Origin of the sequence: Pseudomonas frederiksbergensis (genome assembly GCF_000802155.2) — a bacterium.
GTDB lineage: Bacteria > Pseudomonadota > Gammaproteobacteria > Pseudomonadales > Pseudomonadaceae > Aquipseudomonas > Aquipseudomonas frederiksbergensis_A.
Window position 1 is genome coordinate 173,015 of sequence record NZ_JQGJ02000005.1, and the last position, 57,671, is coordinate 230,685.

Genomic DNA, 57,671 nt, shown 5'->3' on the forward strand with positions numbered 1-57,671 from the left:
GGCGCCCATCTCCATCGCCAGCCTCGAAGAAGCCAAGCAGTACAGCATCGGGGTGATACGCAATGACGCCAAGCAGGTCTATTTGCAAGACCGGGGCTTCAGCCGACTGGTCGTGTCGGCGAACAATCACGACAACTTCCAGAAACTGTTGAACCGCCAGGTCCAGCTGGTGCCCATGCCGGAGAACACCGCACGCCTGATGAGCCAGGACGCCCAGATGGACTTCAATCTGCTGGAGCAAGTCTACTCGCTGGACGAGCAGCCCCACCGGGTCTACCTGGCCTTCAGCCTGGGCACGCCGGACGAGACCGTCGCCAAGGCCCAACGCGCTTTCGAACAGCTCAAGGCTTCGGGTGAAGTGGAGCGGATCATGAAGCAAAAGCGTTGATCGGTGACAGTGGTCCGCAGCGTTGAACTCTCCCGTCGCAGGTAACGTCTAGGCCATAAGTGCACAGATGTGGAGGACCTTCGATGAACACGCGCGACGCCGTCCCGGATTCAATCCAGCCCGTGTTGCTGGAACGCAACGACTGGGTGCCCAACAACCCGCGCCTGCCGGTGATCGTCTACCGTGACGCGGTTGCGACCCAGACCGATGATCTGGCCGCCCGCCTGGAGGAGATTTTCCGCACCAACGGCTGGCCACCGCAATGGCGCTACGGGATCTACAACTTTCACCACTACCACACCGAAGGCCACGAAGTGCTGGGTGTTGCCAGTGGCGAGGCGCGCTTGATGATCGGTGGCCCCGACGGCCAAGTCATCGAGGTCAAGGCCGGCGATGTACTGCTGCTCCCCGCCGGCACCGGGCATTGCAACTTGGGCGCAAGCGATGACTTCCAGGTGGTCGGCGCGTATCCACCCGGCCAGCAGGCCGATATCTGCCGGGAGGCGCCGAGCGAGGCGCAGTTGGCGAACATCGAGGCGTTGCCGTTTCCGGATCGGGATCCGGTGCAGGGCGCAAGCGGTGGGGTCAGGCAGTATTGGACGGGGGTGCGCTGATTATTGACCGAGCACCTAATCGGCCCATGATCAGCGACCGTAGACCTTGCGCAACTGCTCTTGGGTCAACGCATCTTCGAACGGCACCGGTACCGATTTCACCGCACCGTAGAGGTTGCGATAGCGCCAGTAATTTCCATTACTCACCAGTTGGTAGCCGCGCTCGACCACACGTTGACCATCGAGCACATAGCGCAGGGTTTCCTGGGCCGCTTGCGGTGGCGCCGGCAGCATCAGGTCGGTCGCCAGCACGCGCATCGACTCGTCGATGCACTCGTCGAGTGCCGTCGTCACTTGCGCCAGGTCCAGCGACCCGTCGTCGATACAGCGTTTGCCACAGCGCCTGATCGGCTGGCTGGAAACCTCGATGCGCATGCGATACAACGCGGAACCGGCGATGTCCTGGACCTGCACCTGATTGACCAGCACAAAGCTGCCACGGTCGGGCGTGAGCATCAGTTTGGGCTCGATCACCAGGCGGGCGCTGATATCGCCCGCGCCTTGCTTGAAGCCGGCCGCCAACGATGCCTGTTGGAAACGCTGCTGGAGACGCTCCTGCAATGGTACGCCGGCAAGCAGGTCCGCCAACGGTCGTGATTCCTTGGCAGCGGTGTTCTGCGCATCGCGCTGCAAACTGCCGCTGCCCATCTGGGTGTTGATCAGGCTGGCAACCAGCAGGCCGGCAAGCCCCGCGCTGTTGCCGGAACTGGCGACCAGGTTATGGCTCGACGACGCAGCCTTCTGCGCGGCCTCGGCATCCACTACCGTACTGGCCCCGACAAACGTCTGGGGCAGTTGCAGGTCCACCTTGACCCCGTGGGCCTGGACATAGGACACCGCGTCCGGCGTCTTGAAACCGGTCGGCGGGGCCGGCTTCTGCGCGCACCCCACCAGCAGCGCAGCCAGCGAACCGGCGACCATCAACACACGGTTCATTGTTCGAACGGCGTGATCATTTGCTGACGGCTCGTGTCCATCGCCTGGTAAAAAGCGTTGGTCAGGTTCGTATAGTTCGGTTCATCCCACTCGCCCTGGGCGGCCTGCACGACGGAGAAAGGTTTGAACCACAGGAGCCTGTTGTCGGCCAGATCGACCACCATGCCCTGCCCACCCACCTGCGCCATGGGGACGCTGGTCGGTACGATGCTGTAATAGCTGCGGGTAGCGCCGGTTCCCATCACGTTCACCAGCAGCAGGCGATCGACACCGTAGGTGGCCTTGATCGGCGTCAGGTCACGTGTGGTGTAGCCTTCGCGGAAACTGACTTCCTTATATTTGGTCAGGTCCACCGGCTCGTCGATGCGCTTGGCCTTGTAGCCCTTGGCCTGCAACTTGGCGACGATGGCATCCGGTAGGGTATTGAGGTCGCGGACTTCCCATTTTTCGACGTTATCGCTGAGTTTGCTGTTGACGCCTTTATTGATGGCCAGGTCCAGGAGCCCCTGGTTACCGGTCAGTGCCAGCACTGGCTCTGGCACCACGTTGATCGCCACGCCGATGGTTGGCTCCTTGGCGTCCCAGAACTGATGATCCAGGGGTACGGGAGGCTGGACGTGGGCGCAGCCGGTGAGCGCCAGGCAGGCAAGAACGGTAAGGGTTGCGAGGGTGCGAAGCGTACGAAAAGACATGTATCAAGTCCCTATGATTAATCGATGCTGCGTTTATCGGCAGCGACGGCATTAACAATAGTGGCATGATGATATTGTTTTTTTCAATTTCTTTTGTTTTTCATACGCTTTTTCGCCTCGTTCCTTCTAGATCATCGGCGAACTGCTCACCACCCTCAGCGCCAACCCTTCGAACGCGTCCAGCGTGATGGTGAACTCGCCTTCGGGGGTGAGATCGCCTTCGACCCGTTCATTGATGATGTCCACCACAGGCCCCGGCGCAATATCCGGCAGATGCAGGGTTTCAGTGATGGGTGTCGAGCCGAAATTCAGCGCGGTGATTTGCGTGCCTTTGCCGGCCGGCAGTTCATGGACCATGATCAGCAACCCCGGATGCTCGACGTCCGGAACCAGTATCTGCCGGCTCGCGGCGATGTCGTAGGCCCGACGCGCAGCCAGGATCCTGCGCAATTGCGAGGCGAACGAATCCGGATCCTTCAACTGGCTCGGCAGGCTGCCATACAAGGTCCTTGCCCTGGGCATCTGCCCGGCCGACAACGGTGCCTCTGGATTCAGGTCCACCAAGTCATAGGCGCCACGATGAATCCAGCGCGTGTCGCCGTCGCGCATCAGGTGTTCGACCTGCTCCGCCGGCAACGGCAACGCTCCCACCAGATCCCAGCCTGACAAGGCGAACACGCCCGGCTGCATGGCGTTGAACATCACCAGCAACAGATGGACTTGGCGAATCTGCTGGATATCGGCGGCGGTGATCGCATCGAGATCGCGAATGCCCAACGCGGCGGTGATGATACTGGCCGTGGTGCAGGACACGCCGTTGGTCACAAACCTCAAGTTGTAAGGCGCATGTTCACCGGACAGGCGCTCGTACATCTGCTCGCGAATGTGTTCGCGCAAGATGCTGCCGGGAAAGGTCTGGCCTTGGTACAGGTAGGTGTCGTGGGCGTGCAGCGTCCAGAAATGCACCAGCTCCAGGGTCAATTCGTCGTGGTTCTGCAACGCGTGGATCAGCGAGCCTGGGTCGATGCCGAAGGCGTGCATCTGGCGCAGCATCAACCGCAGGAACTCAGTATCGCCCATCAGCAACGCGTGTTGGTAGGCCGGGCGCGTGATGAAGTCATAGGACAGGTCCGCCCCGCCGTGGGACATCGCGGCGATGTCATCGAGGGTCAGGTTCAGTTCCTGGAAACTGAAACCGCCGGCCTTGCGAATCGCACCGCCGAGCAACTGGTTGCCCGTAATCGACAATGGGTGGCTCTCGGACCAGGCAGTCCCATCGAGCTTGCGTTCCACGCCGAGGAAACCGTTGGCGTCCAGGCGCAGGATCTTCGCACCCATGCAATCGATGGCGTGCAGCGCATCGCCGATGATCATCTGTTGCGCGGCGAAAGTCGGATCAAGCCAGTTCAGCGACGGCTGGCCTTCCTTGAAGTAATGCAGGTAGACCCAGCGCCGCGGCTTGCCGTCCACGCCCATGACGATGGGGGTTGCGCTCCAGTCGGTTTCCTTGACCCCGGGCTCGAAGAAAATCACCCGCTGCAACTGGCCGACGATGTAATGCTTGTCCCGCAGGGCGTCCACCTGCTGGGCGGTGAGGTTCCTGGCGTCGCGCCCCTCCTCGACTTCGGGCAATAGCGGCCAGTCTTCTTCGCGGATCTCCACCATGTGGTAGAGCCCGGGATAGTCTTCATAGGCCATCTCCGCCAGGCGGAAATCCGCGCCCTTGCCGGTATGGGACGGGATAACGTCGTCAATGACCACCGCATTGTGGGCGGCGGCCATTCGCGTCAATGCCTGCAACTGGGGCTCAGTGCCCAGTTCCGGGTCGATGTCGAAGCTGATGCGGTCGAAGTTGCCGTCGATTGTCGGCGTAAAGTCAGTGCCGCGCAGGCCACCGGACCTTTTCAAGGGGCCATTGTGGATACCCTGGATGCCGATTTTCGACAGCGCATGCCACAGGGTTTCATCCCCCAACGCTTCCAGCACCGTGCCGTCTTCCCGGGTGACGATGGAGGCCGGGTACGCGGTGAACCACACGGAGGACAACGCCGAGGCATCGCGAGGCCGGGTGTGCGCGAAGGGCTGCTGCCACAGGCGCCCTTGCCCTGAATAAAGCTTGGCCCGCTGCCTCGCAGCCTTGAGCATCGATTGTTCGACCAGCCAGTCGACATGATTTTTCTCAGCCATCGTCATGAAAACAATCACCTGTCATAAGGAAAAGATCGGACCGGCCCTTGGCATTGAAGGTGCCGCTTATGACTCATATGAGGCCGTGGCCCGGTAATCGTTGCATTGAGACGGGCGACGGTGGGTTTCGCTGGCCGTTTTTCGGGGGCGCATCGTTCAGGTCTGTGATCATCGAGCCTGGCCCCACCGTCCCTCCTTTCGCCGACGGACTGGATCGCACGACACCGATGGCCTGCTGTGAATCCACTCCGGCTGGCAACCTACTGCGCAGACATCGACACGCAGGCCTGGATGCTTCAGTCGTCGTTGAACAGCGCATCCGGGGTCCTTTCACCGGGCGGACCGGGTCTTTGCAGGGTTGCGCAATTCGAGCCGTAGTCCTGGCCGTCGAGTCGAGCCCCGACGAAGGCGAAGGCATCTTCCAGCGAACCGTACAGCACCCCGTCATGCCCGAGGCCTTCATAGGTGCGCCAAGTGACTGAGTTGCCGGCGGCGCACAAGGCCGCCGCGACCGCATATTGCCGCTCTGGCGTGATGGTTTGATCCGCCTGGCCGGTGGCAATGAACAGCGCAAAGGCAATCGAGGCCTGTGGCATGTCGGTGGTCGGGATGCGCGCAGCGTTCAACGCCTGCGGAGTGATCGTCAATAGTTCAGCGAACGACCCCACCTGCAACGCCTTGGATTCGAGCGCGATCTCACGGGTGCAGCCCTGCCGGGCGACGTCCAGCAATTGCAGGCCCTTGGCGGTCAGGATGTCCTCAATCCGCGGGCCGTCTTCGCGCAGGCCGCCGGACGCCAGCGCCAGGAACACCGTATTGGACTGGCGTGGCGGCAGCCTGACGGGGCCTTGCGCAAACGTGCTGTTCGGCGCCGTCACCAGCGCGCCCAGGATAGGCAGTTCGGGGGCGTAGGTCGTGGCAAGGATTGCCGCGCCCAGCGCCGCCCCGCCTCCCTGGGACTGGCCTGCGAGGAACATGCGATTGGCAATCAGACCTGGACTGATGGCACGGGCAGCACGAATCGAGTCGAGGACGGAACGCCCCTCGGCCTGCCAGTACGTATAAGGATGCGGCCCCGGACCGCCCAAGCCTTGGTAGTCAGTCATGACCACCGCGAACCCACGCGCCAGCCAACGATTGATATACGCCGCGTCACGGTCGCGCAGCCCCGTCCAGGAAGGCGCGCACGCATCGGCGATCCCCAGCGTGCCGTGGGCCCAGGCGAGCAGCGGCCAGCCCTCGGCGGGGGGATTGCCAGCCGGCAGGTATAACGCGCCACTGACCGGGACGAGGCCGGAGCGCCAGCGTTCGTCCATTGAGCTGTAGAGCAGACGCAACGCCTGCCCGGCGGCTGGCATCTGCGCCTGCACTGGCATGTGCTCGCTTCGCAGCAGCGCACCGGGGCGCTCGGGCATTGCTTCAGGCCAGCGATAAAACGTCGACAGCTGCATATCCCCGGCAGTGGGCCCGACGGGCAGCTTACCGTCGGCCATACCAATGGATGTAGCGACGCAGGCCCATGCAAAAGCCGCGATTCGGAAAAAACTCATGGGAGGCTCACCTGGTTGGAAAGCGCCTTGCGCAACGCGCGGCCCTGCGCAGCCAGCACGTCGCGCGCGATGGGCGCCACTTCGTTGAAGCGGATGAAACCGTGAGTCATGTTCGCCAGGACTTGCAGGTCCGTCACCACACCTGCGTCCTTCAAGCGCTGCGCCAACGCTCGGTTCTCATCCAGCAGCGGATCCAGCTCGCCAACGATGATTCGCGTCGGTGGCAGGCCCGCCAGCTCGGCCGTTATCGGCTGTACACGCCAGTCATCCTCGTCATTGGCCAGATAGCTGGCCCAGTAGCGGCTCATGGCTTCGACCGACAGGTTCTGCCCTGCGTACCCGCCAAACCGCTGCCACGAGTCGGAACTCATGTCACGGGAGTAGCTGCCGTAGAACAGCAACAATTGCCGCAATGCATCGATCCCCGCGTCACGCAGCGCAATGGCCGCTCCAAGGGCGAGATTGGCACCCGCCGAATCGCCGCCCAGGGCATAACCGCGCACCGGGCATTCGGTGATCGCTCCCAGCTTGATGACGCGGCTGATGATCGCCACCACCTCGTTGAACGCCACGGGAAAGCGATATTCCGGCGACAACGCATAGTCGATGGAGAGCACCGCCATTCCACTGTCCCGAACCAGTTGGCGCAGCGGCGCGTCCCAACCGGCCAGCGAACCATGGCGAAATCCGCCGCCGTGGCAGTAGAACATCAAGCAAGGCGTCTCATTGCCCTCCGGCCAATAGAGCTTGCAGGAGACCGTGCGGCCGTCGACGGAAAAGCCCAGCGTGCGCTCGTAGCTCAGTGGAACGCTGCGTTGCGCGGCCCAGGCGTTGATCCGCTCCAACTGCCCCCGGACGCCTTGTACGTCGCCCTGGACGATCGGCAGCAAGCCCTGTTCGCGCAGCGACGTTGCCACGGCCAGCAAGTCAGGATGAACCGGCGGACGGGAATCCGCCGGCAGGTTTTCGTGATCGCTCATGGCTTTTCATCCGCGCCGACAGGCCGACGGCCGTCCGCAATCACGCAATGGCTCGGCGGGCTGCGTCCTTCCAGCACCGCCACGACACACTCGGCGGCAATCAGATTGGTGCGATTCAGGCCTTCGACCGTAGAGGCCCCGACATGAGGCGTCACGACGACGTTCGGCAGCTGGATCAGTTGTTCGGTCACCGGTGATAGCGCGCGATCCGACTCACTCTCAAAGACATCGAGCCCCGCCCCGGCCAACCGGTTTTCCCGCAGCGCACGGAGCAGATCCGCATCGCGCACCAAACCGCCCCTCGCGGTGTTGATCAGCACCGCCGAACGCTTCATCAGCTTCAGCGCGTGCGCGTCGATCAGTCCCTGGGTTTGGGTGTTGAGGGGCGCGTGAAGTGTGACGAAGTCACTTTCCTTGAGCAGCGTTTCCAGGTCGACGAAGCCAGCTTGGGGAGTACCGTCGAGCAGGGCTTTTTGCGGATCAGGCGAATAAATCAGCGGCTGGACTTCAAACCCGGACAAGCGCTGCAGAACGCCCCGACCGATCCTCCCCAGCCCGACGATACCCACCGTCTTGCGGTACAGATCGCCGCCCAGGGGGATCGACCAGTCACCTGCGGACAACCCCGATTGGCAGCGCTTGAGTTGGCGGCACACGGCGAGCATCAAGGCCACGGTATGGTCGGCGACGCTTGCGTCATTGCCGCCGATCGCGATGGTTGCGACCTTCCCCGCCGCTTCCACCGCCGCCGTATCGACCCGTTCGTAACCCACGCCGCGACGGGCGATGACCTGCAAGCGCGGGAGCGAGCCCAACAGGCTGGACGTGATATTCGCGTGCCCGACAATCCAGCCGTCGGCGTCCTTCAAGATGTCGATCAGTTGCGGTTCACTCAGGTCGCCATCCGCCTGTCCTGGCGCCAGGTTCGCGACGATGACCTCACAGCCGTGACGCTTCAGGAAGTCAGTCGCCGTGGCGTCGAAGAATCGTTGGGTAACCACTATTTTATGGCGAAGTGTAGACATCACGGCTCTCTCGGTAGAACGGTTGAATATTCAAAATGCGTAGTCCAGATACACCCGCGCTTCCGATCCGCTGATGACGTTATCCGGTTGAGCGGAGACCAGTGCGACGAAGTCCTGGTCAATTCGGTAATCGATGTAGATCAGGCCGACGGAAAGTCCGGCATATTCTTTTTCGTCAAAACGGTAATAAAGACGGTATTCATTTTGCCGCTCCGTCACGTCGGTGCGCCGGCCGCTGAATGGATCAGTCGCGTCAAATTCGCCTTGCTTATAAATAGTCATGACTTTGAAACCATCCAGCGAAGCGCCCAATAAAGAGTGTCCGCTCAAGTCATATTCGGCGCCTATTTGCCAGGTTCGCTCACCGTCGTTATTGAAATCATTGCCGGAGCGTGTCCAGGCATCCATCCTGCCATCGACATTGTCGCCATGATCAAAATAGGCATAGCCCAGTTGCCCATTACTCAACTTGGCATGAGTCTCGGAAAAAGAAAGGCCCAGGCGAACTTTATCGAGCAGTAAACCCAGGTTGATATTCAACCAGGTCGCGTCGTCATCATAAGCCGCCTCACCTGCTTCCCAATCACGTTCCCAGATTCGCCCGGCTTTTTGAAACTCATAATATTGAGTGTCCAATACCACACCGGCTTTATCGCCGAGTGGCGCTTTGAGTGTCAGCCCATAGCGGGTGTTCTCATTGAAGTCCCGCGCCACCCCATGGGCGTAACCCAGCTCGACGGCCTTCAAATCGTAATTGATGCCGTAGGTATACAGATCCTTGATTTCGTCGCCCGTCTGGCTCAGCAAATGTTCGAATTCTTCCCTGTCCCGAGGCGAGGTGCGGTTGATATAGGCGGTTTCAAAGCCCAACGTGCCGGGGAGCGGACCGATCCCCATCTCGGTGAAGTTCAAGTGGGCGCGGCCTCCCTGGTAGGAACCGGGAACGATCCGGGTGTCGAGCGTGACCAGCGTCCCCGCATCGAAGCGGCCCCGGCCTACTTGAGAGTCGGCATTCCAGCCGGCGCCTTCATGACGCAGCTTGAAATAACTCTGTCCGACCTTGGCGAAACCACCATTGGAGCCATCGGTGTCATCAAAAAGGTCCCGGCCATTGTCTTTTGAATCGATCATCGCCACGCCGTATAGCGAAGCATCGAACCCGACAACGCCGGCCCAATAACTGGAGTTGTAATCCAGGATCGCACCGACGCCTGTGCCACCCAGTTCGGCACCGTCCGGAAAACCGCCAAAACGGTCTTCGATCAGTTCATTGGATATACGCGTATTGATATAGACCGAACGAAGATAAGCATTCAACTTTCCTTCATGCTGGAACCTGTCTGGATTACTGATGCTTGCTGAAAGACAAACATCAGACACACACAATGTCGACAGCAACGTCATAGCGACGGCGTTAATCGATTTCATCGACCACCTCATCTATTATTTTATTTTGACGTGAGCAGACGCGAACTGGCGTCCTTGAAACTTCGGCGCAGTGAACTAGTTGATCAGATAATTGCCCGCGTCATAGCGGCCGTTATAATCAGGACAAGGCTGCTGCCTATGGCCCAGAGCAGGCAATAGCGTTGCATATCGCCCATGTCACGCTTGATGATTCCACTGATGAGATAAACCGCCGCAACCAATGGGCTTAATGCATGGACCGGTTGCCCCAGCACCGACGCACGAGCGATGTGCATCGGGTCAACGCCGTATTCGGCAGCCGCCGCCCCCAGCACCGGCAAGATACCGAAGAAGAACGCGTCATTGGACAGCAGGAAATTAAGCGGCAAGGCCACCAGTGCAGTAATGATGCTGAAGTATTGGCCTCCGCCGTCGGGAATCAACTGGACGATTCTCCCTGACATGGCATCGACCATCCCGGTGCCGGACAAGATCCCGGTAAACGCTCCTGAGGCGAATATAAGCGCGATCACCATCAGCACACTCTCCGAGTGCGCCGCGACTCTCGCCTTCTGCTCCGCCAGCCGCGGATAGTTGATCAGCAGCGCCAGGGAAAACCCCACCATCATCAGCATCGGCAAGGGCGCCAGTCCTGTGGCCATGGCGTACATGAGCCCGGCGGTCAACGCCAAGTTGACCCAGAACAGCTTCGGCCGATGGGTTTCGCAATGCACGGTCGGTAAAGCGACCTCCTCCGGTGCGGCGTCCCGGGTGCCGGGCGTCCATCCCAAGCGGCGCCGCTCCTTGCGGCCTATCCAGAACGCCACGGCAAACGCATAGACAAGGCCCACGAACATCGCCGGCACCAGGCCCAGGAACATTTGCGCCACATCAAGGTGCAGGGCACTGGCGGCCCGGGCGATCGGCCCTCCCCAAGGAATCAGGTTGACCACGGTGTTCGTCAGCAAAAGCATCAATGCCAGAATCAGCGGGTTCATTCCCAGGCGCAGGTAAAGCGGCAGGAATGCGGTCGTGACGATCAGGACAGTCGTTGCACCATCGCCGTCGAACGAGATGACAGTGGCCAGCAGTGCCGTGCCCAACACGACTTTGAGGGGATCATTGCCTACATGGCGCAGGATTTTCCTGACGGCGGGCTCGAAAAGCCCGGCGTCGAACATGATCGCGAAATACAGGATTGCAAACATCAACATCAACGCGGTGGGCGCAACTTGCTTGACGCCGTTCATCACCATCGCGCCCAGTTCCGGTCCCGCCCCACTGGCCAGCCCGAAGGCAACCGGAATGAGGATGAGTGCCGTCACAGCAGAAAGTCGTTTGCTTATGATCAAGGCCATAAACGTGACGACCATTGCGAAACCTAACCAAGCCATGCGTTTCACCTTTTCGTTTTTATTGTTATCGATGCCATCGAGAATCAATGTGAACATCTCTTGCGCAGCCGAAATCTACATAGGGGGTGAAACGCTGTAAATCTTGATTTTTTTCGTCAACATCCCTGCTAAATCGGGCTCATCAGCCGTTTGTCTTTACTCAAGGGCAGACTGAAATCCAGCCACCGATACACGTTGACGACATGACGGTGAATCTAATAAACATGTACGCCTTTCAATCAACCCAAGTGGGCCCGTCATGTCAGAACAAGAAGGCCTTTACCTGTCGGCAGACGAGGCGGCCGCCCTGCTTCGGATCAGCCTGCCAACGCTGTACGCCTACGTCAGCCGAAAGAATATTCGTTCCATCAAAATCGCCGGGACGCCCAAGCGTCGCTATTGGGCCGAGGATATCCAGCGACTGGTAAAGATCCCGGCGGCAGAAAAACCCGTGGCGAAGCGCTCGCCGCCGTCGGACAGTGCAATTACGCTGATCACCGATGATGGGCTGTTTTATCGCGGCCATGACGTCGTCGAGCTCGCGGATCGTGCAACCGTCGAAGAGGTGGCCGAATTGATCTGGCAGGTACCCTCGGCGTTCGGCGAGTCGCTGCCTCGTGCCCCGAAGGACGCCGCCAAGCTGTTGAAGATCTATGAACACATGTCCGCCCAGGAAAAAGCCATCGCGCTTTTTCCCTTGGTTCAGCGAGAGAACCCCAAGGCGTTCGACCTTTCCCCCGACAGTTACGCACGTACGGGCGCAGACGTCGTGAGATGGTTTGCCGCGTTGGTCGTAGGGGCGACCGAACCGAGCACACAACCCTTGCACGAGTTCATCACCCAGTCATGCGGGGCCCCGCCGGCCCATGCCGATCTGATTCGCCGCCTGCTGATCCTCAGTATCGACCATGAGCTGGACCACACCACCCACAGCGTGCGCGTCGCCGCCACGACCGGCGCCACTGCGTACTATGCGGTCATCGCCGCGCTCGCCGCCGCACGGGGCCACAAGGTCGCCTATGGCAGGAATGAAGCCGCCAGCCGGATGATCGAAGAGATTTGTACCGCCGCAGACCCTACGCGGCCGATCTTGCAGCGCTACAACCAGGACGGACACATCGTCGGATTCGGCCCCAATGTCCATTCGATCAACGACCCACGGGCCAGCAATCTCTTGGCGGCGCTGACCGCTGCCTTCGATGGCGACAGCGAGTTCATCAAGCTGCAAAAGGCCTTCTCAGTGGCTTCGGAACTCGTTGCGTACCCACCGGAATTCATTCTGATGGTGAGCTTCATCGGCAGGAAGCTGGGATTGCACGGGCAGGAAATTTCATTGGGAGGTGTAGGACGCTCTATCGGCTGGATCGCCCACGCCAGCGAGCAGTACAACCAACACCACGAGGGCCGGCCTCGCGCTCGTTACACCGGGACGTTGCCAACGGCGAGCCATACCGGCCGCCGCTGACTCCGCCCGGCGCTCCTTTGGCGCAATGCCATAGGAGCGCAGGTATTGTCAGGAAACAGCCATCGCGGTAAACAACGACTCGAACCCGGCTTGATGTTCGAGCCCCGCGACGAACCCAATCACTGCCGCCTGTGCCGCTGCATCGATGTGCGGCATCGCCATGCGCCTGAACTTGCGTTCGAAGTCGCTATCGGTCATGGGCGTTTCCACCGAACCGGGCCCAGTGATCATCTCACTCACCACTTGCTCGCCGGAGACCAGCGTCACCCGGACACGGTTGGCAAGGTGCCGTGGGAACAGCGCCGTCAGCGACGGATCCTCGACGACACTGGTTTTCTCCATCAAGGCAATCGCCGCGGGGTCGGCGACCTTCTCAGCGGCGTATGAGCCAACCGTGATGTCACCGTCCAGCAATGCCCGCGCGACGTTGTACGGCAGGCTATGGTCAGCCGTTTCGCGAGTTTTCGGCAGCCATTTCTCAGGGGTATCGGCGAGGACCCGACGGTTGAACTCGGACGTTTCGATTGAAATGGCGGCAATGTCCTTCACCCCGTCAATCCGCTTGCGGATATCAAGCGCAGCCCAGACGGCCGTGTGCAGCTCGCCATTGGTGGGAAACGTCTTGGTCAGTGAGCGCCGTATCGCGAAGTCGCCGTTGTCGGGCGTACCGAAGCGACCGATATCCAGGTCGAATGGCCCGCTGACCTGCTTGAAGAAGCCCATCTCGCCTTCGAAGATCGGCGACGGCCCGGTCATGCCATGACGCGCCACCTGAGCGGCGAAAATCGCATTGCGAGCGGCGTTGGCCGCGGAACAGCCCTTCCAGTCGGACAACGATCCACTGCGCACTTGCCGCATAGCCATGTGCCCGCTCAAGGCAATGTTGATCGCTTGCTCGGTCTGCGCCACGTCCAGCTTCATCAGGTTGGACGCCGCTGCGGCCATCGCGACGTTGATGTAATTGACGTGGTCCCAACCACGCTTGTTCAGGCTTGCTGCGTCCTGCAAGCGCATCTGGATCTCATAAGCCAGGACGATCGCCGAGACCAGCTCGGCCCCGGTGGCGTTCTCGGCTTGCGCCACTGCCAGGCAGGCCGGGATGTTGTCACTCGGATGACCTGGCTCCAAGGCCATGTAGCCATCGTTGTAGTCCAGGAAACGAACCATCAGCCCGTTGGCGAAGGCTGCGATTTGCGCCGTCGTCTTGAGGTTCGTGCCGAATACACTGGATGATTGCGCCTTGTTCGCGGCGGCGTAACACAGGGCTGCCTTGACCGGGCCCGCCCCGTAGGCGCCCAGTACGCAGGCCAGGCTGTCGATGAAACGCTGGCGAACCAGCTTGATGATGTCTTCGGGCAAACGTTGGTTGCGCAATTCATGGGCATATTGCGCAAGGCGCCTCGCAACGGTCGAGTCCGTCATGGTTACCTCGGATTGAACAGATAGGTCGGCCCTCGTCCGTGAGGCGCACAATCAAGATGCACGCTGGCGCGCGGCCTCAGTCGACGATCACGTCAAGCAAACGAACGTATTGCTGGCCGGCGTGCATGTCGCGCTCGACCATTCCGCCCTGGGGCGTCGTACGGGGATAGGAGATCTTGACCATTTCCAGATCCGGCACCGCAATGCGCTTGACCCGTTCCGGATCGGTGCCGTAGAGCGCTGCAAATTGCGCTGGGGAAAGTGCTGCGCAATCGCAATAACGCTCGAAATTCTCGCGCCCGTTGAAAAAGATATCGAACGTAATCCAGAACGGCCCCGCTTGCTTGGATCGAACGTGCCGGCAAACATCACGCAACTGGGTCATTGTGCAAACTCCTTTACAGCCATTGTTTTGTCCGACAGATCAATCCACTTCAAACGGACCAACTCGAAGGGATCGTCAAGTTGCACGACATGATTCAACTTGAACTCGAATATCTGTCCGCGCGGTATATCCGCCGGTGTAAAGGCGAAACCATAGGAAGGCAACTCTTTGCCCATGACGCTGGGGTAATGGAAAAAGTATGGGTTACATGCCTGGGCAATGGTATTGGCCATTTCCTGAGTGGCGGCAGTTGCGACAAACAACATGCCTATTTCCGGTGGCGGTAATGTTCCGGCGGCGGGTTTGACACCGGTCACGCCATTCCAACCATACATGCGCAGGGAAATATGAAACTCGCCCAATTCTTCGGATGGAATGGACTGGCGCGTTCTCTTATAAAGCGCATCCAGCAAACGATCATGGAAACCATCGACATCCTTGAGCACGTCGGGGTCCTGAATGCCCACCAACATGATCGTTTGATAGAGACCGGCTGCGGCGCCTTCCAACTTCATGGTGTACGGCATCGGCTCCCACTGCGAGCCTTCTACCCGAACGGCGCGTCCGTTCAAATCGGTGTAGCGCGCCTGGGCCACATTCAAGATTCCACCCGGCTCCAACAACCGGAACGGGTCGCTGTTTTCGTACAGCATATGGGCCGAGACGCTATGGGGCGTGCACTGGTTGTCCAGGCTCAACGGCTCGACTTCGAAGCCGTTCGCGTCGACACTCAGCAGGATCCCCGACCCGAGCGTCGGGTTCACGGCGCACTGAACGCCGCATTCACCAGTCTTGCCAGCGTGCCAGGAAGGCCCCCACGGGGCGCCTTTCCAGATGGGATAGCAGCCGATGACGGCGGTGTCGGTCGAGCGGCCGGCCAAGATGATATCGGCCCCCGCGTCCAGCGCAGCGAGGAACGGCTCCACCCCAAGCGCAGCGACAATGTGCTCGCACGCGTCTACTGTTGCGTCGTCCAACTCGCCGTGGGGCGGCAGCGGTTTGATACGACCTTCGGCGTTCAGCTTTTTAATGGTCTGCTTGTCCTGCTCGCAATAAATGAGCGCAATCTTTGGCGACACGCCCAACTCTCCGGCAATTTCCAAGGCAATATCTCGCGTCCAATCGAGATTGAGGTCGCCGCCCGCCTGCCCCGCCGTCCCCACGATAATCGGCACGCCGGATTGCGCCTGGGCCTTCATTAGAATGGTCAGGTCGCGCTTGACCGCGCCTCGGTTATTCTTCGACTTGCCCAGGGCAAGATAAGCCGCGCCGCTGTCCGTTGAACCCGCGTCAGTGGCAATGACTTGCGCACCCGCCGCCAATCCATAGGCTATTTCCTCTTCGCGCACACCCGCTCCCAACGAACCACAGGGGACAATTACTTTTACACAACCTTCAAATAACTGCTTCATGACAGCCTCTTCTTGGCGACTCAGTGCGCCAATAATAGGGGCTGTAATTACGTTGACAAGTGGACAGATTTTGTCCATATAGCCTCGCAAGTTGATGCTCTTCCACCGCAAGTAAAAGATTAAACTTGCAGTAACTTACGATCTTTATCCGTCTTAACTACCGAAGGAAAACACAGGTACGAACATCTATTCCAAAGCGCTCGCAGCATTGATTTCAGACGTTGGAAAACGGCCTCTCCCTGGACCAAAAAGCGCACCATGGCGCCCTTCGTGACGTCAACAATCCGTCACCAAAACCCTCCCCATAAAAACTTTTAAATAATGCGCCGGTTTCCCGACAGGTGGCACTGGCGTCCCATTGCTGAAGGTTCGGACACAGGCTCATCATCCGCCGGGAGACCGCTGTGCGTTCAGGCGCTAAAAGCCGCGCTGACACAGGACGTAACCAACCGCATCGCTCGCTGGAGCAACATTAGGATGATGACTGTCTATTTTCTTGTCATGACGATCTGTAGTGGCATGGAAGGCTGTGTGGAAGAGCGGAAAACCGGACCGACTTATACGTCCAGGCAACTGTGCATAGAAACGGCGAAAGAGATGGCACCGCGCAAAGGCGTGAAGTACAAATGCCGCAGCGAGCGGCTGTGGGTCTCCAATGAAGTGAAGAGCCCGGGAAGTTACGACGCGGTCGTTTCAACCAAGGTCAAGGAACAGCCTACGCCATGATGTTTCGTGAGGCTGTCGACAACGCTTGAATGAACAGCGATCGCTGTCCGGCGATGCAGAACGATCGTCTTTCACTGCGTTCGACAAAAAGCTTCCAATTTCATATTGAGTCGATACTGTAGCGACAGCCCATTTTTCCAAGCTATCGCTCATGACCCCCAAGCACGCCGAAACTGCCGTTGAAAACGATCTTCCCAGACCTGAACCGATCAGCTTGCGCGTGGCTTTCTGGTTCTGGCTGAAGCTGGGTTTCATCAGCTTCGGCGGCCCTGCGGGGCAGATTTCCATCATGCACCAGGAGCTGGTCGAGCGGCGGCGCTGGATCTCCGAGCGACGCTTTCTCCACGCGCTCAACTATTGCATGTTGCTGCCCGGACCAGAGGCCCAGCAGTTGGCGACCTACATCGGGTGGTTATTGCACCGGACCTGGGGTGGCGTGATCGCCGGCGCGCTGTTTGTACTGCCCTCCCTTTTCATCCTGATCGCCTTGTCGTGGGTATATATCGCCTTTGGCGAAGTCCCCGTGGTCGCCGGCCTGTTCTACGGGATCAAGCCGGCGGTGACGGCGATTGTCGTCCAGGCCGCGCATCGAATCGGCTCGCGGGCATTGAAGAACAATTGGCTGTGGGCCATCGCCGCCGCTTCGTTCACGGCGATCTTCGCCTTCAACGTCCCCTTCCCGATGATTGTGCTGGGCGCGGCATTGATCGGATACGTGGGCGGGCGCCTGGCGCCGGAGAAATTCCAGGTCGGCGGACATGGTACCGCCAGGAAGACATTCGGCCCGGCCCTGATCGATGATGAAACACCCGCGCCCGAACATGCCCGCTTCAGTTGGCCAAGGCTCGTGTTCCTGGCATTGCTTGGCGCAGCACTGTGGGCCCTGCCGATGGGCGCTCTCACCGCGCTGTTTGGCTGGGAAGGCACGTTGACCCAAATGGGCTGGTTCTTTACCAAGGCCGCACTGCTGACCTTCGGCGGTGCTTACGCGGTGCTCCCTTATGTGTACCAAGGCGCGGTGGGTCACTACGGCTGGTTGACCCCAACCCAGATGATCGACGGCCTGGCGCTCGGTGAAACCACGCCCGGACCACTGATCATGGTGGTGGCCTTCGTGGGCTTTGTCGGCGCCTATGTTTCGCAGGTGTTTGGCGCCGATCAGGTATTGCTCGCCGGTGCCGTTGCGGCAGCCCTGGTGACCTGGTTCACCTTCCTGCCCTCCTTCCTGTTCATCCTGGCGGGCGGCCCGCTGGTGGAGTCGACCCACAACGAGCTCAAGTTCACTGCCCCGCTCACCGCAATCACCGCCGCAGTCGTCGGCGTGATTCTTAATCTGGCGTGCTTCTTTGGCTACCACGTGCTGTGGCCAAATGGCTTTGGTGGCAGCCTCGACTGGCCTTCGGCGCTGATTGCGATCGCAGCGGCCATCGCGCTGTTTCGCTTCAAGCGTGGCGTGATCCAGGTCCTGATGGCCTGTGCGCTGGCTGGCTTGGGCGTGCATTTGTTGCGCTAGCCTCCGCGCTGGCGAGAAGCCCCCGCGTGTCACGAAGCCCAGCTTGAAGCTGGGCTTTGCCTATCCCATCGGCCTTCGAATCCGAAAGCAACTTTTTCCAGGACAGAGGTCTACCAGATACGCCGTTTCGCTCGCCCATTGGAGCTCTATACGCCATGTACAGAATCACCACTTACGTCTTCGCGGTACTGTGCGTAGCCACGGGGCAAACGTACGCTGATGACCCTGACAAAGAGATTCGCGAGCACTACCGGCAATACTGGGAACACCAGCGGGAGATGGAAAAGGCAGACCAGGAAAATGAGCGAGAACGCCGCAAGGCCCATGAAGAAATGAATCGCGAAGAACGCAAGCATTACCAGGAAATGGAGCGTAAAGCTGCCAAGCGCAGGGCTGAATTCCATAGAGAGCGGGAAAAGGCTTATCGTGAATAGCACTGGTCATCAGATCCAGGTGAGTTTCGGTCATGAGCCTTACGCATTCAAACCGGTCCAGCCGTGAATGCCCACGTACACACCAACCCCGATGATCAACACGCTGGACAAATAAGGCGCCCGCCGCGCGACGGAGCCCAACCAGGGCCAGCGGTTGGAGGCTTGTCGTGCACCAATGGCCGCCGCCGCCCCCACAGTCATCAGAGTGATCGCCAAGCCAATGCTGAAGCACAAGACAAGCATGCCGCCCAGCGCGACTTCCTTGACTTGAAGGCAGAGCAACAGAACGGTGATGGCCGCCGGGCAGGGAATCAGCCCCCCCGTAAGACCGAAGACAATGATCTGGCCCGTGGTGACTTCACGGTTGGTGAAGCGTTTGCGGATATCGTTGGCATGCGCCCGTTCGTGGGCGTCCTGGTAACCGTCCAGTGACAGCTCCAGGCCTTCCAGGCCGGCGTGTTCATGCCCATGATCATGCTCCCGATACTCAAGGTCGTAATCGTGGGAATGCCCCGCATGCCCCAGGCTCAAGCGAGCGCTGAATTCATGAGGCTCGGGAATATCGACTGTCGACTCCAGGAACCCATCGCGCTCGGTAAACGAGAACGCCTGCACGTGTCCATCGGCGCGCGTAGTCGTCAGGCGAACATCCGCGGCGGCCCAGGCATGCCCGGTCAACGTTTTCAAGCGCCAGCGGGGTGGCATGCCCTGCTCGAAGATTGACAGCTCGACACGCCCATGGCCGGTATCGATGCGGTGGGTTTCATCATGATGTTCATGGTCGTGCTCGCCGTGATGATGACCGTCACCCTGCTCGAACTTGAACATCTGTTCGCCGCGCCAGGTACGCCACAGCATCCATAGGGCGATTGCGATGATCAGCGCCGCAGACGCGAGTTGGAAGTACGGTTCCGTGGTCTGGGCGTCCAGCCCTTGGCCCAGGTACATGCCACCGATCGCCACCAGCCACACCACGGCAGTGTGGGAAAGCGTAGCTGCCAGGCCCAGCAACACTGCCTGTTTGACCGAGCCCCTGATGGCAACGATAAACGCCGCCATCATGGTTTTCGAATGTCCCGGCTCCAGCCCATGCAAGGCGCCCAGCAAAATCGCACTGGGGAAATACAGCCAGGCGTGAGCGCCACCTTGTTGCAGCAGTTCAGCAAAGTTGGGCATGTCGGGCCTAAAGGTACTTGGTGATTTGTTTGAAGGCTTCCAATGGCGCGCGCTCGCCCTTGTCCAATGCCGAAACGGTGTCTTCCAGGCAGTGATCGATGTGGTCCTGGATCAGCGTGCGCTTGGCCTGGCACACGGCTTTTTCTACTGCATGCAACTGCTGGGCAATGTCCACGCACTCACGCCCCTCTTCGATCATGAGAATGATGCTGCGCAGGTGCCCGTCGGCTCGCTTGAGGCGCTTGATGATCGCTTCGTGGCTTTGGTGGGTATGAGGATGGCTGTGTTCGTGTTCGTCGCTCATGACTTGAGTCTCGGGCTTCAATGAATTACGCTGGCAATCCTATCCCCCCCCAGGGGATATGGCAAACCTATCACGACCGAAAATAACGAGTCGAAAGACAATCACTATGCTGAGCAGAACACTGACAACGGCAGTGGTATTGGCGCTGGCTCTCGCCATGTTCATGGCCTGGGCCGGGCATACCCGTACGCTGTCCATGATGTCGGAACAGCCGGCCCGGGATGTCGCGCAAGATGCTCATCATCACTCCCATGGAGAGCAGGCCGACGGGTCGTGTCCAAGCTGCTCGGATCACTATCACTCCCCTCTGACGCCCGATCATCAGCACGAGACGCCGCAACTTGCCACGACGCTGATCCTGGCGGTCCAGCCACAGCTCTCTCCACAAGCCGAGGCCCTTCGCTACGCCGTTCCTCGCGCGCCCATTTTCCTGATCGAGCGTCCTCCTCGTCCTTCGCTTGCCACCTGACATGGTCGCCCTGCTGCCCTTGATCACTGCAACGAAGGATTTTATCCATGCATTCGCACCCAATGAGTGGCGTCGGCGCGTCCACCGCGCCATCGCATCGCCCACTCCTGCTGTTGTTTCTATTGCTCGCGTCATTTCTTTTCGGAATGCCCGAAGCCCTCGCCCACGCCGTCGCTGAAGGCGATAAAGGTTTCATCCAGGAAAGCTCCGGCGTCATGCTGCTGCCCTTTATCTACATGGGCGCCAAGCACATGATGACGGGCTACGATCACCTGCTGTTCCTGTTCGGGGTGATTTTCTTCCTCTATCGCCTGAAGGACGTAGGGCTCTACGTCACCCTGTTCGCCGTTGGACACTCGGTCACGCTGCTGTTCGGCGTACTGACCGAAGTCAGCATCAGCGCCTACATTATCGACGCCATCATCGGTTTCTCGGTGGTGTACAAGGCGCTTGATAACCTGGGCGCGTTCCAGCGCTGGTTCGGTTTCCAACCCAATACAAAGGTCGCGACGCTGATCTTCGGCCTTCTCCACGGGTTTGGCCTGGCTACGAAAATCCAGGAATACGAAATCTCTCCCGACGGGCTGATTCCCAATCTGATCGCCTTCAACGTCGGCGTCGAGATCGGCCAGTTGCTGGCCCTCAGCGCCATTCTCATTCTGATGGGATATTGGCGGCGCACCGGCAGTTTCTGGCGCCATGCCTATACCGCCAATGTCGCCATGATGAGTGCCGGTTTCCTTTTGATGGGTTACCAGATCACCGGCCTGTTTGCCTCAGCCTAAGGAATTTCAATCATGTTCAATACGCCACTTCCCACTGTCAATGAATTGCCCAGCACCCGCCAACTGGTACGCTCGACTGTCATCGCCTTGCTGGCTGCGGTCGGCTTGCTGGTCACCGTCGTCATGCCTTCGGAATATGCGATCGACCCGACGGGCATGGGCCGCGTACTGGGCCTGACGCAAATGGGCGAAATGAAGATCAAGCTCGCCCAGGAGGCGTTGGCGGATGCAGCGACGCAACCGGTTCAAGAGGCTCCAGCTCAGCTGATTGCTGCGGTAACTCCTTCGGCGCAACCTGCGCCTCCACCCCCCGCCCAACCCGCCCCGGATTTAAAGACAGATGAAATGACTGTCACGCTAAAGCCGGGCGAAGGGACAGAAATCAAGCTGGAAATGCTCAAGAACGCCACCGTCAGCTATGAATGGGCGGCCTCTGGTGGGCCGGTGAACCATGACACCCATGGCGAACCCTACAACGGAAAAAAGGGCTATTTCCATAGCTACTCCAAAGCCAAGCAGGTCAAAGGCGACAAGGGCGAATTCACGGCACTGTTCGACGGTACTCATGGGTGGTTCTGGCGTAATCGCACGAATAACGACGTGACCATATCGCTGAAAACGACAGGCAATTACCTGAGCGTCAAACGCTGATTCCAGTCAAAACACGTCCTCTAGCTCCTACGCAAACCTCAATGAACACCTCAACCACCCTGCTCCGCTCCGCGCTCCTGATCTGGTTATCGGCCTGATGACCGCCTGTGGTGCTGAAAAGCACGCTGCAACCGAAAGCTGGTCATGGGCACTCGCACGGGTAATGCCACAGGGCAAGAGCCGCATACGCGGCCTCTTGCCCATCGCGGATTCGACGCGCCGCGCTCACGGTGGCGTGGTTTGTCAGATCCTGTAATAAATCGTTTCGTAGGAAGTGCTGGAAATCGATGTAGGATTTCTTCCCCGATTATTTCCAGGTCTGTATGAATACCCTCCAGGAACCTCCCAGTCGCCTTTCGAAGAACCGTTTTCTTGCCGTCGCTGCGTCCTGCATACACTCGTTGCAGTCCGCTTCCCTTGCATTGACTGTCCGAGGGAACGAATAACCCATGGAATGGATCGCTGACCCCACGGCCTGGCTGGGCCTGCTGACGTTGATCGTGCTGGAGCTGGTGCTCGGCATCGATAACCTTGTATTTATCGCCATCCTGGCTGACAAACTTCCCCCCGAGCAGCGCGACCGTGCCCGTGTCATCGGCTTGTCCCTGGCGTTGCTGATGCGCCTTGGCCTGCTGGCGAGCATTTCGTGGATGGTGACGCTGACCAACCCGTTGTTCGAGATTTTCGACAAGACCTTTTCCGGGCGCGACCTGATCATGCTGTTCGGTGGCGTGTTCCTGTTGTTCAAGGCAACCATGGAGCTGCATGAGCGGCTCGAAGGCCACGTGGCGCAACGTTCCGGCAATGTCGGCTATGCGCTGTTCTGGCCCATCGTTGCGCAGATCGTCGTGCTGGACGCGGTCTTCTCCCTGGATGCGGTGATTACCGCCGTGGGCATGGTGGAGCACCTGTCGGTCATGATGATCGCTGTGATTTTCTCCATCGGCCTGATGATGATCGCGAGCAAGCCGTTGACCCAATTCGTCAACAGCCATCCGACCGTCATCATGCTCTGCCTGGGCTTCCTGATGATGATCGGCTTCAGCCTCACGGCTGAAGGCCTGGGTTTCCATATTCCGAAAGGCTACTTGTACGCGGCGATTGGTTTCTCGATCCTGATCGAACTGTTCAACCAGTTGGCGCGCTCGCGTCGCAAGAAAAGCCTGCAAGGTCTACGACCGATGCGCGAGCGTACCGCCCATGCGGTATTGCGCCTGCTGGGCGGTCAAAAACTGGGGCCCGATGAAATAGGTGAGGAAATCGCCGACATGCTGGAAGGCGATGAGCCGGAGCAGGTGTTCCATCGGCGCGAACGGGTCATGATCAGCGGCGTGCTGCAACTGGCGGAGCGCCAGATTCGCAGTGTGATGACGCCTCGTGCGCAAATCGACCACCTCGACTTGGACAATGAAGCGGAAGAAATCCGTACAACACTGATGCACTCTTGCTACTCACGCTTGCCGCTGATCCGGGAAGGACGCGTGGATGAGCCGCTAGGCTTTGTCCATAAGAAAGAACTGCTCAAGGAAATGCTGGCGGGCAATCAGCCGAACCTGGAAGCCATGGCGCGCAAGGCCATCAACCTGCTCGACAGTTTCACGATCCTCAACGCGCTGGAACAAATGCGCAAGGAGTCGACCCACATCGCCTTCGTGGTAAACGAGTTTGGTGATTTCGTCGGCCTCCTGACCATGACCGACATTCTCGAATCCATTGCCGGAGAACTGCCGGATGCCAGTGAAGTCGATGGGCCGAGCATCGTCGCCCACGAAGGCGGTTTCCTCGTCAGCGGCGCCCTGAACCTCAGCCAGGTCCGCGAACATATCGGTTTCCAGGCGAAAGCGACGGAGGATTACCAGACGCTTGCCGGTCTGGTGATGAGTTTGTTGGACCGTTTGCCAATCATCGGCGATACCGTTCGCTGGCAGGAATGGCGCATGACGGTGGTGGAGGTGCAAGAGCGACGGGTAACCAGGGTGTTGTTACGCGTCGAGGACCCGGGCCGCTGACACGTTGACGCCACTCATTCGCTGACATAACGCTCGAAACGCGCCGCCAGGAACGCCCTCAATACCTGGACCGCTGGCGTCAGCGAGGTTCGATGGGCGCACACCAGTTGCAGCGGTGCTGGCTGGCCATAGTCCGGCGGGAAGATTTCCACCAGGCGACCGCTGCGAATGTCGTCCGTCACATCGAGCTTGGACTTGTAGACGACACCAAGCCCCGATACCGCCCAACGCCTGACAATATCCGCGTCATCGCTGGTGCGGTTTCCCAGGACCTGAACGGTTTCCACGCCTTGCGGCGTCTGGAAACTCCAGCGTTCGAAGGTCTGCTCGCCCATCACGTAACGAAGGCAATTGTGCCCGCCCAGCTCTGCGGGGGTTTCTGGTCGGCCATGGCGTGCGATGTAGTCGGGCGAGGCGCACACCGTCCTTCGGTTGGACGGTGCCAGCGCCAGGGACACCAGGCTCGAGTCAGCCAACTGGCCATAGCGGATGCTCGCATCCAGGTGTTCGGTGAACAGGTCAGCCACCTGGTCGCTGACGCGCAGGTGCAACAGCACCTTGGGATGCAACTGCTGGAACTCATCCAGCCACGGCAGCAACAGGTTGCGGCCGATGTCCGAGGGCATCGACAAGCGCAGCGTCCCGCAGATTTCGTCGCGCCCCTGCGCCAGCACAAGCTCCCCGTTGTCCAACGCCTCCAGCGCCTGCCGCGCATGGCTCAGGTATCGCTCGCCGTCATCCGACAAGCGCAGCCGCCTTGTGGACCGCACGAACAACCGCACCCCCAGGCTTGCCTCAAGCCGCTGCACTGCGACGCTGGCCAGCGCCGGAGAGATGTCCAGCAGCCTTGCCGCCGCTGAAAGACTGCCAGCGTCCGTCGTGGTCACGAATACCTGGAGATCATCGATTCGAATGATTTTTTTCACGCTGTAGGGTCTCTCGACAGAGCCTCACCAACCGGAGCTGTGGGCGCTTTCATGGGCTTCGATGAGGGTGCGGGCGGGATATGCTGGCTCGGGTATCGCTCAGTACAGACGGGTAAATCGTAACGCTTTCGCCAGGCAGACGACTATGCCTGAATCAACGCTATGACACGCGGGCCTAACGCCCGGGCATTGGGCGGCCTGGACGCTTTCTACCGTGTTGCTGTTCTTCCGACTCCGGGTTCAGCATGCGACTTGATTGGGGCAGTCGTGGTATCTGCAATAACAGGCTGATTTCCTCCGCGCTGACAGCCTTGCTGAAAACGTGCCCTTGAATCTCATCGCAGCCGTTTTCCCGCAGGAAGGTCTGCTGCTCTTCGGTTTCGACACCTTCGGCAATGACCTTGAGGTTCAGTTTATGCCCCAGTGAAATCACGGCGGTGGCGATGGCCTTGTCGTTTTCGTTGTCGGGCAGGTCGCGCACGAAAGACTGGTCGATCTTGAGTCGTGCAATGGGGAAGCTCTTCAATGCGGCGAGACTGGAGTAGCCGGTGCCGAAATCGTCGATCGAGAGACTGGTGCCCATCGACTGCAGCGCCTTCATTTTACTGATGGCTTGTTGAAGATCTTGCATGATCAGGCTTTCAGTCAGCTCCAATTCAAGGTACCGCGGCTCCAGTCCGGTTTCTTGCAACGCATGCTTGACCCGGTCGATCAGGTCTCGTTCGATGAACTGGCGGGCGGAAATGTTCACCGACATGGTGATCGGCGGCAAGCCGGCGTCCTGCCACGCCTTGTTCTGCCTGCACGCGGCGTGGAACACCCAGTCACCAATGGGCACGATCAACCCGGTCTCTTCGGCCTGGGGAATGAACTTGATCGGGGACACCATGCCCAACTCCGGATGTTGCCAGCGAATCAACGCTTCCACCCCGATGATCTGGCCTGACTGCAAATCCACTTGTGGCTGGTACAACAGCAGGAACTCGCCGTTGATGAGTGCGTTGCGCAATCCATCCTGCATGGCAAGCTTGCCCTGGACCTTATTGTTCATCTCGCTCGTGTAGAACTGGAAGCTGTTGCGGCCCAGTTCCTTGGCTCGGTACATGGCGGCGTCCGCATTGCTGAGCAACGTGTCGGTATCGCTGCCGTCGGCCGGGTACGTGGCCAAGCCCATGCTGCAGGTGACGTGGAGCGTATGCCCACTGAGGTGGATCGGCCGCAGGATGGCTTCCTGGATCTTGTGCAGGACGGGCGTCACGCCGTCGAGGTCCGACGGTTGGTCGAACAGGATGATCACGAATTCGTCGCCGCCCAGTCGTACGACAGTGTCGGTGCGACGCACACACTCCACCATGCGCTGGGCCACGGTTTTCAACAGCTCATCCCCCGCGCTGTGCCCAAGGCTGTCGTTCACCAGCTTGAATTTGTCCAGGTCGAGAAACACTACCGTCACCAGCCGGTTGTAGCGCTGCGCATACAGCATCGCCTGCTTGAGACGGTCTTCGAGCAACGTGCGATTCGGCAGCCCGGTCAATGCGTCATGGTCACCCATGAAGCGAATGCGTTTTTCGGTCAGTTGATGCACTATCGCGATGCCTGCCAGCGGTGTCGCCAGCTCGATCAGTTGCGTCTCGGCCGGGCTAGGGCTGCGTACGGTGTTGGCATACAACGCAAACGTACCCAATACCTTTCGCTCATGGGACAGGATTGGCGTCGACCAGCAGGCGCGAAACCCATAGGGCGCGGCAATCGAACGGTAGTCTTGCCACAGCGGATCCTGCTGGATGTCCGTGACGACGACCGGTTCGCGGCGATAGGCCGAGGTGCCACAGGAACCAACGCTGGGGCCGATTTCAATCCCATCGATGAGCTCGCAATAAGCTTTCGGCAAACTGGGAGCCGCACCGTGCAGCAGGTGCTTGCCCTCCTCATCCAGCACCAGGATGGACACCATCATGCCCTCCAGTTGGGACTCGACCAAGTGAGCGAGGCTGTCCAGGACTTCGGTCAGTTCAGTGCTCCTGGCGATCAGTTCCAGCACGTGACCCTGTCCGGCGCGGATGATCGCCTCTCGCTCCAATCGGCTGTTCTGCACGGCCAGCCGCTCCGTGGCAATGCTCAGTTGGGCCGTTCTTTTTTCCAGCTGGAGCCGGTCCTCGAGAAACTGGTTCACCGCGCGCGCCATGTTGCCAATCTCGTCGTTCCCGTGGTCGGCCATCATCAGATGCGTCTTGTGGGTATGTTCCTGGCGCAATTGCCGGCTTATTTGATTAAGCCGCACCAACACATGACGCCCCATGAACACGCGGGTCACAAACCAGGCGAACACCAGGCTGGTGCCCAACATGATCAGCACCCATTGCTGGCTGCGATTCGAATCCTCGACCAACCCCTCCAGGGCTGCACGATAGTCTTGCGTGTAGGCATTCGATTGCGCGCGGGCCAGGGCGACCAAGGTCCCGGCCTCGTTTTTCAATTCCTCATTGAAACGCTTGATGACGACGTTCTGGTTGATGATCCTCTGGCGCAGGGAAAAAAGATCGGGCGCCTGCGCATCGGCTTCCGACTTGCCTGCGGTGCGCGACAGCTGCTCATATCGGACCCGCAGTCGTTGCACGGCATCGCTGTCGATCGCCTGCGGCAGATCGAACAGCAACATCGCCCGTTCCAGGCTGGCCGGGGTCTGTGCCGCGGTTAGCCGGCCTGTAAGGCCCTCCAGGGCTTGCTCGAAGGCGACCTCGGTCTGCAACAGGCTCTCGCGCAGTTGCGCAACGATGTTCGCCGTGTTGCGGAATATCTGGCTGGACTGATGCATGTCGAGGATCGCCACGCCACTGTTCGCGGCCGTCAGCTGCTGCACCCGTTGATCGAGGGCCTCGAGCTGCTCGACTGTCGCGGCATGGCTTGAGCGCAGGATCTCGGGAGAACGGGTGGTCAGGAGCTGGTCGGTCTGGCGCTCGATCAGTAATGTGCGCTGGACCATGTCTTGCCCGTTCTGCATGCGCACCAGCCGTTCATCCGTCAGCTGGCGAGTGGCGTTGTTCGACGTACGCAACGCGTAGACTGCGGTGGCTCCCCCTGCCAGGATCAGCAGCGCCAGCGTCAAGAAAGCCACTGTGAACTGTGCGCGCAGCGATTGCGGCAACAGCTGGCGTCCAAGCCGGGAGATCATGTTCAACGTCAGGGATTCCATAGGCGGCGATAGATGTCCCGATAGCCATTGTCAGGATCGTACTGGGATTTCTTCCCGCCATCGAAGGCGATATTGTCGGCGTTGACCAAGTGGACCGGCGCGACAAAACCGCTCACTGGCCGGCCTGCAAACAGGCGGTTCAATTCATCCATGACTTGCCAGCCATGCATGTTCAGCGGCTCGGCCACGGTAACGGTCTGGTAGGTTTTTGCCTGTATGCGCAAGAAAGCCGAAGCGCTACCGTCGCCGGCAGACAACAGGCTGATGCCGTCACTGGGTATTGCCGCGCTGGTCAAGGAAGCGATCGAGTAATCGAAGTAGATATCGTTGATCGCCAGCGCATGGGTCCAGCGTTCGCCATGGCGCTCCAGCAACTCCCTGGTCACTGCGGGCATCTTCTCGCCACTTTCCGAGATCGCGACATCGCGTACCTCCAGCAACGTACATTCCCGACAGGCCCGGATGACGTTCTCCATGGCCTTGGCCTTCGTCATGGCGATGCCGTACCTGGAATCGGTCAGGATGACCACGCCGGCGCGTCCGTTTGATTGCGCCACTGCAGCCATGGCCGTGAGGCGAGCCACTTCAAGCGGGTCGCTGGTGACGTTCATGGCCACCGGCGTGCCCTCGATCGGCCCGGGGCGTACCCCGGCGTGCCAGCCGACCACGGGTATATTATTTTTGGCAAAAGGAGTCAGCGCCGCGTTGTTCTCAAGGGCATCGGAACCGCACAGGATGAGACCGTCGGGCTTCGCGGCCAAGGCATCGGAAAACGCCTTCGCGCGCCCGGCCGCCGAGCCTGCGCCATCGAAAATCTTCAGCGTCCAGCCCATCGCGCTGGCCGCCTCCCGGGCACCCTGCGCGACGCCGACGATGCCTCCGTTGCGCAAGTCTTCGGCAACAAGCGCAATACTCTTGCCCCGCTGCGCTTTGGGGCCGGAGTCAGGGCCGCTCCAACGAACAGCGCCGAGGGTGGCCCTGGAAACGACTTCCTGGGCTTGACTCACCGTAACCGCGGCGTCCCCCGGATCCGCTTGCGCTGGCAGGTTCTGGCCGTGACCGGAAGTCGCCGCACAAAGACAGGCAATCGTCGCTGACGCCACCCAGGGTAGCTGCAGCCTGACAAAGCAGGTTCGAGCCCTACCCGCGATACCAAATCCGGAGCCGGTGGCGCGATCATGGTCTGGCATGGCGTCCCTTTTGCCAAAAATACAGTTCTGCAAAAGGATAGCCGGTTCTGCACATATCGACGCCTTTCAGGTCGCCGACGGCTTCAAGGCCGGCGACCTGGGTTGCCCCCGGCTTATTGCTTGCCCTCATAGTTGACCATCCAGGCGATCCCGAAACGGTCCTCGAACATCCCGAAGCGTTCCGCCCAGAACGTCTTCGCCAAGGGCATCTGCACGTTGCCACCGGCGCTCAACCCGTTGAACAGCCGCTCGGCCTCCTGAGCACTGTCGACGTTAAGGGAAACCGACACACCTTGCGGCTTGCTGAACGGCTGGCCTGGCGGGCAGTCGGACGCCATCAGGCTGAAGTCACCCACGGTCAGGCAAGCGTGCATGATCAGGTTCTTGTCCTTGGGCATGCCGACGTCCTCGGGTGCATCGGCAAAGGACATGCAGAACAGCTCGCCGCCAAGCACGTCCTTGTAAAGCTCGAAGGCCTCCTTGCAGCGGCCGTCGAAGGTCAGGTAGGGAATGATTTTCATGGTTTTTTTCTCCTGTCACTATTTCATGATTGATCGGACAGCTGTGTCCGCAGGCGTTCTTCCTGCCCGTGCAGCTCGGGCGGGGTGCGGCTTCACAGGTTAGTCGAATGACGTAGGGGAAGATCGACAGGTCGGGACGTTTTTTTTCAGCGGGCTGAAAAGCTCGTTGTTGCGACTGGAGCTTTTTGCGGTGGACTACCGCGTTCAAGACGAAACTGGTCGAAGCCCACCGACCTGCTATCTTCAATGCAGACCTGAGTAGTTGCGATCCCATACGTATCCAGGTTGCATGGAGAGATGATGTTGGAAGCAGTGGAACTGCTCGCTGTAGATGGATGGGCCAAGCCATCGCCACGGGGCGAGTGTGACGTAATCATCGTCAACTACAACGCCGGTGATCTTTTGTTGGCAAGCGTCGGATCGGCATTTGCCGCCGGCGCCTCCAGGGTGATCGTGGTCGATAACGACTCCCACGACGACAGCCTGACGCTACTGGCACAAACCCAAGCTGCCGGCGACTCGCTTCGGATCATCCGTAATGCCGCCAACCTGGGCTTTGCCGTGGCGTGCAATCAAGGTGCCCGCCTGTCAGCGGCCCCCAACTTGCTCTTCCTGAACCCGGACACCGAGCTGGCCGCCGATGCCATCGACCGCATGCTCCAGGCATTGCGCAGCTCACCCGAGATCGGCATGGTCGGCGGGTTCCTGTGCAATCCGGACGGTAGCGAGCAAGCCGGTGGGCGCCGCGTGTTTCCGACGCCCAGGCGCGCCTTCATGCGGGCTTTCGGGCTCTCGCGGCTCGCGGTTCTTTTTCCATCGGTGCTGTCCGATTTTCTACTGCACAAGGAGCCGCTGCCCAGCGCTCCCATCTTCGTCGAGGCCATCTCCGGGGCTTGCATGCTGGTCAAGCGCGAAGCGATAGAAAGCGTCGGGTTGTGGGACGAAGATTATTTCCTCCATTGCGAGGACCTGGACTGGTGCATGCGCTTTCATCAGGCCGGTTGGCGCGTCCTGTTCGTGCCGGATGCCCAGGTGATGCATGTATTCGGGGGCTGCAGCCGCCACCGCCCCTATTTCGTCGAATGGCACAAGCACCTGGGGTTCCTGCGTTTCTATCGCAAGTTTTTCCGCCGCAAGTATCCGTCCGCTCTATGGATCAGCGTGGTCATCGGGGTGTGGTTTCGATTCAGCCTGATGATTCTCCGCCACGCGACGTCCCGGCTCGGACATTCATGGAACCAGCGATAACGAGCGATCAATGCAAATAGCCGTACTAGGCGGTTCCAGTCTCCTGGGAGAGCGCATGCTGCCATTGCTGGCACAGGACGGCCACTCGACGAGCGCGTTCACCCGCAGTCCGTCCAGGGCGCCAGTTCCCGGCGTGGTATGGCGAAGGGCTGACGACTGGCAGGGGCTGACGCTTGATACCTTCTTGTCGTTTGCCCCTCTTTGGGTGTTGTCCGATTATCTAGAGCGTCTTGCCGACACTGACGTCAAGCGTGTCGTCGTGCTTTCATCCACGAGCCGCTTTGCCAAGCAAGCGTCACCTGATGCCCGGGAACGGGACGTGGCGCAACGCTTGATAAATGCGGAAGAACAACTCGAGCAGTGGGCAACCGAACGGCAAATCCAATGGGTGATCCTGCGCCCGACCCTGATCTATGGTTTTGGCCGCGACAAGAACATTTCGCAGATAGCCCGCTTCATCCAACGCTTCGGATTTTTCCCGCTTATCGGCGGCGCGACTGGATTGCGCCAGCCGGTCCATGGCGATGATGTCGTCCAGGCTTGCCTGTCGGCGATGAGCACAACTGACCTGGCCAGTGGCGCTTTTAACCTGTCCGGGGGAGAAGTCTTGCCTTATCACACGATGGTGAACCGAATATTCCATGCCCTGGGACGCCCGGAGCGAACGCTGCCCGTTCCCGCCGGGGCCCTTAAATTGGGCGTTTCGATCCTGAGCTGCCTGCCCCGCTACCGACATCTGTCCAGCGCCCTGGTGGCTCGGATGAATCAGGACCTGGTATTTGACCATTCGGATGCCCATCATCGGCTTGGCTTTACGCCCAGGGCGTTTCATTTGATGGATGAAGACTTGCCTGAGCGGTAAACATGGGGCTGCCAGGCGCCCCATTTGCTTTCAAAGTACGCCTGGTTCGTATCCCAGAGCGCCTGATATTCGCCACTGGCGATCAACTTCCTGAACGATGCCTGCCCGTAATGATGGACAAACGCATCTTCGGCGCAGACAGTCCGGTAACCCGCCGCTTGCACGCGACGGCTGTAGTCGTCGTCTTCGAACATCCCGATCCCGAATGCCTCATCCAGATACCCCACCTCATCAAGAATGCCCCGGCGGAAGGCGACACAGAACATCGCGAGCATCGGAATATCGAAAAACTGTCCCTTGTGGGCTTCGGTGTAGCGGTCCGCGAACGCCTGCATCTGTTGAATATCAGTGTAGGAAACTTCAATTTTCGCTTCGTTTCCCACCGTATTCGTGACCGGTCCTATCAGGCCGATGCTTGAATCGCGCAAATGCAGGACCAGCGGATCCAGCCAGCCGCCAGGTACAACCGTGTCGTTATTGAGCAGCAGCAGGACGTCACCGTCGGCGTCGCGCAAGCCTTGGTTGTTGGCCGCGGCGAAGCCTCGGTTCTCCGGGTTGAGAATGATCTTTGTCTCCGGCACTTCATCGCGCAGTCGTTCCAAATAATCCTTCGTGCCATCCTCCGAACCGTTGTCGACGACAATGAGCTGGTAGTTGGGCCAAGTGGTATTACGCAGGATGCTGTTGACACATTGGATCGTCAGGTTGAGGTTGTTGTACGTCACGAGGACGATGGAGACTTTTTCATACAGCCCGCCGATTGCCAGTTGCATGCTATCGAAGCGATCCTTCCAATCGTTGGCCCGCGCCAGTTCTACCCGCCGTTTGATCATGGCAAGGTCGCGCTCGGCCAACGCACGTTCGATCTGCTCGATGAACTCATCGACCCCCGTCGCGAAGTACAGCACGTCTTGATAGAGGCTCAACTCCGCCAGTGGCGTGGAAATGACCGGTTTGCCTGCGCTGATGTACTCGTAGAACTTCACCGGATCGACTGCATGCGTCACGTTATAAAGCCTGAAGGGAATCAGGCAAGCATCGAAATGATCCAGATAAAGCGGCATTTGCGAATAAGGCTTGCGGCCCAGCAACTGCACATTGGGTTTGTGCTCGAGGCCTGCCATATCCTCGACGAAAACGTCTCCCACCAGAATGAAGTTCCACTCTGGCCGCCTGTCTGCCAACGCCGCCAGCAATGGATAATCGAGCCATTGCGCCAAGGCGCCGTAGTAGCCGATCACCGGGCCGCAAAGCCCGCCCAGCACATCGTTGGTGAAACAGTGCTGCCGAAAAAAATCGAAATCCACGGCGTTTCGCACCAGGACGCAACGCGGGTCGAGGGCGCTCCACTTCTGCTGGAGCAACGCGGCGGACACGGTCACCAGGTCCGCCTGTCCGATCAGTTTTCGTTCCTCGCTCAGCAGCTGTTCGCCAATGTTCGGGAAACCATCCCAGTCATCCATGCAGTCGTAATGGATATGCCAGCCATGCCTGGCCCGCAGGCTGAGCGCCACCGGACTCCAATAGGCGATATGCACCACCGAGAGGGCGGTCCTGATATTCATATCGGTGATCAGCCCGGCCAAGGCACATGACAAGGCCTGGTGATTCTCAGGCGTCACTGTCTTTTCGTAATACGCCTCTTGGGCGCCGCGCTGCAGTGCGACTTCAAGGACGTTCGGCGCCACCGACGTCAACCGATAAAGCTCGCCCTGTTCCGGCACGCAGGAAGGGACGATGTAAAAAACCCGATGACCATGGTTTGCAAACTGGCTCATCAATTGCTGCGGTCGCTGGAAGCGCGCGGCCCAATCGATGTTGGCGAAGCAAAGAATATCCAGCCGCCCTTGCGCGGCGAAATCGGGCGCCTCCTCAATGCTTGGCAACGGCTCCGGTGCCGCTGGGTAGACCTGTGCGACGGCTGGCTCGGGTAACTCCCGGGTGGCGGCAAAACCATAACGCATCACCCGGAAGAGCGTGCGCAATGGCCGGGTGAAACGCCACGAACGGGTGTTCTGCAGGAAATCGACTTTTGCCAAGGCGACATCGCGTTCGTTGATCGCCGCGTCCCTCTGGGCCAAGGCAGCATCGCGGTCGATCAAGGTACGGTCGAGCTCAGGCACGTGGGTACCCATGCAACGGCGTGCTGTCGCCCGTCGGCCACATCGAGCTAGGGGAACCCGGCCGGTAGAACGTGGCCGTCAGGCTTCGACGCGAAGAATGGCAGCCGCTCACCACGGGTGTGACGGCATGCCATGAATTATCCGAACGCACCAGGACCGCCGAGTTGCCCACCAGCGGCTCGACCTCGGCCGCCACGGCGGTGGGATCGTTGCGGTGCAGGATGTTCAGGCAACCGCCATCGTTACAATCCCAGGACTCATTGAAGTACAGGATATGGGTCACCAGTTTATCGGACAGGTCCGGATGGGCCCCCAGGCTTGCGCCGGGGCCGTAATGAAAAACGTTGACCTCCATCGGCACGGTACGCAGATCGATCCCGGTCATTTGCGACAGGGCCTCCCGGTAGCCAGCCGAGACAAGATCCTGCGCCAGGCTCAACCACGCCTCGCTCAGTTCTTCAGGGAACGCAATGGTATGGGTTCCCATGGCAACCAGGGCGCGGGCCTCGTAGTCATAATTTTTTTCGCCGCCATAACCACTCACCGTCTTGAAGTGATCATGGGGAAAGGACGCCGCCAAAGCGGCCGCATCTTCAACCGAGTACAGGCTGCCGATTTCCGCCCAGGAGAATGGATGAGTCTTCATTGCCGCGGGTGTGAGACGAGATAGATCTAGCATTGTCGGTTCTTGTTGGCTGTCAGGTTTCGGATACCACGGGCGATGGAACGCAGTGGTGCGGTCATTCGGAACGAGTTGGAGTTCTGCAGCTCAAGCATCTTGGCATCACTGAGCGCCAGCTGCTGGCTGAGCTGGGCAATCCGTTGCTGCTGGGCAAGGTTGGGTGGCGGCTCGATGATGTCCGGCTCCGGTACGACATGGCTTACCGGTGACGACTCCGTCGGCACTGGCTCACGCCCCTCGGCCGCGGCTTCGAGCACATTGGGCAAGTGCTGTAGAAACGCCCCCAAGATCGGCTGGGACGCGGTCCTGCCCTGGCGAATGATCGCCGCGACCCGATCCCAGTGCTCGACCAACTGATCCGCCGCCGCTTGCGCCGCCGGGGATGGGCGAGTCTTGCCCGCGCGGGCGATGAACCAGTGCGGGTCGATCGTCGTCGCGTCCGGCAGCGCGTGGAGCGATTCGAACTCGGCCAGCGCCGTGTACTTTCCGGTGGTCAGGTCTGCCGAACAAAATACCGGGACGCCAAACGCCAGGGCGGTGACTGCCAGGTGGTAGCTATGACCAATCACCGCTTGTGCCTGGCTGATGATCTGCGCCATCAGCAACGGTTCCGGCCAGAACGATAAGGTAATGGCCCCGGGCAGACGCCCGGCGATGACCGACGGATCGTCACCCAGGACCGGGCCTATCGGGACCACCAAAAACTGATAACCCTGGAACGCCTCGGGGTGGTCTTCGAATAGTTTTACGAAGGACTCCACGACGTGGATGGCATGGATCACGATGTAGGGCGCCGTCAGCCCGGCGTGCTCGCGCAGGCGAAGGAACTCGGCGCAGGGCTGTTGCTCGTCGATCAGGCGAGGCAAGCCGAACGCGGTATCGGGCAGCACCTCGATCTCGGCGCGCTGGGTGAGCGCGCCGAGGGTGTCGCGCGTCGGTGCATCACGGACTCGCACGTATTGGCTCTGCTCAAGGGCCATCGTCAATAACGGCCTGGCCCAGTCGGGGATGCTGTTGCAATGCATCCCGGGGGCATTCCACATGACCGGGACTGCATGCTGCAGCGCGATCAGCGCAGGCGTCAGCCAATAACCGGTCGGGTGATGGATATCGGGCGTTGTCGGACCATAGCCATGGGCGACAACTTTGTCGAAGCGGATCAGGAAACCACCACCGATCAAGACGCCATCCAGGCTGGCCGCCATACCGGGCAGCTCCGTCAGCGACGTCACCGCATAGGGCCACTCAGGTCGGCGTTTTTCATGATAGGAAAACCGATGCAGCTCGACGGGACCCAGGCGCCGTCCCAGCTCCGCCTCGGCAATGATCGGAAACAACAGATCACCATAGTTTTGGACGTCGAAAGTGCCAAATATGGCGACCTGCCAAGTGCGCACCTCCTGATGCTCCATCACCGCGCGCTCTCCTTGGGTGCGACAAGCAAGCGGTTCACCCGAACGTGGGTCGATTCGCTGCAACCCCAGGTCCACCATCCCCAGGAAGTTCCTGTGGTTCGGCAACATGTCGAACGCCAAGGGCGCGACTTGTTTCTCTATCAGTTGCGAAGTGTCTTCCGTCGCCCCGTGCAACAGCTTGAGGGTGACATGATAGCGGCCTTCGGCGAGGTTGGCCCGGAAGCGCACCGTGATCACCGCCCGTCGCCAACCGTTTTCGACGGGGCCCGGTTGCAGCGCGAAGTTGCCTCCACCGATCACCAGCAACCTGGCTTCCTGGAGGGTGAAGCTGATATTGGGTTCAGTGATCGATTCATGCAGCATCGCCTCGACGCGAATCTCGATGTCGTCCCCATACAGGTAACTGGAGCAAAGCTGCTGGGTGTTGGTGAAGCAGGCAGCGCTGATGTGCCCCTCTTCAGTCCCGAAGGCAATCCCCTCCTGCCCACCCATGAATGGCTTGCGCGTCACCGGTGTGACACCGCCACTGGCCCAGCGACGTTGCTCATCACGCATGTCGAGCAAGTGCAGCTCGGCCATTTCATCGGGCGAGCCGCTGGCCACGACCCGGCCCGCACGCAGGTAGATGACTCGGTGGCAAAAGCGCTTGACCATGCTCATGTCATGTGAAACGAACAGCAGCGTCGTGCCCTTGGCAGCCAACTCCTCCAGCCGATTCAGGCATTTGAATTGAAAGGATGCATCGCCGACGGAAAGGGCCTCATCGACGATCAGGATTTGCGGCTCCACACACACCGAAACAGCGAATGCCAACCGCACCAGCATCCCGCTGGAATAGATTTTGGTGGGTTGGTCGATGAAGTCGCCGATATTGGCGAACGCAATGATGTCTTCGAAGCGAGCGTCGATTTCCGCACGGCTCAAGCCCAGCACCGCCGCATTCACATAGACGTTCTCCCGCCCGGTGAACTCCGGATTGAAACCGGACCCCAGCTCCAGCAATGCCGCAATCCGACCATGCCCGCGAACGCTGCCCCGGGTCGGCATCAACGTTCCGCAGATCAGTTGCAACAAGGTCGATTTACCACTGCCGTTACGGCCGATGATACCGACGGTCTCGCCCTTGGCGATGGTCAGGGAAACATCGTCCAAGGCCCAGAACTCACGGTAGAAACGCTTCCTGCCGCGCACCAGCATCTGTAACAGACGGTCCTTGGGCGCATCGTAGATCTGATAACACTTGCTCAAGTTCTCGGCACTGATAGCCACTTCAAACGACATCGGCAAAACCCTTCCATGAACCACGACAATCTGCGGCGCGACTGAATCCATCCTTCGTTGGGCCTTGCGCAAGAGTTAAGCACAAACGGGATAAAAAACTTGGAAGCAAGCCAACTTGGTCTACCCTCCATGACGATGCGACCCAAGGAGCAATCCGAATACGCGCTCAAGGAACAGGCAACAATGCAGTCGTTCAGCACGTCCCCCGCCGCCATGATCAAGAGTGTCCTGATCAATCGAATCCTGATCTTTGTGTTGATCCGCGGGGAAGTCGCCGGTCGCTACAAAGGTTCGATGCTCGGTATCTTGTGGTCGTTCTTCACGCCGGTCTTCATGCTGGCGGTCTACACGTTCGTCTTCAGCGTCGTGTTCAAGGCCCGCTGGTCGGGCGGCAATGAGTCCAAGAGCGAATTCGCCCTGGTGCTCTTCGCGGGCCTGCTGGTATTCAATCTTTTCTCCGAGTGCATGAATCGTGCGCCGGGCCTGGTGCTGGCCAATACCAATTACGTCAAGAAAATCGTGTTCCCACTGGAAACCCTCCCCCTGGTCTCGCTCGGCGCAGCGCTGTTCCACATGGCTATCAGCGTGCTGGCCTGGCTGGTCTTCTACGCCGTCCTGTTCGGAGTTCCACCAATCACTGCCCTTCTACTGCCGCTGGTGCTGTTTCCAATGGTGTTGCTGACGCTGGGTTTCTCCTGGTTCCTCGCCTCGATAAGTGTCTACCTGCGCGATATCGGCCAGTTCATCGGCATCATCGTCACGGCGATGCTGTTCCTCTCGCCGATTTTCTATCCACGCTCGACGCTTCCCCAAAATTATCAGGGTGCCTTGCAGGCCAACCCGCTGACGTTGCCAGTGGAAATGGTTCGCGATGTGCTGTTCTGGGGCAAACCGCCGCAATGGGATCAGTTGGCCACCTACTCGGTGATCGCCGTGCTGATCGCCTGCGCCGGGTTTGCCTGGTTCCAAAAGACCCGCAAAGGCTTTGCCGATGTCATATGAGCCTGCTGGCGTGGCGCCCCGCCCAGCAGCCGCTATGATGATTCATGGCACGGCTGGAGCCGGTGCCTGTCTGGTGATTGAAGTCGACAACGATCCTGGAACACCTGGGGTGCGTTGCCGTAATGACCAAAGGACCGAAGGAACGCATGGACCCAATCAACCTCCTTGTTGATCGCATTGACCAGCTGACTCGCTCGACACAATCCAGATCCATTGAAGCCTTGCAGTTGGTCAAGGAGATCGAGAATCGGGACCGCCTGATCAATCAGCTGGGCCTCGATTCCAAAGCGCTCCGCACCCGCTTGTCACTTCAGGAATGTGAAGCCCGGCGGTTACGCGAGCGGCTGCGGCTGGCTGAACAGCGCCTCAAGAACGCCGAGGCGTTGCTCAAGACGAAACAGCGCGAGGCTGTCGCGCTGTCCGATTGGGCGGTGGACCTGCGCGCCCAACTCGCGGCGAAACAGGCTGAGCTGTTCAAGCTTTGCGACTGGGGCAACGCCATCGAACGCGCACCGCTGCGCTATTCGATGCGCAAGATGGCGTATCGATTTTCACGCTGGGTCTACGCGTGGCTGCCCCTCAGCGCACAGGTGAAAGGCAAGCTGGCGCACCGGCTTCGCGGTTGGTTGAAACCCCGCAAGGCAACGCCAGGCGAATCAGCGACATCCGCAAGCCTCGTCCCCCTGCCACCGTCGCCGGACCTTGCCGTGCCGTCCAGCGCCGGACAGCCCATGATCCTGATGTTCGGCGTGATTGACTGGCACTTCCGCATCCAGCGCCCACAAAACCTGGCCAAGGAACTGGCCCGGGGCGGACAGACGACTTTCTATATCTCCAACAACTTTATCGACGATGATGCCCCGGGCTTCGAAGCAGAGCCCTTGGCAGGTTCCCACCGGCTGTTCCAGATCCGTTTCAAGGTTCGCGGCGCACCGGCCATTTATCACGCCCCACCGACAGCCGCCGCGATCCGCCAGTTGTGCCAAGGGTTGGCGATGTTGTTGGAAACAGCGAACGTCGGTGCCGTGGACTGCATCGTCCAGCACGCCTACTGGTTCCCGCTGGCGAGGCGCGTTCCCAACTCCACATTGGTCTACGACTGCATGGACCATCATGAAGGTTTCGGCAATGTCGCCCAGGAATTGCTCGACCTTGAAATCGCCTTGATGCGTCGGGCGGACCTGTTGGTGGCGACATCCGACTGGATCGAACAACACGGCAGGCGGGAAAACCGCAACGTGGAAGTGATCCGCAACGCCTGTGAGTTCAGCGTCTTCAGCCAACGTCCGGGCAAGGTCTATCGGGACCCAGCCAACAGGAAGATCATCGGCTATTACGGCGTCATTGCCGAATGGTTCGATCTGGATCTGGTCAAGCAAGTCGCCCAGGCTCTCCCGCAGCAGTTGGTCCTATTGATCGGCAGCGACACCGTCCAGGCACGGAAGTATTTCAAGGGCTGCCCGAACGTGGTCCTGGAGGGCGAAGTCCCGTACGCCTCCCTGCCCTACTACCTGCATGCCATGGACGTGTGCCTGCTTCCGTTCAAAGTCATGCCGCTGACCCTCGCCACCAATCCGGTCAAGGTCTATGAGTACCTGAGCGCGGGCAAACCGGTGGTCTCGGTGAAACTGCCGGAGTTGAGCCAGTTCGGCAATCGGGTCTGGTCGGTTGAGCGGCCGGACGAGTTCATATCGGCCATACGCAACGTATTGGGCGCGCTGCCGGAGGCCCGCGCCACGCGACAGGCGCGTCAATCGTATGCCCGGGGCCAGACCTGGCAACATCGGGCCACTAGCCTGCGCCAGGCCATCGCGACGTTGCCAATGCCTAAAGTCAGCGTGGTGGTGCTGACCTACAACAACCTGGAACTGACCAAGGCCTGCCTCGACAGCCTGGTGACCCAAAGCCAGTATCCCAATCTCGAGATCATCGTCGTCGACAATCATTCCAGCGACCAGACGCCGGCCTACCTCACCGCCTGGGCCGACGGACACCCGGAGCGGATCGTCATCTTCAACCAGGACAACAAGGGATTCGCGGCGGGCAACAACCAGGGCCTCGCGGCAGCCAGTGGCGAGTACCTGGTTATCCTGAACAACGACACGATCGTCACCGCTGGCTGGGTCAAGGGCTTGATTCGCCACCTGCGGGACAACAAGGAAATCGGCATTATCGGTCCGATCACCAACAACATCGGCAATGAAGCCAAGGTCAGCACCCGCTATGGCCGGGTAGATGACATGCCGGCCGAAGCCGCGCAAATGACCCGCTCCCGAATGGGCGAGTGGTTCGAGATCAATACCCTGGCGTTCTTCTGTGTGATGTTCCCGCGCTCGACCTACGAGCAGGTCGGCGGCCTCTGCGAAGAATATGGCCTGGGTTTTTTCGAGGATGACGATTACTGCCGCCGCGTGCAGCGTCGAGGCATGCGCGCGGCCTGTGCCGAGGATGTCTTCGTCCACCATCACCTGTCCGCCTCGTTCAACGCCTTGGGCGCCAAGAAAAAACAGGCGCTTTTCGAGAAGAACCGGGCGATCTATGAGAGCAAGTGGGGATCCTGGGTTCCGCACACGTACCGTGACGTATGAGTGCCCCTTTGCATGGCACCGAGGTGCTGAACAACCGAGACGATATTTTGCCAAGAGATAGCCTGAAGTACGCAGTGGTGCTGTTGGTTTTACTGGCGAGCATGGCGGTCGGCGGGTACGGTTTTTCGACGCTTGAAGTGGCGTCCATGAACAGCGGCACCCGGACGATATTGCTGTCAGCGGCGAGCCTGGCTGCACTCACTTTTTTCACTCGCCAATCGCCGTACGTCCTCTGCCTGGGTTTGCTGGCCTGCTTGTCCATCGTCTTTGCACAGGTATGGCCGGCGCTGGTCGTCGCGGTCTTCGGGCTGTCCGCCACTGTGCTCGGCAGGTGGATGCTCAAACAACACATCACGGCCGACTGGAGCGTCCACCTGCTGGTGGGAGCCGGCACGCTTGGTACGTTCACGGGCTTGGCGGCGTACCTGCCAATCAATTATCCCTGGCTGTATGGCGTGCTGCTGTCGTTGCCCCTTTTGCTGGGGCGCAAACACGTCATGTCGACAGCTCGCGAACTGCTGAGCCTCATCCGAGCCGTCCGCGCGGCACAGACACCTATCCAAACGGCGCTCGACGTGCTGATTTGCGGCTTCGCCTGCCTTTACGTCCTGGTGGCCTTCATGCCCGAGATCGGCCACGACGCATTGGCCATGCACCTCTTCGTCCCGTCACATCTGGCGCAGCGGCATCAGTGGTCGTTCGATGCAAGCACCTATATGTGGGCCGTCATGCCCATGCTGGCCGACTGGATCTATAGCATTGTGTACCTGCTGGCCGGCGAAACGGCGTCCCGCTTGAGCAACAGTGCGTTCACCCTGTTGGTGACGTGGCAAATACACAACATGAGCCTCTGGGCCGGGGGCTCTGCCACCAGTGCTCGCTGGGCAAGCCTGATCTTTCTCTCGACGCCCCTCGCTTTCGCTGAAAGCAGCAGCTTGCATATCGAGTCCGCCTGGACTGCCTTCATGATGGCCGGAACCCTGGCCATCCTTAAAGTTTCAAGCTTCACAGGTGATCCAAAGGAGCGCTTGTCGCAGTTGTTCCTGGCCGGCCTCCTGCTGGGCTTCGCCATGGCGACCAAAGCCGTGACCCTGAGCGTGCTTCCGGTCCTGCTGGCGATCCTCTTGTGGCAGTACAAGGCCTGGGCGATCCAAGGGGTCGTCAAGACGCTCCTGCTGGGCAGCGCCAGCCTGCTACTGGCCGGTGCCACCCCTTACGTCTGCGCCGGCTACCTGACCGGCAACCCGGTGTTCCCATTTTTCAATGCCGTTTTCCACTCTCCGCTCTGGCCGAACGTCAATTTCGAACCGCCGGCCAGGTTCGGTTCAGGGATGACCTGGGACACGCTCTATCGAATGGTCTTCAAATCGCATGAATTCATTGAGGGGCGAGTCGGCGCGGCAGGTTTCCAGTGGCTGCTGCTGCCCACGGCCATCGTCGCGGTGCTGTTGAGCGGTAACAAAAAAGCCCTATGCATCCTCCTGGTCGGCGCCGGCGCGATGTTCTTGACGTTCCACTCAACGGCCTATCTGCGTTACGTATTCCCCTCCTTCGCGCTCTTCTCGGTGGTCCTGGCCCTGCCGTTTTCCGACGACAAGGTCTTTCCCCGCAGCCTCGCCATCGCGGCCGGTGTGTTGTTGATCCTGACCAACTCCCGTTTCATCCAGGCCGCGACTTACTATGGCGAAATCAGACCCTCTGCACTGTTCAGCCAGGCAGGTCGAGAGGCCTATCTGCTGGAACGCCTGCCCATGCGCAAAATGGTCGACACCATCAATGCCCTGAACACGGGCTATCAGCCCGTGGCGGTGTTTGCGTCGCCCTTGATGGCGGGTTTGCACAGCGATGCCCTGTACGCATCGAAGTACAACCTGAAGTGGAAAAATGAGTTCGACACGGCGACTTCACCCTCGGAACTTGCCCGACGCTTGCGCCAGCGCCAGGTCAACTGGCTGGTAATCGACCTCAAGTCCTTGCCCCAGATTAAACTCGATCGGCTGCTCACCGTGTCCACGTCGTACGCCAGGCTGGGTGACCTGGACCTGCGCAAACTCAACGTCACGCATGACGAGCACCTGCTCAACCCCGAGCTGTCCAGTCTCGAGGGCTGGAGTCTGACGTTACCTTCGAGCTACGACCCATCGCGCAAAATCCTCACCGTCAACGTCAAGACACCGGCTACACAGCGGGTCGAAGTGACACCGGGACAGACCTACACCAACAGCGTGTCCGCACGCTGCGCAACGACAGCCACCACGGGAAGAATCCAGGCCAATTGGATGGACGCCAAAGGCGACTTCATTGCCGCCAGCATCGATACGTTTGACTGCACCACGCAATGGGAGCCCCATGAAATGAACGTCATCGCCCCCGCGAATGCCACCTCCGCGATCATTTATGCCTCCGGCCACACCGACACTCCGCTGGAGTTCAGGTCACTTTCATTCAGGCAATAGCGGGCGATATCGATGAACTCTAAAACCGAGCTTTTCACCGATGAACAGCGAGTCGCCGTGGTCATCCCCAGCTATCGGGTCACCGCGCATATCGTCGAGGTCATAGACGCCATAGGGCCCGAGGTCTGGCGCATCTACGTCATCGACGATGCCTGCCCGGATGGCTCGGGCGAGCATGTGCTGGCCTCCTGTAACGATCCTCGGGTCAAGGTGCTGCCCCACGATGTCAACAAAGGCGTGGGTGGTGCAGTCATGACCGGCTACCGGACAGCCCTCGCCGACGGCGCGAGCATCATTGTCAAAGTCGACGGGGACGGCCAAATGGACCCGACCCTGATCCCGCTATTCATCGAGCCGATCCTGGCCGGTGAAGCCGACTACACCAAAGGCAATCGATTTTTCAATCTGGAAGAAGTCCAGTCCATGCCGCGGCTGCGCCTGTTCGGCAACGCCGTATTGTCGCTGATGGCCAAATTGTCGACGGGTTACTGGGACCTGTTCGACCCCACCAACGGCTACACGGCGATCCACCGCGACGTCGCCCGGCTGCTGCCCCTGGACAAGGTCAGCCAACGCTACTTTTTCGAGACCGACATTCTGTTCCGCCTGAACACCGTGCGTGCCGTGGTCGTGGATGTCCCGATGGAAGCCCGATACGGCGACGAAGTCAGCCACCTCAAGATCTCGAAAATCATTGGCGAGTTTCTGTTCAAACACCTGCGCAATTTCACCAAGCGCGTGCTCTATAACTACTACTTGCGCGACATGTCCCTGGCTTCGATCGAGCTGCCGATCGGGATCCTGATGTTCTTGTTGGGCATCCTTTTCGGCAGTTTCCACTGGTTCGAATCGGCGCAGAACGGCGTCGCGACACCAGCCGGAACCGTGATGCTCAGCGCATTGCCCATGCTCATGGGGTTGCAACTGATCATGGCCTTCCTTGGTTATGACATCGCCTCGGTGCCCAGCAGGCCACGGCACTCCAGGCGCAGTAAAGCAACGTCGTTACGGGAAGAAAGCTCATCAAAGCACTAAGGGATTTTTTATTTCACGATGACTCCAGCCCGACATTACGCCGGACTACGCCCAAGCCAGATGCAGCAGGTTTATCAATGACTTAGGCGAGTTCAACATATGCCGGTGCTTTCTGAAACCTGACCCGGCTTGTGCTCGCATGGCTCCCATGTGGCTCTTGGAAACCGGGTCGTTCCGAGGAGTCATCATGGCAAAACTCAAGCTCACCAAGTCCGCCGTCGATGCGGCACAACCCCAGGCGCAGGCTGTCGAACTCCGGGACACGATGGTGCCCGGCTTCCTCTGCAAGATCACCCCGGCGGGCCGCAAGGTGTTCATGCTGCAATACCGCACGAATGCCGGAGAGCGGCGCAAGCCCGCCTTGGGCCTGTATGGGGAACTGACCGTCGAGCAGGCCCGCGCCTTGGCCCAGGAGTGGCTGGCCGAGGTGCGCAAGGGCGGTGATCCTGGGGCGGCCAAGGCCGCCGCCCGTGCCGCGCCTACGGTCGCGGAACTGTGCGGCAAGTTCATGGAGGACTACTCCAAGCTGCGCAACAAGCCCAGCACGCAACGCGGCTATCAGGCTGTCATAGACCGCTGCATCGTTCCGATGCTGGGCCGGATGAAGGTGCAGGACGTGAAGCGGCCCGACGTGGCCACGGTGATGAAGAAGATGGCCCACAAGCCGGCCGAGGCCAACAACGCTTTCAGCGTGATGCGCAGGATGTTCAATCTGGCCGAGGTGTGGGGCTACCGGACGGATGGAACCAACCCGTGCCGCCACGTCCCGATGTACCCCAACGGGAAGGCCACGCACCTCATCAGCGACGAGGACATGGCGCGGATCTTCCGCCATCTGGGCAAGCTGGAGGCGGAAGGGCTGGAGCCTTACGTCATTCCCCTGGCGATCCGCTTGCAATTCGAGTTCGCTGCCCGCCGTGGCGAAATCGTCACGCTCCAATGGGATTGGGTGGACTTCGAGAACCGGCGCGTGGTTTGGCCTGACAGCAAGACCGGCGGCATGTCCAAGCCCATGAGTGAGGAAGCCTACCGACTGCTTTCGACCGCGCCGAGGCAGGACGGCATTCCCCATGTGCTGCCGTCCCCAAACCATGAGGGCCAGCACTTGACCACGGGCGAGTATTACAACGGCTGGTGCCGTGCGCTCAAGGCTGCTGGAGCGGCCCACGTCGGTACGCACGGCATCCGGCATCGTTCGGCTACCGACATTGCCAACTCGGGCATCCCGGTCAAGGTCGGCATGGCGCTGACGGCGCACAAGACCGTCGCGATGTTCATGCGCTACGTCCACACCGAGGATGACCCGGTGCGCAAGGCGGCCGAACTGGTGGCGAACCGGCGCAAGACAATCACCGGGGCGCAGCGCCCCGTGAAGGTGACGACATGAACCGGCGCAAAGTATCCGTGGCGTCATCCGCAGCGCCGTCGGCGCTGCTGGGCGATATTCGGGCGCTGATCGAGGCGGCGCACAAGCGCGCTGCCTCGGCCGTCAATGCCGAGCTGACCCTGCTGTTCTGGCGCATCGGCCAGCGTATCCATACGGAAGTGCTGGCCGGTCAGCGGGCCGGGTACGGCGAGGAAATCCTGCCAACCTTGGCCGAGCAGTTGGTACGCGACTACGGGCGCAGCTTCGCGGACAAGAATCTGCGCCGGATGGTGCAGTTCGCCGCCACCTACTCGGACGAGCCAATTGTCGTGACGCTGTCACGACAATTGAGCTGGTCACATTTTCTGGCCCTACTGCCGCTCAAAGACCCGCTCCAGCGGGACTACTACGCGCAGATGGCGAGTGCCGGCCGCTGGAGCGTGCGGACGCTGCGCGAGCGCATCGACTCGATGCTCTACGAGCGCACCGCGCTGTCCCAAAAGCCGGACGAAACCATTGCGCAGGAGCTGGCGACGATGCGCGACGCGCAGCGCATGTCGCCCGCCCTGGTCATGCGCGATCCCTACATCCTCGACTTCCTCGGGCTGCGGGACACCTGGCAGGAAGGCGATTTGGAGGCCGCGATCATCCGTGAAATGGAGTCGTTCCTGCTGGAGCTGGGCGCGGGTTTCTCTTTCGTTGCCCGGCAGAAGCGCATCCAGATCGACGACGAGGATTTCCACCTCGACCTGCTTTTCTACAACCGCAAGCTGCGGCGCCTGGTGGCGGTGGAGTTGAAGGTCGGCGAGTTCAAGGCCGCGTACAAAGGGCAGATGGAGCTTTATCTGCGCTGGCTGGACAAGCATGAGCGCGAGCCGGAGGAAGCCTCGCCGCTGGGGATCATCCTTTGCACCGGCAAGAAGCGCGAACAGATCGAGTTGCTGGAGTTGGACAAGTCGGGCATCCATGTGGCCGAGTACCTGACGAGCTTGCCGCCGCGTGCGGTGTTGGGTGAGCGGTTGCAGCAGGCGACCGAGAGGGCACGTTTGCAGATCGAGCAGCGCAAGACGGATGCCGAGTAGTTCTGCCCCAGGCATTCGGGCGTCCCGGCGTGCCGCCGTCGCGCTCTCGTGCTGCGCATCAAGCCTCGCTGCGCGAGTCTCGCCCCTGCCGGGCTTCCATCACTGACGCCTCCGGCCCTGCTCGTTGATCCGGGCCTACGCGCTCCGCTTGCCCCAAAAGCAAGGTGTGTGCAGTGGGCGGGTGTGGGCGGTCTTGCTGTTCCCATCACCGTATCACGGCGTTCTCGCCGTCAAGGGCAGCGCGCGCCATGCGCGCTTGCGTCCTGGCGGCCGTCTGCGACCCCTGACTGCTTGCGCTGCGCCGTGCTGGCGACGGTTCCGGGCAATTCCGCCCGTGCAACCGGAGCACGCTCATGTCGCAATTTTCCTTTTCCTCGTTCGATGCCTCGCTGATGGTGCGCGATGCGAAGGGTCACTACCAGCCGGCGACGGCCGACCAGATTCTGGACGCTGCGCGCCAGGCCATCGAGCACAAGATGCAGCGCGGTGCATCGTTCACTTCGCCGGCGGCGGTCAAGGAGTACCTGTGCACCAAGTTGGGTGGCTTCGAGCATGAAGTGTTCGCCGTGCTGTTCCTCGATACACGGCATCGCCTGATCGAGTATGCCGAGATGTTCCAGGGCACCATCGACTCGGCCGAAGTGCATCCGCGCGAGGTGGTCAAGGCAGCCCTGCGGCACAACGCGGCCGCGGTCATCGTTTCGCACAATCATCCGAGCGGTAATCCCGAGCCGAGTGCGGCAGACCAAGCGCTGACCCAGCGGCTCAGGGAAGCGCTGGGGCTTGTGGACGTGCGCGTACTCGATCACGTCATCGTCGCCGGCAACGCAACGGCATCGTTCGCCGAGCGTGGGCTGATCTAGCTCAAGGGGCTTCGGCCCCTTTTTGCTGCGCCTGCTGGCAGGGCCTGCGCGCGGCCCTTGCCTGTCCGTGCCTTCGTTCTGAAGTTAATGCTCAAGAAGTCACAACCTGAATCATTTCGTCGTAATGCTTCTTGTCCACTTCTTCAAACCACTGAAAGATGTGTCCGATGACGCTATGGCTTTCGCCAGCCAAGTTTTCTGCCGATTCCTCGGTTATTTCAATTACATCGCTATGCGAGTATTTGTTGATAAAGCGATATATTTTTTCCTTGAGTTCCGGCGTTGTGATGGCGCAGTCTTTCAGACCAACATCCATCAGTTGACTGATGTCGCTTCTCCGCCTGGGATATTTGAAGGTAAAGAACGATTCAATGAGCTTGCGAGCGAGGTTCGCAGTCAAAAAGGCTTCATCTCTATTAAGGATCGTATGCGCCCTGTATTCATAGAGCTTTTTGAAGATGTAGTGATACTCAGAACCGTAATTTTTCAGAGAATCATCGGCATCAACAAGCAGCGAATGGCGGGGTGAACCAGGAGGCGCATCCAGTCGATAGAAGAAACAATTCTCAGCTTTTCCTTTGGCAATCCTGTTCCTGTTCGTTCCAGTGAACCAGTCTCTCACTAGCTTGAAGTAGGTGAAATTATGAGTCAGCACAAAAAGTTGCTTGGCTTCAGTGCATTGAGTTCTCAGGAACGAATAGGCATGAAACAAGTGATTTGAGTCAAAGCTTGAGACGGGATCATCAACAACCACAATCGTGTCCTTGATGTTGTTTCCGTTTTCTTTGAGCTTCGTGATGAAGTAGACGAATGCAATCGCAGTCTTCTCACCTTCGCTCAAATTCCCATCATGCTCACCCACTCCGTTTCTGATGATCTCATAGCCTTTTTTCTTTTGATTAAAGCTCAGGCAAAGCTCAGAGCGACCGATGAAACGATGCAGGATGTCATTGAACTCCTTCGCCCCAACCGTCTCATTTGAGAGCAGCGCCTCTATTGCTCCGACCTCTTGACCAAGTTTTTCAATTTCCTTGTAGTCATTCTTTGCTTCAGCCTCAAGGTCATTGCATTTCTTCTCACTTCCAGCATAGTCAAATTCTTGCACCTCAGCCGCAGCAAAGTGAAGTTCCAGTGCCACCTTGCTTTTGGATGTCTCAGATTTGAAGTTTGAAGTCTTATTGTTGTGCTTTCCGACGAGCGCAACGATCGACTTTAGGATCTCATTGAAATTCGTGACATCCTCTTCAACCACATCCGAAATCTGAATGTCTGTCTTTGCGGGGTCTGTAATTTTGGCTTTCAGAGCTTGCCGCCATCCGTCTATTTGCTGGTTGATCTTCTCAGCAGCAGATGTGTATTCTTTCTGGAGCTTATCTGCGTCAGCCGATAGCTCTTTATAAAACTCCGTCGCTGCGGGCAACTGATTGGCTGGAGCACCTTGAGATTCAATCCAAGTCGCGGCGCTCTGAAGCCGGCTTTGAAAATCCGTGAACTCTTTGCTGAAGTGAGCGGCAAGTGCCTCGGCACGAAGCTGGGTGAATGGAGAGCCGCAGAACTCGCAGGATTGCGAATCATGGTTCTTATGAATTTCCAAGCCTGTTTGAACCCAGTCACGAATGTCCGGATTATCAGTCAGCCGCTGGATAGCTTGATTGACTGCTGTAGTTCCAATCAAGTCTCTGATGCGACCTGCCGCCTTCTTAAAGTAGTCCGGCTCAATGGCCGTTGAGGCGAAAGTGATGCTTGGAAGCTGATCTGGCTTGGCGGCATTCGTAAGGTCGATGACCTTTTCATCTGGAAGAACCGAGTCAGGCTTAATAATGGCATCGCCATTACTCTGAATGAAATTAGAGAGCTTTCGGCGATCATAATTCAAGTAGTAGCTATCGCTCGTATCAATCGCCTGAAGTCCTAGCTTCATTTTCTTGGCAGCATTGGTCAGAAATTTATCCAATGCTTCACGCTGCTTCTTGATGTCACTTTGCTTTTCGTCGTGAGCTTTCTTTTTCGATTGAAGCTCGCCTTTTAGCTTCTCCAGTTTCTGCAAGTCGTCAATCTTCTCTTTCGCAATGAGAAGGATGCTTTTTACGGATTTGTCCCAATCAATGTTCTCATGCACAAAGCGTTGATTGAAGACATGGATATTTAATTGGGATGAAGGGAGTGTGGTTTCCGTGATCGTGGAGCCGTCCTCCAAAACGACTGAAAACTGGCCCGCACTGAAGCGAGGAACCATCGAGCGAAGCTCAAAGCAAGAGAATAGATTCGATAGGGTTGACTTGCCTGTTCCGTTCCAGCCATAGACAAGGTTGTACCGGCCGAACTTCTGGATCTTCGTTCCATTGAAGTCGCTGAAGATGCCGAACTGCTTGAGACGGTTAATGCAGACGATCACTTTTAGCCCCCGTGTTCTTGCTTTAGCAACATTTGCTTGCAAAACAAATAATAAACGAAGAGTTCTTTTGCGTCTCCGCTTCGCGGATCGCGCTGCTCCAGGTTCGCTAGTCGCTCATCCCTGGCGGGACTGGCTTTGCCAGCCTTTCGCATCGCTGACGCCTCCGGCCCGGCTTCCAGCTTCGGGCCTGCGCGCTTCGCTTGCCGTGCGGTCGGCGTGTGGGAGGGCCGTTGCCATGTCCAGCCGTCTCCCCTGACTTCATCACCTTGTCCGCGACTGTAGCCCGCGCCCGTGTGCCGTCAAGGCGCGCAGGGCCGTGTCCTCGGCTGCGCCTGCGGGCCGCACCAACCCTGCGCTTGTCTCCTTGACGGCCCCCGTCCGCGCGCTCCTGACCGTCGCGGGCGATGAACTCAGGAAAGACGGTGGCAACAGGGCCAACCGGGTTCCTCGTGCCGACCGCACCGAACAGCCGAAAGGCTGGGCTCTGAATCTAGGAATCCGGTGTGCGCTTTCTTCAACAGCCAAGTCAGGAGAACGACATGCTTGCAAACCGTTTCGCTTCCCATTCCCCCGCACTGCGCAGCGACACCCCGCTGTCCGATGACCAGATTCACCGGGTAGCGCCGTCCATCTTCGCGGATGCCCCGCACGAGAGCCGTTCGCAGCGATACGCCTATATCCCCACGGCGGCGGTTCTGACCGAGCTTCGCAAGGAAGGGTTTCAGCCTTTCATGGTGACGCAAACCCGCGTGCGCGATGAAGGCAAGCGCGAGCACACGAAACACATGCTGCGCCTGCGCCATACCAGCCAGATCAACGGCACGGAGGCCAATGAAATCATCCTGCTGAACTCGCACGACGGCACGAGCAGCTACCAGATGCTGGCAGGCCAGTTCCGATTTGTTTGCAGCAATGGCCTTGTGTGCGGCGACACCGTGGCGGACGTGCGCGTCCCCCACAAAGGCGACGTGGCGGGCCAAGTCATCGAAGGCGCTTTCGAGGTGCTGCGCGGTTTCGACCGTGTGCGCGATTCCCGCGATGCCATGCGCGCCATCACGCTTGACGACGGCGAGGCCGAAGTGTTCGCCCGCGCCGCGTTGACGCTCAAGTACGACGACCCGAACAAGCCTGCGCCCATCACCGAAAGCCAGATTCTGATGCCGCGCCGGTTTGAAGATCGCCGCCCCGATCTGTGGAGCGTGTTCAACCGCACCCAAGAAAACCTGACCAAAGGCGGATTGCATGGCCGCAGCGCCAACGGACGCCGCCAGCAGACCCGCCCGATACAGGGCATTGATTCCGATGTGCGCCTCAATCGCGCTTTGTGGATGCTGGCCGATGGCCTGCGCCAGTTGAAAGCCTGACCCGTCCCCCGTAGGAGGGGCGGTTTCCCCTCCATTCCTTGTTTCATTCGATTGGAGATACACCATGAACGCCGTTACCACTACCGAAGCCCGCGCCATCCAAGCCCCCGCGCTGGAAGCCGCCGACCCGACCAAGAACCTGATTCTGGTTCCGCTGTCGCGGCTGGTGTCGCGCCCTACGGGCCGCAACGTGCGCAAGACCCCGCGCATGTCCATCCCCGAACTGGCCGCAAGCATCCAGCGCGTGGGTCTGCTGCAAAACCTGATCGTGATTGCATCCGCCCGACATGGAGAAGGTAGCGAGCATTACGAAGTCGTGGCCGGTGGCCGTCGCCTCGCAGCGTTGAAGCTGCTGGCGAAAAAGCACCGCATCAGCAAGGAATGGGAGGTGCCTTGCCTGCAAGTGGCCGATGGCACGGCCCGCACCGCCAGCCTCACCGAGAACGTGCAGCGCGAGGCGATGCACCCCGCAGACCAGTTCGAGGCTTTCGCGGCGCTGGTGGCAGAAGGCCGACCAATTGAGGACATTGCGGCGGATTTCTCCGTCACGCCGCTGGTGGTGCAGCGCCGCTTGAAGCTGGCGAACGTCTCGCCGCGCCTGATGGGCGACTATCGCGCCGATGCCGTCACGCTCGATCAGTTGATGGCCTTGTCCATCACTGACGACCACGCCGCGCAGGAAAACGCCTTCTACGATGCACCGACATGGCAGCGCCAGCCGTCCGCGCTGCGCGACCGTCTCACCGAGCGCGAAATCGACGCCTACCGGCATCCACTGGTGCGTTTCGTCGGGCTGGACACCTACGAGGCCGCAGGCGGCGGCGTGCGCCGTGACCTGTTCGCGGAGGGGGACGCGGGCGTGTATCTGACCGACGCCGCGCTGCTGGAACGGCTGGCGCAAGACCGGCTGGCGGGCATCGCCGCCACGGTTCGCGCCGAGGGCTGGGCTTGGGTGGATGCCACGCCGGGCGTCACCCATGCCGACCTGCACGCCTTCCAGCGTGCGCCGAGGGAACGGCGCGAGCCGAACAAGCGCGAAGCGCAGCGCATCGAAAAGCTGCAAGAGAAGATGCAAGCCATCGGCGAAGCCGTGGATGCGGCGATGGATGCCGACGACGAGGATAAGGCCGACGCCTTGCAGGAGGAAGGCGAAGCCCTGGGCGAGCAGTTGCAGGCGCTGGAAGATGGCTTGCAAGGCTACGGCCCGAACGTGAAGGCCGCAGCCGGTGCCATCATCACCATCGACCGCAACGGCGAGGCCGTGATTCATCGCGGCCTGATGCGCGAGGCCGAGGCGAAGGCGCTACGGACGTTGGAACGGCTGCGCCAAGGTTTCGACAGCGAAGGCGAAGCCGGGAGCGACGAAGACGAGGAAGCCGACGACGCACCCAAGACCGCCGCCATGTCCGACCGGTTGGCGCAACGCTTGAGCGCCCACCGCACCGCCGCGCTGCAAATCGAAGTCGCCCGGCATCCGCAAGCCGCACTGGCTGCTGTGGTGCATGGCATGGTGCAGACCGTCTTGCAGGAACGTTACTACGGCCACGACTTCCCCCTGGGCGTGAGCCTGAAAGTGCAAGACCGGCTGGAAGGCATGGCCCCGGACTGGCCGGAATCGCCCGCCGTCGTGGCGCTGCGCGAACTGCAACAGGTGGCGGACGAAGCCTTGCCGCAGGACAGCGCCGAACTGTTCGCCGCGCTGCTGGCGAAGCCGCAAGACGAACTGGTGCGACTGCTGGCCGTGTGCGTGGCTTCCACGGTGGATGTGGTGACGCCCCGCGCCACGCCGCAGCAACCGGGCGCAGAACTCGCGCAGGCCGTGGGGTTGGACATGGCCGCATGGTGGCAGCCCACCAATGACGGTTATTTCCGGCATGTGCCGAAGGCCGCGATTCTGCAAGCCGTGGGCGAGTACGCGCCCGAGCAGGTTTCCCGGCTGGCGAAATTGAAGAAGGCCGACATTGCCAGCGAAGCCGAACGGCTGGCGGATGGCACGGGGTGGATGCCTGCGATCTTCAAGATCGCAGGCCCACAAGATGCCGCGCAGGAGGAAGGCCCGCAGCGGGACGCACCGGCGGATGCCGAAGCAATGGCGGATGAACCCGCCGAGGCGCTGGCCGCTTGACCCGCGCCGAAGGCAAGCGCCCCGGCCTTGACTGGGGCGCTTCGCTGGAAGGAGAACCGCCTATGACCCGCACCACCACCCGCCGCCCGCGCATGGCTGCAATCTACGCCCCCGGCACGGTGCGCGCCCGCCGCTGGCACGGCGATGGCGACGTGCGCGGCTATCGCCCGCCCCTGGGCTGGGCGGCCCGCGCCGACCTCACCGACATTCACCCCATCACAGGCCGCGCCTTGCCGCGTGCCGTGTGGTGGATCATCGAGACGAAGGAATAACCGCGATCAGCACCGCGCCCAGGCCGTTCCGTCCTGGGCGCGGTGGACGCAAAATCCGGGCGCGGCAGTGGCCGCGCCCGGTGACGTCCACGCCTTCAATTTTCACGCTGCTGCTTTAAAATGCCTTGAATTGACCAACGTCGTATCTATCGGCATAAATCAACAAGGGAGCGCAATGGGGACATATCGGGTCGCACAAGTTTGCCCTAATGGGCATGTCGCAACAACAGCCGCTGATCAGAATCCCGAGCTTCGAGAGGCGTTCTGCTCTAAGTGCGGCGAAGCGACCATCCTGCAGTGTCCTTCGTGCAGCGCATCCATTCGCGGCGATTACTACGTTGAAGGCGTTTTTGGCTTTGGGGGTGATTACGAGCCCCCCTCGTTCTGCTACAACTGCGGTGGCCGATTCCCTTGGACTGAACGCAAGATTGCTGGCGCTGTTGAGCTAGTGGAAGCAGGCGCAGAGCTGTCGCCAGAAGAAGTCCAGCAGTTCCGTACTGATTTGACGGAATTGACCAAAGACAGTCCCAAAACTCAAGTTGCATCCCTTCGATTCAAGAAGGTGATGACGAAGGTTGGCACTTCGGTTGCATCTGGTGTGCGCGACATTGTTGTTGATGTACTCAGCGAAGCTGCGAAAAAAGCGATTTGGGGAGCTTAGAAGGAATGGCGATGACTCTCGACGAAATTAAAGCTTGCCTACAGGCCGGTAATCTTCAGATTGCGAATGAGACAGCACTTGCGAACGGCACTGGCACACAGCTTCGTTTGCAAAATGGTGCAATCGTCAATAGCTACCACACCGGTAATTTCAATGTTCAGGGCAAAAACCAAGAGGCAGTAAAGGCTTGCCTTGGCGTACAACCTGCGCAGGCTGCGGCAGCAGCTCCACAGAATGGTGCCGCTGCTAAGCCAATGCTCAGCAAGGTGTTCGTGGTTTATGGACACGATAATGCTGCTCGAACCGAGCTTGAAGCGATGCTGCGCCGCTGGAGGCTTGAGCCGTTGATCTTGGATCAACTTCCTTCGGAAGGGCAGACCATCATCGAGAAATTGGAAAAGTACACGGCAGAGGTAAATTTTGCTGTGGTGCTGGCCACGCCTGATGACGAGGGCTACCGTGCTGGTCACGAAGACGAAAAGGCGTTCCGTGCGCGCCAAAACGTTGTGATGGAATTGGGCATGATGCTCACGCTGCTCGGCCGCAAGAACGTTGCCATTCTCATGAAGCAACAAGACAATATGGAGCGCCCATCCGACATCCAAGGGTTGCTCTATATCCCGTTCAAGGACAATCTGCAAAAAGATGCAGGGCCGCTTCTGGCAAAGGAAATGGCGGCCCAGGGTTATCCCATTTCATTGGCGAATCTGTAGTTATCGGCAAATGAAATCCATTCAAAAATGGGGGTAAATATTACCTGCCATTTCCCCGAATGAACTCCTCGTTGTGCATTTAGACTTTTGAGCGTGACGGCGCAAAGCGCCGCCGTGCTTTCAGACTGCGCCCCGTGCCGCCTTTGCCGTCACGGCCATTCGGCTCCAATCCCTTACGCCTCCGCGCCTGTGGCGCTGCGCTTGCCTCCAGGGGAAGCCCTGCGGGCTATCCCCGCCGCGCGCAGCTTGGCGCCCCTCGATGCCGCCGAACCGGCTGCGCCGGATGGCCGGGCCGCTGGCGAACGCGCTGGAGCTTGCTGCGGCAGGTTGTGCGGATACGTGCCGTCCTCAACGCTGGCGGTTCCTGCCCATCACGTCACGAAGGACGGTTCACAGACAACCCGCCCGGCATCGCTATGGCGCTTCCACAGCACGCCTATAGACCGGCGCCGCACGGTGCGGCGGGTGCGTTCTCGCCTGTCGTCGGGTGGTTGACCTGGCCCGCGTCAGGGGCGAGCCGGTGCAGCCTTCGGGCGGGGATACCGAGTCGGCCCTGTCTCCTTTCGGATGGGGGGTGGTTCGGCCCAAGGCGTCCTTGTGTTGTTGTGAATCCTGGCGGTGGCACGGCTGCGCCTCGGGCTTCATGGCTGCAACCGTCCGGCGAAAACAATTTCCCCTGCTTTGTCACTGCGTTCGGCGCATTCCTCGCGGGACAAATTCTTTTCGCCTCCCGGCCCTCCACTACGTTGCGGCCGCCAGCGGTGCAGCCAGCCCGTCCCCCGCCGGCCGGATCACAACAAGGACGCGATGGGCGCGAACCTTGTTCCACCGATAGGAGAAATCATCATGGCCAACATCGGCACCTTCACCGCAGACAAAGACGGCTTCACCGGCACGCTTCGCACCCTGACGCTCAACGTCAAGGTCAAGCTGATGCCCAACGATAAGGGGGACAACGAGAAGGCCCCGGACTTCCGCCTGCAGGCGGCCGGCCACGACATCGGCGCGGCGTGGAAGAAGATCAGCGAGGCCGGGCGGGAATACATCTCCGTGACCCTCGACGATCCTTCGTTCCCGGCCACGGTCTATGCCCGCCTGATCGAAGGCGAAAACGGCACGCACGACCTGATCTGGTCGCGCAGCAAGCTCCAGGCGGCGTGACCGCCGCCGCGCCCCGCCCACGCGGCGGGGCGCAGTGCTGCTTTCGCGGCACTGTATGGAGGCAGCACCATCGCCTGGGCTGCGCCGTATCGAGTCGCTTCCGTATGCGTTGGGACTGAGGCTGCAAGAACGGCCGGGCGTGTCGGTGCGTCGCACCGCCGGGCTTTGCGGGCTGCGCCCCGTGCCGACTTCGCCGTCACGGCCATCCGGCTCCAATCCCTCACGCCTTCGCGCCTGCAGCACTGCGCGCTTCGCTTGCCCTCTGGGGGAAAGCCCGGAACGCTATCCCCGCCGGGCGTAGCTCGACGCCCCTGAATGCCCCGAACCGGTGGCGTTGACCAGAAGCGATTGGGCAGGCCAAAGAAATCGGCCCCCTCAGGCATCATGTGGAACTTATTTACCTCCTTTGGCTTCCCTCGGAGGTTTGGCTCTTTCTACGTCTCCATTAGACTTCTCGCAGCACGTAAGCTGCGCAAGTCTATTGGCATTCATTTGTAATTTTCCGTTGTGATGGGGGAGATATGGATTTCTACATAGACGAGAGTGGCAATACCGGGGATCTTGCGCGAACTAGGGAAGGTCTGCACAACCACCGCTGACGCGGCGGCTTGCGGCTGTTATTGCAGATGACGACACTTTTTTGCGTTCAAAGGGCAGATTCGGGGCGAATTGAGCGCCAGTCGCGGCCCCTTGGCCGTTTTTGGGCGCACTCATCCCTGCGCGCCCATATTCAAGAGTCGTTTGCGCACCATCCACAGGTTGGACAGCGCAAACAGCGTCATCAGATTGGCCGTGTTTTTGGCCAGCCCCCGGTACTTGACCTTGACGTAGCCGAACTGCCTCTTGATGACGCGAAACGGGTGTTCCACCTTGGCGCGGATGCTGGCTTTGGTCTTTTCCAACTGCTCCAGGATGGCGCCCATGGGCGTGCTCTTGTCCATGGCCTTTCGCTTGCCAGGCATCATGGCGATGTGCCATTTCACATCCGGGTGCTTGGCCTGAATTTCTTCGCGCTTTTCAACACCACGGTAGCCCGAATCGGCAAAGACGTCGGTTTCTTGCCCGTGCAACAACGCGTGCGCCTGGGTGATGTCGTGTGCATTGGCCGCCGTGGTGGTCACGCTGTGCACCAGCCCCAAGTCGGCGTCCGAACCGATGTGCGCCTTCATGCCGTGGTGCCACTGGTTGCCCTTTTTGGTCTGGTGCATCTCAGGGTCGCGCGT

General features: G+C 59.8%; 47 protein-coding genes and 1 pseudogene (2 of these 48 running past the window's edge). 25 read left to right on the forward strand and 23 right to left on the reverse strand.

The window, feature by feature from the left end; translation table 11 throughout:
* Together JZ00_RS11860 and JZ00_RS11865 are read left to right on the forward strand one after the other, a co-directional pair.
* Positions 1 to 388, forward strand: the 3' portion of a protein-coding gene (locus JZ00_RS11860; protein ID WP_039589850.1) for a substrate-binding periplasmic protein. 347 nt of this gene lie to the left of the window's left edge; 388 of the gene's 735 nt are visible here — the last part of the coding sequence; its start codon lies off the left edge, out of view; it ends in the stop codon at positions 386 to 388.
* Between the two features lie 83 nt (positions 389 to 471).
* Positions 472 to 1,002, forward strand: a complete 531-nt coding sequence (locus tag JZ00_RS11865; protein ID WP_039589848.1) for a cupin domain-containing protein — start codon at positions 472 to 474, stop codon at positions 1,000 to 1,002.
* 30 nt (positions 1,003 to 1,032) lie between these two features.
* Here the strand turns inward: JZ00_RS11865 and JZ00_RS11870 are convergent, their stop codons facing one another.
* The 8 genes from JZ00_RS11870 to JZ00_RS11905 form a co-directional block, all read right to left on the reverse strand.
* Entirely contained in the window at positions 1,033 to 1,938 is a 906-nt protein-coding gene (locus JZ00_RS11870; RefSeq protein WP_039589846.1) for a hypothetical protein, read from the reverse strand.
* Positions 1,935 to 2,630 (reverse strand): hypothetical protein, encoded by a 696-nt coding sequence (locus JZ00_RS11875; RefSeq protein ID WP_039589843.1) that lies wholly within the window; start codon positions 2,628 to 2,630, stop codon positions 1,935 to 1,937. Before JZ00_RS11875 ends, JZ00_RS11870 begins: the two co-directional genes overlap by 4 nt.
* 126 nt (positions 2,631 to 2,756) lie before the next feature.
* Positions 2,757 to 4,823, reverse strand: coding sequence for a maltose alpha-D-glucosyltransferase (treS, locus tag JZ00_RS11880; protein ID WP_039589841.1), 2,067 nt, complete (start codon positions 4,821 to 4,823; stop codon positions 2,757 to 2,759).
* Between the two features lie 290 nt (positions 4,824 to 5,113).
* On the reverse strand, positions 5,114 to 6,367 hold the full coding sequence (locus tag JZ00_RS11885) for a lipase family protein (protein WP_039589839.1): 1,254 nt from the start codon (positions 6,365 to 6,367) through the stop codon (positions 5,114 to 5,116).
* A complete protein-coding gene (locus JZ00_RS11890) occupies positions 6,364 to 7,347 on the reverse strand; it encodes an alpha/beta hydrolase (protein ID WP_039589837.1) in 984 nt (327 codons plus the stop codon). The genes JZ00_RS11885 and JZ00_RS11890 overlap by 4 nt, the downstream gene beginning before the upstream one ends.
* Positions 7,344 to 8,372 carry a phosphoglycerate dehydrogenase gene (locus tag JZ00_RS11895; RefSeq protein ID WP_039589835.1) on the reverse strand — a complete coding sequence of 343 codons (1,029 nt, stop codon included), beginning with the start codon at positions 8,370 to 8,372 and terminating at the stop codon, positions 7,344 to 7,346. The genes JZ00_RS11890 and JZ00_RS11895 overlap by 4 nt, the downstream gene beginning before the upstream one ends.
* 30 nt (positions 8,373 to 8,402) lie before the next feature.
* Complete coding sequence (locus JZ00_RS11900; RefSeq protein WP_039589833.1) at positions 8,403 to 9,800, reverse strand: OprD family outer membrane porin; 1,398 nt, start codon at positions 9,798 to 9,800, stop codon at positions 8,403 to 8,405.
* An 83-nt stretch (positions 9,801 to 9,883) separates the two neighbouring features.
* Positions 9,884 to 11,173 (reverse strand): CitMHS family transporter, encoded by a 1,290-nt coding sequence (locus tag JZ00_RS11905; protein WP_039590079.1) that lies wholly within the window; start codon positions 11,171 to 11,173, stop codon positions 9,884 to 9,886.
* A 259-nt stretch (positions 11,174 to 11,432) separates the two neighbouring features.
* Here JZ00_RS11905 and JZ00_RS11910 point away from each other — a divergent pair, with 259 nt between their 5' ends.
* Positions 11,433 to 12,638, forward strand: coding sequence for a citrate synthase (locus tag JZ00_RS11910; RefSeq protein ID WP_039589832.1), 1,206 nt, complete (start codon positions 11,433 to 11,435; stop codon positions 12,636 to 12,638).
* A gap of 48 nt (positions 12,639 to 12,686) precedes the next feature.
* Here the strand turns inward: JZ00_RS11910 and JZ00_RS11915 are convergent, their stop codons facing one another.
* From JZ00_RS11915 to JZ00_RS11925, 3 genes are all read right to left on the reverse strand, one after another.
* Entirely contained in the window at positions 12,687 to 14,060 is a 1,374-nt protein-coding gene (locus JZ00_RS11915) for an MmgE/PrpD family protein (protein WP_082112073.1), read from the reverse strand.
* A gap of 76 nt (positions 14,061 to 14,136) precedes the next feature.
* Positions 14,137 to 14,445, reverse strand: a complete 309-nt coding sequence (locus tag JZ00_RS11920; RefSeq protein ID WP_039589830.1) for a DUF4387 domain-containing protein — start codon at positions 14,443 to 14,445, stop codon at positions 14,137 to 14,139.
* Positions 14,442 to 15,857 carry an acyclic terpene utilization AtuA family protein gene (locus JZ00_RS11925; protein WP_039589827.1) on the reverse strand — a complete coding sequence of 472 codons (1,416 nt, stop codon included), beginning with the start codon at positions 15,855 to 15,857 and terminating at the stop codon, positions 14,442 to 14,444. Before JZ00_RS11925 ends, JZ00_RS11920 begins: the two co-directional genes overlap by 4 nt.
* A 477-nt stretch (positions 15,858 to 16,334) precedes the next feature.
* On the opposite strand from JZ00_RS11925, the gene JZ00_RS11930 reads away from it, so the two are divergent.
* From JZ00_RS11930 to JZ00_RS11940, 3 genes are all read left to right on the forward strand, one after another.
* Positions 16,335 to 16,583, forward strand: a complete 249-nt coding sequence (locus JZ00_RS11930) for a hypothetical protein (protein ID WP_039589825.1) — start codon at positions 16,335 to 16,337, stop codon at positions 16,581 to 16,583.
* Between the two features lie 151 nt (positions 16,584 to 16,734).
* Positions 16,735 to 18,096 carry a chromate efflux transporter gene (gene chrA, locus JZ00_RS11935; protein ID WP_039589823.1) on the forward strand — a complete coding sequence of 454 codons (1,362 nt, stop codon included), beginning with the start codon at positions 16,735 to 16,737 and terminating at the stop codon, positions 18,094 to 18,096.
* 155 nt (positions 18,097 to 18,251) lie between these two features.
* A complete protein-coding gene (locus tag JZ00_RS11940; protein WP_045156307.1) occupies positions 18,252 to 18,530 on the forward strand; it encodes a hypothetical protein in 279 nt (92 codons plus the stop codon).
* 39 nt (positions 18,531 to 18,569) lie between these two features.
* Here JZ00_RS11940 and JZ00_RS11945 read toward each other — a convergent pair whose 3' ends face one another.
* Together JZ00_RS11945 and JZ00_RS11950 are read right to left on the reverse strand one after the other, a co-directional pair.
* Positions 18,570 to 19,706 carry a nickel/cobalt efflux transporter gene (locus tag JZ00_RS11945; protein ID WP_039589822.1) on the reverse strand — a complete coding sequence of 379 codons (1,137 nt, stop codon included), beginning with the start codon at positions 19,704 to 19,706 and terminating at the stop codon, positions 18,570 to 18,572.
* 7 nt (positions 19,707 to 19,713) lie between these two features.
* The gene (locus JZ00_RS11950; protein WP_039589821.1) at positions 19,714 to 20,010 is read right to left on the reverse strand and encodes a metal-sensing transcriptional repressor; all 297 of its coding nucleotides are present in this window, start codon (positions 20,008 to 20,010) and stop codon (positions 19,714 to 19,716) included.
* Between the two features lie 106 nt (positions 20,011 to 20,116).
* On the opposite strand from JZ00_RS11950, the gene JZ00_RS11955 reads away from it, so the two are divergent.
* The 4 genes from JZ00_RS11955 to JZ00_RS11970 all read left to right on the forward strand — a co-directional run bounded on the left by JZ00_RS11955 (position 20,117) and on the right by JZ00_RS11970 (position 23,924).
* A complete protein-coding gene (locus tag JZ00_RS11955; RefSeq protein ID WP_039589820.1) occupies positions 20,117 to 20,479 on the forward strand; it encodes a hypothetical protein in 363 nt (120 codons plus the stop codon).
* Positions 20,480 to 20,526: 47 nt separating this feature from the next.
* The gene (locus tag JZ00_RS11960) at positions 20,527 to 21,264 is read left to right on the forward strand and encodes a HupE/UreJ family protein (protein WP_039589819.1); all 738 of its coding nucleotides are present in this window, start codon (positions 20,527 to 20,529) and stop codon (positions 21,262 to 21,264) included.
* A gap of 12 nt (positions 21,265 to 21,276) precedes the next feature.
* A complete protein-coding gene (locus JZ00_RS11965; RefSeq protein WP_039589818.1) occupies positions 21,277 to 21,915 on the forward strand; it encodes a hypothetical protein in 639 nt (212 codons plus the stop codon).
* A gap of 449 nt (positions 21,916 to 22,364) precedes the next feature.
* Positions 22,365 to 23,924 (forward strand): TerC family protein, encoded by a 1,560-nt coding sequence (locus JZ00_RS11970; protein WP_039589817.1) that lies wholly within the window; start codon positions 22,365 to 22,367, stop codon positions 23,922 to 23,924.
* A gap of 14 nt (positions 23,925 to 23,938) precedes the next feature.
* Here the strand turns inward: JZ00_RS11970 and JZ00_RS11975 are convergent, their stop codons facing one another.
* The 4 genes from JZ00_RS11975 to JZ00_RS11990 all read right to left on the reverse strand — a co-directional run bounded on the left by JZ00_RS11975 (position 23,939) and on the right by JZ00_RS11990 (position 29,754).
* Entirely contained in the window at positions 23,939 to 24,841 is a 903-nt protein-coding gene (locus tag JZ00_RS11975) for a LysR family transcriptional regulator (RefSeq protein ID WP_039590073.1), read from the reverse strand.
* 184 nt (positions 24,842 to 25,025) lie between these two features.
* Complete coding sequence (locus tag JZ00_RS11980) at positions 25,026 to 28,043, reverse strand: EAL domain-containing protein (protein WP_039589816.1); 3,018 nt, start codon at positions 28,041 to 28,043, stop codon at positions 25,026 to 25,028.
* Entirely contained in the window at positions 28,031 to 29,050 is a 1,020-nt protein-coding gene (locus JZ00_RS11985) for a substrate-binding domain-containing protein (RefSeq protein ID WP_039589814.1), read from the reverse strand. The genes JZ00_RS11980 and JZ00_RS11985 overlap by 13 nt, the downstream gene beginning before the upstream one ends.
* A 296-nt stretch (positions 29,051 to 29,346) precedes the next feature.
* Positions 29,347 to 29,754 (reverse strand): VOC family protein, encoded by a 408-nt coding sequence (locus JZ00_RS11990; protein ID WP_039589812.1) that lies wholly within the window; start codon positions 29,752 to 29,754, stop codon positions 29,347 to 29,349.
* A 300-nt stretch (positions 29,755 to 30,054) separates the two neighbouring features.
* Here JZ00_RS11990 and JZ00_RS11995 point away from each other — a divergent pair, with 300 nt between their 5' ends.
* Both JZ00_RS11995 and JZ00_RS12000 read left to right on the forward strand, forming a co-directional pair.
* A complete protein-coding gene (locus JZ00_RS11995) occupies positions 30,055 to 31,002 on the forward strand; it encodes a glycosyltransferase family 2 protein (protein ID WP_046509654.1) in 948 nt (315 codons plus the stop codon).
* A 10-nt stretch (positions 31,003 to 31,012) separates the two neighbouring features.
* Positions 31,013 to 31,864: an NAD-dependent epimerase/dehydratase family protein gene (locus JZ00_RS12000; RefSeq protein WP_200900482.1), complete on the forward strand. Its 852-nt coding sequence runs from the start codon at positions 31,013 to 31,015 to the stop codon at positions 31,862 to 31,864.
* On the opposite strand, the gene JZ00_RS12005 is transcribed toward JZ00_RS12000, so the two are convergent.
* The 4 genes and pseudogenes from JZ00_RS12005 to JZ00_RS31475 form a co-directional block, all read right to left on the reverse strand.
* A complete protein-coding gene (locus JZ00_RS12005; RefSeq protein ID WP_039590070.1) occupies positions 31,831 to 33,987 on the reverse strand; it encodes a glycosyltransferase in 2,157 nt (718 codons plus the stop codon). The two genes, JZ00_RS12000 and JZ00_RS12005, sit on opposite strands and share 34 nt — an antisense overlap.
* Positions 33,980 to 34,666, reverse strand: a complete 687-nt coding sequence (locus tag JZ00_RS12010) for a 2OG-Fe(II) oxygenase (protein ID WP_039589809.1) — start codon at positions 34,664 to 34,666, stop codon at positions 33,980 to 33,982. The genes JZ00_RS12005 and JZ00_RS12010 overlap by 8 nt, the downstream gene beginning before the upstream one ends.
* Entirely contained in the window at positions 34,660 to 36,081 is a 1,422-nt protein-coding gene (locus tag JZ00_RS31470; RefSeq protein WP_235433083.1) for a polysaccharide pyruvyl transferase family protein, read from the reverse strand. The genes JZ00_RS12010 and JZ00_RS31470 overlap by 7 nt, the downstream gene beginning before the upstream one ends.
* A 27-nt stretch (positions 36,082 to 36,108) precedes the next feature.
* Positions 36,109 to 37,365: pseudogene (locus tag JZ00_RS31475) on the reverse strand (ABC transporter ATP-binding protein); the annotation flags it as partial.
* 183 nt (positions 37,366 to 37,548) lie between these two features.
* On the opposite strand from JZ00_RS31475, the gene JZ00_RS12020 reads away from it, so the two are divergent.
* The 7 genes from JZ00_RS12020 to radC all read left to right on the forward strand — a co-directional run bounded on the left by JZ00_RS12020 (position 37,549) and on the right by radC (position 47,757).
* Positions 37,549 to 38,367, forward strand: a complete 819-nt coding sequence (locus tag JZ00_RS12020; RefSeq protein ID WP_039589805.1) for an ABC transporter permease — start codon at positions 37,549 to 37,551, stop codon at positions 38,365 to 38,367.
* 146 nt (positions 38,368 to 38,513) lie between these two features.
* A complete protein-coding gene (locus tag JZ00_RS12025; RefSeq protein ID WP_039590068.1) occupies positions 38,514 to 40,955 on the forward strand; it encodes a glycosyltransferase in 2,442 nt (813 codons plus the stop codon).
* Positions 40,952 to 43,411: a phospholipid carrier-dependent glycosyltransferase gene (locus JZ00_RS12030; RefSeq protein WP_235433075.1), complete on the forward strand. Its 2,460-nt coding sequence runs from the start codon at positions 40,952 to 40,954 to the stop codon at positions 43,409 to 43,411. The genes JZ00_RS12025 and JZ00_RS12030 overlap by 4 nt, the downstream gene beginning before the upstream one ends.
* Before the next feature lie 12 nt (positions 43,412 to 43,423).
* Positions 43,424 to 44,446, forward strand: a complete 1,023-nt coding sequence (locus JZ00_RS12035; protein ID WP_039589804.1) for a glycosyltransferase family 2 protein — start codon at positions 43,424 to 43,426, stop codon at positions 44,444 to 44,446.
* A 187-nt stretch (positions 44,447 to 44,633) separates the two neighbouring features.
* Complete coding sequence (locus JZ00_RS12040; protein ID WP_039388945.1) at positions 44,634 to 45,833, forward strand: tyrosine-type recombinase/integrase; 1,200 nt, start codon at positions 44,634 to 44,636, stop codon at positions 45,831 to 45,833.
* The gene (locus JZ00_RS12045; RefSeq protein ID WP_039388943.1) at positions 45,830 to 46,894 is read left to right on the forward strand and encodes a PDDEXK nuclease domain-containing protein; all 1,065 of its coding nucleotides are present in this window, start codon (positions 45,830 to 45,832) and stop codon (positions 46,892 to 46,894) included. The genes JZ00_RS12040 and JZ00_RS12045 overlap by 4 nt, the downstream gene beginning before the upstream one ends.
* Before the next feature lie 353 nt (positions 46,895 to 47,247).
* Positions 47,248 to 47,757, forward strand: coding sequence for a RadC family protein (gene radC, locus JZ00_RS12050; RefSeq protein WP_039388941.1), 510 nt, complete (start codon positions 47,248 to 47,250; stop codon positions 47,755 to 47,757).
* Positions 47,758 to 47,848: 91 nt separating this feature from the next.
* Here radC and JZ00_RS12055 read toward each other — a convergent pair whose 3' ends face one another.
* Positions 47,849 to 50,152: an ATP-binding protein gene (locus tag JZ00_RS12055; RefSeq protein ID WP_039388940.1), complete on the reverse strand. Its 2,304-nt coding sequence runs from the start codon at positions 50,150 to 50,152 to the stop codon at positions 47,849 to 47,851.
* A 539-nt stretch (positions 50,153 to 50,691) separates the two neighbouring features.
* Between JZ00_RS12055 and JZ00_RS12060 the strand changes: the two genes are divergently transcribed.
* The 6 genes from JZ00_RS12060 to JZ00_RS12085 all read left to right on the forward strand — a co-directional run bounded on the left by JZ00_RS12060 (position 50,692) and on the right by JZ00_RS12085 (position 56,448).
* Positions 50,692 to 51,516, forward strand: a complete 825-nt coding sequence (locus JZ00_RS12060) for a DUF932 domain-containing protein (RefSeq protein WP_039388939.1) — start codon at positions 50,692 to 50,694, stop codon at positions 51,514 to 51,516.
* 64 nt (positions 51,517 to 51,580) lie between these two features.
* A complete protein-coding gene (locus JZ00_RS12065) occupies positions 51,581 to 53,641 on the forward strand; it encodes a ParB/RepB/Spo0J family partition protein (RefSeq protein WP_039388938.1) in 2,061 nt (686 codons plus the stop codon).
* A gap of 62 nt (positions 53,642 to 53,703) precedes the next feature.
* Positions 53,704 to 53,913, forward strand: a complete 210-nt coding sequence (locus tag JZ00_RS12070; RefSeq protein ID WP_039388937.1) for a hypothetical protein — start codon at positions 53,704 to 53,706, stop codon at positions 53,911 to 53,913.
* Positions 53,914 to 53,980: 67 nt separating this feature from the next.
* The gene (locus JZ00_RS12075) at positions 53,981 to 54,574 is read left to right on the forward strand and encodes a DUF2321 domain-containing protein (protein ID WP_225247913.1); all 594 of its coding nucleotides are present in this window, start codon (positions 53,981 to 53,983) and stop codon (positions 54,572 to 54,574) included.
* 11 nt (positions 54,575 to 54,585) lie between these two features.
* Positions 54,586 to 55,287: a TIR domain-containing protein gene (locus JZ00_RS31230; RefSeq protein WP_223148854.1), complete on the forward strand. Its 702-nt coding sequence runs from the start codon at positions 54,586 to 54,588 to the stop codon at positions 55,285 to 55,287.
* An 846-nt stretch (positions 55,288 to 56,133) separates the two neighbouring features.
* Positions 56,134 to 56,448: a DUF736 domain-containing protein gene (locus tag JZ00_RS12085; protein ID WP_039391711.1), complete on the forward strand. Its 315-nt coding sequence runs from the start codon at positions 56,134 to 56,136 to the stop codon at positions 56,446 to 56,448.
* A gap of 710 nt (positions 56,449 to 57,158) precedes the next feature.
* Here the strand turns inward: JZ00_RS12085 and JZ00_RS12090 are convergent.
* On the reverse strand, positions 57,159 to 57,671 hold the 3' portion of the coding sequence (locus JZ00_RS12090) for an IS5 family transposase (RefSeq protein WP_039589802.1). The gene runs 480 nt beyond the window's last position; only the last 513 of its 993 coding nucleotides appear in the window; its start codon lies beyond the right edge, outside the window; its stop codon occupies positions 57,159 to 57,161.

Coding starts and splice junctions, on each gene's coding strand:
- JZ00_RS11865 (WP_039589848.1), top strand. CDS start 472: ATGAACACGCGCGACGCCGTCCCGGATTCAATCCAGCCCGTGTTGCTG.
- JZ00_RS11870 (WP_039589846.1), bottom strand. CDS start 1,938: ATGAACCGTGTGTTGATGGTCGCCGGTTCGCTGGCTGCGCTGCTGGTG.
- JZ00_RS11875 (WP_039589843.1), bottom strand. CDS start 2,630: ATGTCTTTTCGTACGCTTCGCACCCTCGCAACCCTTACCGTTCTTGCC.
- treS (WP_039589841.1), bottom strand. CDS start 4,823: ATGACGATGGCTGAGAAAAATCATGTCGACTGGCTGGTCGAACAATCG.
- JZ00_RS11885 (WP_039589839.1), bottom strand. CDS start 6,367: ATGAGTTTTTTCCGAATCGCGGCTTTTGCATGGGCCTGCGTCGCTACA.
- JZ00_RS11890 (WP_039589837.1), bottom strand. CDS start 7,347: ATGAGCGATCACGAAAACCTGCCGGCGGATTCCCGTCCGCCGGTTCAT.
- JZ00_RS11895 (WP_039589835.1), bottom strand. CDS start 8,372: ATGTCTACACTTCGCCATAAAATAGTGGTTACCCAACGATTCTTCGAC.
- JZ00_RS11900 (WP_039589833.1), bottom strand. CDS start 9,800: ATGAAATCGATTAACGCCGTCGCTATGACGTTGCTGTCGACATTGTGT.
- JZ00_RS11905 (WP_039590079.1), bottom strand. CDS start 11,173: ATGGCTTGGTTAGGTTTCGCAATGGTCGTCACGTTTATGGCCTTGATC.
- JZ00_RS11910 (WP_039589832.1), top strand. CDS start 11,433: ATGTCAGAACAAGAAGGCCTTTACCTGTCGGCAGACGAGGCGGCCGCC.
- JZ00_RS11915 (WP_082112073.1), bottom strand. CDS start 14,060: ATGACGGACTCGACCGTTGCGAGGCGCCTTGCGCAATATGCCCATGAA.
- JZ00_RS11920 (WP_039589830.1), bottom strand. CDS start 14,445: ATGACCCAGTTGCGTGATGTTTGCCGGCACGTTCGATCCAAGCAAGCG.
- JZ00_RS11925 (WP_039589827.1), bottom strand. CDS start 15,857: ATGAAGCAGTTATTTGAAGGTTGTGTAAAAGTAATTGTCCCCTGTGGT.
- JZ00_RS11930 (WP_039589825.1), top strand. CDS start 16,335: ATGATGACTGTCTATTTTCTTGTCATGACGATCTGTAGTGGCATGGAA.
- chrA (WP_039589823.1), top strand. CDS start 16,735: ATGACCCCCAAGCACGCCGAAACTGCCGTTGAAAACGATCTTCCCAGA.
- JZ00_RS11940 (WP_045156307.1), top strand. CDS start 18,252: ATGTACAGAATCACCACTTACGTCTTCGCGGTACTGTGCGTAGCCACG.
- JZ00_RS11945 (WP_039589822.1), bottom strand. CDS start 19,706: ATGCCCAACTTTGCTGAACTGCTGCAACAAGGTGGCGCTCACGCCTGG.
- JZ00_RS11950 (WP_039589821.1), bottom strand. CDS start 20,010: ATGAGCGACGAACACGAACACAGCCATCCTCATACCCACCAAAGCCAC.
- JZ00_RS11955 (WP_039589820.1), top strand. CDS start 20,117: ATGCTGAGCAGAACACTGACAACGGCAGTGGTATTGGCGCTGGCTCTC.
- JZ00_RS11960 (WP_039589819.1), top strand. CDS start 20,527: ATGCATTCGCACCCAATGAGTGGCGTCGGCGCGTCCACCGCGCCATCG.
- JZ00_RS11965 (WP_039589818.1), top strand. CDS start 21,277: ATGTTCAATACGCCACTTCCCACTGTCAATGAATTGCCCAGCACCCGC.
- JZ00_RS11970 (WP_039589817.1), top strand. CDS start 22,365: ATGGAATGGATCGCTGACCCCACGGCCTGGCTGGGCCTGCTGACGTTG.
- JZ00_RS11980 (WP_039589816.1), bottom strand. CDS start 28,043: ATGGAATCCCTGACGTTGAACATGATCTCCCGGCTTGGACGCCAGCTG.
- JZ00_RS11990 (WP_039589812.1), bottom strand. CDS start 29,754: ATGAAAATCATTCCCTACCTGACCTTCGACGGCCGCTGCAAGGAGGCC.
- JZ00_RS11995 (WP_046509654.1), top strand. CDS start 30,055: ATGTTGGAAGCAGTGGAACTGCTCGCTGTAGATGGATGGGCCAAGCCA.
- JZ00_RS12000 (WP_200900482.1), top strand. CDS start 31,013: ATGCAAATAGCCGTACTAGGCGGTTCCAGTCTCCTGGGAGAGCGCATG.
- JZ00_RS12010 (WP_039589809.1), bottom strand. CDS start 34,666: ATGCTAGATCTATCTCGTCTCACACCCGCGGCAATGAAGACTCATCCA.
- JZ00_RS31470 (WP_235433083.1), bottom strand. CDS start 36,081: ATGGAGCATCAGGAGGTGCGCACTTGGCAGGTCGCCATATTTGGCACT.
- JZ00_RS12020 (WP_039589805.1), top strand. CDS start 37,549: ATGCAGTCGTTCAGCACGTCCCCCGCCGCCATGATCAAGAGTGTCCTG.
- JZ00_RS12025 (WP_039590068.1), top strand. CDS start 38,514: ATGGACCCAATCAACCTCCTTGTTGATCGCATTGACCAGCTGACTCGC.
- JZ00_RS12030 (WP_235433075.1), top strand. CDS start 40,952: ATGAGTGCCCCTTTGCATGGCACCGAGGTGCTGAACAACCGAGACGAT.
- JZ00_RS12035 (WP_039589804.1), top strand. CDS start 43,424: ATGAACTCTAAAACCGAGCTTTTCACCGATGAACAGCGAGTCGCCGTG.
- JZ00_RS12040 (WP_039388945.1), top strand. CDS start 44,634: ATGGCAAAACTCAAGCTCACCAAGTCCGCCGTCGATGCGGCACAACCC.
- JZ00_RS12045 (WP_039388943.1), top strand. CDS start 45,830: ATGAACCGGCGCAAAGTATCCGTGGCGTCATCCGCAGCGCCGTCGGCG.
- radC (WP_039388941.1), top strand. CDS start 47,248: ATGTCGCAATTTTCCTTTTCCTCGTTCGATGCCTCGCTGATGGTGCGC.
- JZ00_RS12060 (WP_039388939.1), top strand. CDS start 50,692: ATGCTTGCAAACCGTTTCGCTTCCCATTCCCCCGCACTGCGCAGCGAC.
- JZ00_RS12065 (WP_039388938.1), top strand. CDS start 51,581: ATGAACGCCGTTACCACTACCGAAGCCCGCGCCATCCAAGCCCCCGCG.
- JZ00_RS12070 (WP_039388937.1), top strand. CDS start 53,704: ATGACCCGCACCACCACCCGCCGCCCGCGCATGGCTGCAATCTACGCC.
- JZ00_RS31230 (WP_223148854.1), top strand. CDS start 54,586: ATGACTCTCGACGAAATTAAAGCTTGCCTACAGGCCGGTAATCTTCAG.
- JZ00_RS12085 (WP_039391711.1), top strand. CDS start 56,134: ATGGCCAACATCGGCACCTTCACCGCAGACAAAGACGGCTTCACCGGC.